Source organism: Aeromonas sp. OTU364 (assembly GCF_038440395.1).
Lineage (GTDB): Bacteria > Pseudomonadota > Gammaproteobacteria > Enterobacterales > Aeromonadaceae > Aeromonas.
Genome location: NZ_JASATR010000010.1, coordinates 1 through 56,828 on the forward strand (window position 1 = coordinate 1; position 56,828 = coordinate 56,828).

Annotated in this window: 47 protein-coding genes and 1 riboswitch (1 of these 48 running past the window's edge); of the genes, 30 read left to right on the top strand and 17 right to left on the bottom strand. The window is 65.0% G+C overall.

Features of this window, described 5'->3' with window-relative positions; genetic code table 11:
• Positions 1-266 precede the first annotated feature (266 nt).
• The 6 genes from AAHB08_RS11385 to cbl all read left to right on the top strand — a co-directional run bounded on the left by AAHB08_RS11385 (position 267) and on the right by cbl (position 6,046).
• Positions 267-1,268 carry a sulfate ABC transporter substrate-binding protein gene (locus AAHB08_RS11385; RefSeq protein ID WP_342058979.1) on the top strand — a complete coding sequence of 334 codons (1,002 nt, stop codon included), beginning with the start codon at positions 267-269 and terminating at the stop codon, positions 1,266-1,268.
• A 39-nt stretch (positions 1,269-1,307) separates the two neighbouring features.
• Positions 1,308-1,883, top strand: a complete 576-nt coding sequence (locus AAHB08_RS11390; RefSeq protein WP_342058980.1) for an RBBP9/YdeN family alpha/beta hydrolase — start codon at positions 1,308-1,310, stop codon at positions 1,881-1,883.
• Between the two features lie 279 nt (positions 1,884-2,162).
• A complete protein-coding gene (cysT, locus tag AAHB08_RS11395; protein ID WP_342058981.1) occupies positions 2,163-3,002 on the top strand; it encodes a sulfate ABC transporter permease subunit CysT in 840 nt (279 codons plus the stop codon).
• Entirely contained in the window at positions 2,999-3,892 is an 894-nt protein-coding gene (cysW, locus tag AAHB08_RS11400) for a sulfate ABC transporter permease subunit CysW (RefSeq protein ID WP_342058982.1), read from the top strand. The genes cysT and cysW overlap by 4 nt, the downstream gene beginning before the upstream one ends.
• A gap of 22 nt (positions 3,893-3,914) precedes the next feature.
• Entirely contained in the window at positions 3,915-4,982 is a 1,068-nt protein-coding gene (locus tag AAHB08_RS11405) for a sulfate/molybdate ABC transporter ATP-binding protein (RefSeq protein ID WP_202047812.1), read from the top strand.
• A 116-nt stretch (positions 4,983-5,098) separates the two neighbouring features.
• Positions 5,099-6,046, top strand: coding sequence for an HTH-type transcriptional regulator Cbl (gene cbl / locus AAHB08_RS11410; RefSeq protein ID WP_025325756.1), 948 nt, complete (start codon positions 5,099-5,101; stop codon positions 6,044-6,046).
• Positions 6,047-6,135: 89 nt separating this feature from the next.
• Here the strand turns inward: cbl and AAHB08_RS11415 are convergent, their stop codons facing one another.
• The 3 genes from AAHB08_RS11415 to AAHB08_RS11425 all read right to left on the bottom strand — a co-directional run bounded on the left by AAHB08_RS11415 (position 6,136) and on the right by AAHB08_RS11425 (position 10,290).
• Positions 6,136-6,666 carry a cytochrome b gene (locus AAHB08_RS11415; RefSeq protein ID WP_236661780.1) on the bottom strand — a complete coding sequence of 177 codons (531 nt, stop codon included), beginning with the start codon at positions 6,664-6,666 and terminating at the stop codon, positions 6,136-6,138.
• Positions 6,667-6,766: 100 nt separating this feature from the next.
• The gene (gbpA, locus tag AAHB08_RS11420; RefSeq protein WP_342058983.1) at positions 6,767-8,191 is read right to left on the bottom strand and encodes an N-acetylglucosamine-binding protein GbpA; all 1,425 of its coding nucleotides are present in this window, start codon (positions 8,189-8,191) and stop codon (positions 6,767-6,769) included.
• Between the two features lie 65 nt (positions 8,192-8,256).
• Positions 8,257-8,342, bottom strand: a riboswitch (cyclic di-GMP riboswitch).
• Between the two features lie 262 nt (positions 8,343-8,604).
• Positions 8,605-10,290, bottom strand: a complete 1,686-nt coding sequence (locus AAHB08_RS11425; RefSeq protein WP_342058984.1) for a methyl-accepting chemotaxis protein — start codon at positions 10,288-10,290, stop codon at positions 8,605-8,607.
• Between the two features lie 293 nt (positions 10,291-10,583).
• Between AAHB08_RS11425 and AAHB08_RS11430 the strand changes: the two genes are divergently transcribed.
• From AAHB08_RS11430 to AAHB08_RS11460, 7 genes are all read left to right on the top strand, one after another.
• Positions 10,584-12,434 carry a M3 family metallopeptidase gene (locus AAHB08_RS11430; protein WP_342058985.1) on the top strand — a complete coding sequence of 617 codons (1,851 nt, stop codon included), beginning with the start codon at positions 10,584-10,586 and terminating at the stop codon, positions 12,432-12,434.
• A gap of 337 nt (positions 12,435-12,771) precedes the next feature.
• A complete protein-coding gene (locus tag AAHB08_RS11435; protein ID WP_041206757.1) occupies positions 12,772-13,248 on the top strand; it encodes a L,D-transpeptidase family protein in 477 nt (158 codons plus the stop codon).
• Positions 13,249-13,368: 120 nt separating this feature from the next.
• A complete protein-coding gene (locus AAHB08_RS11440; protein WP_139439611.1) occupies positions 13,369-14,082 on the top strand; it encodes an AzlC family ABC transporter permease in 714 nt (237 codons plus the stop codon).
• Between the two features lie 2 nt (positions 14,083-14,084).
• On the top strand, positions 14,085-14,426 hold the full coding sequence (locus AAHB08_RS11445) for an AzlD domain-containing protein (protein WP_139439610.1): 342 nt from the start codon (positions 14,085-14,087) through the stop codon (positions 14,424-14,426).
• 115 nt (positions 14,427-14,541) lie between these two features.
• A complete protein-coding gene (locus AAHB08_RS11450) occupies positions 14,542-16,068 on the top strand; it encodes a YjjI family glycine radical enzyme (protein WP_342058986.1) in 1,527 nt (508 codons plus the stop codon).
• On the top strand, positions 16,058-16,960 hold the full coding sequence (locus tag AAHB08_RS11455; RefSeq protein ID WP_342058987.1) for a YjjW family glycine radical enzyme activase: 903 nt from the start codon (positions 16,058-16,060) through the stop codon (positions 16,958-16,960). The genes AAHB08_RS11450 and AAHB08_RS11455 overlap by 11 nt, the downstream gene beginning before the upstream one ends.
• 118 nt (positions 16,961-17,078) lie before the next feature.
• Complete coding sequence (locus AAHB08_RS11460) at positions 17,079-17,402, top strand: DUF1820 family protein (RefSeq protein WP_139439607.1); 324 nt, start codon at positions 17,079-17,081, stop codon at positions 17,400-17,402.
• 14 nt (positions 17,403-17,416) lie between these two features.
• Here AAHB08_RS11460 and AAHB08_RS11465 read toward each other — a convergent pair whose 3' ends face one another.
• A complete protein-coding gene (locus tag AAHB08_RS11465) occupies positions 17,417-18,343 on the bottom strand; it encodes a LysR family transcriptional regulator (RefSeq protein WP_202047818.1) in 927 nt (308 codons plus the stop codon).
• Between the two features lie 115 nt (positions 18,344-18,458).
• Positions 18,459-19,655 (bottom strand): amino acid aminotransferase, encoded by a 1,197-nt coding sequence (locus tag AAHB08_RS11470; protein WP_342058988.1) that lies wholly within the window; start codon positions 19,653-19,655, stop codon positions 18,459-18,461.
• Positions 19,656-20,052: 397 nt separating this feature from the next.
• Between AAHB08_RS11470 and bcsG the strand changes: the two genes are divergently transcribed.
• From bcsG to bcsC, 7 genes are read left to right on the top strand one after another with little or no spacing between them, the layout of a single operon-like run.
• On the top strand, positions 20,053-21,705 hold the full coding sequence (bcsG, locus tag AAHB08_RS11475) for a cellulose biosynthesis protein BcsG (protein ID WP_342058989.1): 1,653 nt from the start codon (positions 20,053-20,055) through the stop codon (positions 21,703-21,705).
• 14 nt (positions 21,706-21,719) lie between these two features.
• Positions 21,720-21,920 carry a cellulose biosynthesis protein BcsR gene (gene bcsR / locus AAHB08_RS11480; RefSeq protein ID WP_041998134.1) on the top strand — a complete coding sequence of 67 codons (201 nt, stop codon included), beginning with the start codon at positions 21,720-21,722 and terminating at the stop codon, positions 21,918-21,920.
• Positions 21,917-22,585: a cellulose biosynthesis protein BcsQ gene (gene bcsQ / locus AAHB08_RS11485; protein ID WP_342058990.1), complete on the top strand. Its 669-nt coding sequence runs from the start codon at positions 21,917-21,919 to the stop codon at positions 22,583-22,585. Before bcsR ends, bcsQ begins: the two co-directional genes overlap by 4 nt.
• The gene (bcsA, locus tag AAHB08_RS11490) at positions 22,579-25,146 is read left to right on the top strand and encodes a UDP-forming cellulose synthase catalytic subunit (protein ID WP_342058991.1); all 2,568 of its coding nucleotides are present in this window, start codon (positions 22,579-22,581) and stop codon (positions 25,144-25,146) included. Before bcsQ ends, bcsA begins: the two co-directional genes overlap by 7 nt.
• Positions 25,146-27,368, top strand: coding sequence for a cellulose biosynthesis cyclic di-GMP-binding regulatory protein BcsB (bcsB, locus tag AAHB08_RS11495; protein ID WP_342058992.1), 2,223 nt, complete (start codon positions 25,146-25,148; stop codon positions 27,366-27,368). The genes bcsA and bcsB overlap by 1 nt, the downstream gene beginning before the upstream one ends.
• Before the next feature lie 3 nt (positions 27,369-27,371).
• Entirely contained in the window at positions 27,372-28,481 is a 1,110-nt protein-coding gene (gene bcsZ, locus AAHB08_RS11500; protein ID WP_342058993.1) for a cellulose synthase complex periplasmic endoglucanase BcsZ, read from the top strand.
• A complete protein-coding gene (bcsC, locus tag AAHB08_RS11505) occupies positions 28,466-31,909 on the top strand; it encodes a cellulose synthase complex outer membrane protein BcsC (RefSeq protein WP_342058994.1) in 3,444 nt (1,147 codons plus the stop codon). Before bcsZ ends, bcsC begins: the two co-directional genes overlap by 16 nt.
• Before the next feature lie 28 nt (positions 31,910-31,937).
• On the opposite strand, the gene AAHB08_RS11510 is transcribed toward bcsC, so the two are convergent.
• The gene (locus tag AAHB08_RS11510) at positions 31,938-32,213 is read right to left on the bottom strand and encodes a metal/formaldehyde-sensitive transcriptional repressor (protein ID WP_106884936.1); all 276 of its coding nucleotides are present in this window, start codon (positions 32,211-32,213) and stop codon (positions 31,938-31,940) included.
• A gap of 71 nt (positions 32,214-32,284) precedes the next feature.
• Between AAHB08_RS11510 and dmeF the strand changes: the two genes are divergently transcribed.
• Positions 32,285-33,232, top strand: coding sequence for a CDF family Co(II)/Ni(II) efflux transporter DmeF (gene dmeF / locus AAHB08_RS11515; protein ID WP_202047825.1), 948 nt, complete (start codon positions 32,285-32,287; stop codon positions 33,230-33,232).
• Positions 33,233-33,254: 22 nt separating this feature from the next.
• On the opposite strand, the gene AAHB08_RS11520 is transcribed toward dmeF, so the two are convergent.
• Entirely contained in the window at positions 33,255-33,668 is a 414-nt protein-coding gene (locus tag AAHB08_RS11520) for a hypothetical protein (protein WP_319918065.1), read from the bottom strand.
• 266 nt (positions 33,669-33,934) lie between these two features.
• On the opposite strand from AAHB08_RS11520, the gene pulA reads away from it, so the two are divergent.
• The gene (pulA, locus tag AAHB08_RS11525; protein ID WP_342058995.1) at positions 33,935-37,999 is read left to right on the top strand and encodes a pullulanase-type alpha-1,6-glucosidase; all 4,065 of its coding nucleotides are present in this window, start codon (positions 33,935-33,937) and stop codon (positions 37,997-37,999) included.
• Between the two features lie 197 nt (positions 38,000-38,196).
• On the opposite strand, the gene AAHB08_RS11530 is transcribed toward pulA, so the two are convergent.
• Positions 38,197-40,593, bottom strand: coding sequence for a zinc/cadmium/mercury/lead-transporting ATPase (locus AAHB08_RS11530; RefSeq protein WP_342058996.1), 2,397 nt, complete (start codon positions 40,591-40,593; stop codon positions 38,197-38,199).
• A 223-nt stretch (positions 40,594-40,816) separates the two neighbouring features.
• Here AAHB08_RS11530 and tpx point away from each other — a divergent pair, with 223 nt between their 5' ends.
• The 3 genes from tpx (at position 40,817) to AAHB08_RS11545 (ending at position 44,317) form a co-directional block, all read left to right on the top strand.
• On the top strand, positions 40,817-41,317 hold the full coding sequence (gene tpx, locus AAHB08_RS11535) for a thiol peroxidase (RefSeq protein ID WP_025325781.1): 501 nt from the start codon (positions 40,817-40,819) through the stop codon (positions 41,315-41,317).
• A 188-nt stretch (positions 41,318-41,505) separates the two neighbouring features.
• Positions 41,506-42,726: a DEAD/DEAH box helicase gene (locus AAHB08_RS11540; RefSeq protein WP_342058997.1), complete on the top strand. Its 1,221-nt coding sequence runs from the start codon at positions 41,506-41,508 to the stop codon at positions 42,724-42,726.
• 88 nt (positions 42,727-42,814) lie between these two features.
• The gene (locus tag AAHB08_RS11545; RefSeq protein ID WP_342058998.1) at positions 42,815-44,317 is read left to right on the top strand and encodes an alkaline phosphatase D family protein; all 1,503 of its coding nucleotides are present in this window, start codon (positions 42,815-42,817) and stop codon (positions 44,315-44,317) included.
• Between the two features lie 73 nt (positions 44,318-44,390).
• On the opposite strand, the gene AAHB08_RS11550 is transcribed toward AAHB08_RS11545, so the two are convergent.
• From AAHB08_RS11550 to AAHB08_RS11570, 5 genes are all read right to left on the bottom strand, one after another.
• The gene (locus tag AAHB08_RS11550; protein ID WP_342058999.1) at positions 44,391-45,185 is read right to left on the bottom strand and encodes a hypothetical protein; all 795 of its coding nucleotides are present in this window, start codon (positions 45,183-45,185) and stop codon (positions 44,391-44,393) included.
• Positions 45,182-46,498, bottom strand: coding sequence for a sphingomyelin phosphodiesterase (locus AAHB08_RS11555; protein WP_342059000.1), 1,317 nt, complete (start codon positions 46,496-46,498; stop codon positions 45,182-45,184). The genes AAHB08_RS11550 and AAHB08_RS11555 overlap by 4 nt, the downstream gene beginning before the upstream one ends.
• A gap of 203 nt (positions 46,499-46,701) precedes the next feature.
• Positions 46,702-48,261: a methyl-accepting chemotaxis protein gene (locus AAHB08_RS11560; protein WP_139439056.1), complete on the bottom strand. Its 1,560-nt coding sequence runs from the start codon at positions 48,259-48,261 to the stop codon at positions 46,702-46,704.
• A gap of 167 nt (positions 48,262-48,428) precedes the next feature.
• Positions 48,429-48,728 carry a hypothetical protein gene (locus AAHB08_RS11565; RefSeq protein WP_139439058.1) on the bottom strand — a complete coding sequence of 100 codons (300 nt, stop codon included), beginning with the start codon at positions 48,726-48,728 and terminating at the stop codon, positions 48,429-48,431.
• Between the two features lie 109 nt (positions 48,729-48,837).
• Complete coding sequence (locus AAHB08_RS11570) at positions 48,838-50,442, bottom strand: peptide ABC transporter substrate-binding protein (RefSeq protein ID WP_342059001.1); 1,605 nt, start codon at positions 50,440-50,442, stop codon at positions 48,838-48,840.
• 174 nt (positions 50,443-50,616) lie between these two features.
• Here AAHB08_RS11570 and AAHB08_RS11575 point away from each other — a divergent pair, with 174 nt between their 5' ends.
• Positions 50,617-51,324 (top strand): ParB-like protein, encoded by a 708-nt coding sequence (locus AAHB08_RS11575; RefSeq protein WP_247627860.1) that lies wholly within the window; start codon positions 50,617-50,619, stop codon positions 51,322-51,324.
• 35 nt (positions 51,325-51,359) lie between these two features.
• Here AAHB08_RS11575 and AAHB08_RS11580 read toward each other — a convergent pair whose 3' ends face one another.
• Positions 51,360-52,025, bottom strand: coding sequence for a CatB-related O-acetyltransferase (locus tag AAHB08_RS11580; RefSeq protein ID WP_342059002.1), 666 nt, complete (start codon positions 52,023-52,025; stop codon positions 51,360-51,362).
• A gap of 291 nt (positions 52,026-52,316) precedes the next feature.
• Here AAHB08_RS11580 and AAHB08_RS11585 point away from each other — a divergent pair, with 291 nt between their 5' ends.
• A complete protein-coding gene (locus AAHB08_RS11585; protein ID WP_342059003.1) occupies positions 52,317-52,745 on the top strand; it encodes a DUF2753 family protein in 429 nt (142 codons plus the stop codon).
• Here AAHB08_RS11585 and AAHB08_RS11590 read toward each other — a convergent pair.
• On the bottom strand, positions 52,738-53,493 hold the full coding sequence (locus AAHB08_RS11590; RefSeq protein WP_342059004.1) for an enoyl-CoA hydratase-related protein: 756 nt from the start codon (positions 53,491-53,493) through the stop codon (positions 52,738-52,740). The genes AAHB08_RS11585 and AAHB08_RS11590 overlap by 8 nt on opposite strands.
• Positions 53,494-53,582: 89 nt before the next feature.
• Here AAHB08_RS11590 and AAHB08_RS11595 point away from each other — a divergent pair, with 89 nt between their 5' ends.
• From AAHB08_RS11595 to AAHB08_RS11605, 3 genes are all read left to right on the top strand, one after another.
• Positions 53,583-54,023, top strand: a complete 441-nt coding sequence (locus AAHB08_RS11595) for a copper chaperone PCu(A)C (protein ID WP_342059005.1) — start codon at positions 53,583-53,585, stop codon at positions 54,021-54,023.
• A gap of 92 nt (positions 54,024-54,115) precedes the next feature.
• Positions 54,116-54,745, top strand: coding sequence for a TIGR04219 family outer membrane beta-barrel protein (locus tag AAHB08_RS11600; protein ID WP_139439071.1), 630 nt, complete (start codon positions 54,116-54,118; stop codon positions 54,743-54,745).
• A gap of 66 nt (positions 54,746-54,811) precedes the next feature.
• Positions 54,812-55,492 carry an SDR family oxidoreductase gene (locus AAHB08_RS11605; protein WP_342059006.1) on the top strand — a complete coding sequence of 227 codons (681 nt, stop codon included), beginning with the start codon at positions 54,812-54,814 and terminating at the stop codon, positions 55,490-55,492.
• 195 nt (positions 55,493-55,687) lie between these two features.
• Here AAHB08_RS11605 and AAHB08_RS11610 read toward each other — a convergent pair whose 3' ends face one another.
• Together AAHB08_RS11610 and AAHB08_RS11615 are read right to left on the bottom strand one after the other, a co-directional pair.
• Positions 55,688-56,317, bottom strand: a complete 630-nt coding sequence (locus AAHB08_RS11610) for a 3'-5' exonuclease (RefSeq protein WP_342059007.1) — start codon at positions 56,315-56,317, stop codon at positions 55,688-55,690.
• 195 nt (positions 56,318-56,512) lie between these two features.
• Positions 56,513-56,828 carry the 3' end of a proline--tRNA ligase gene (locus tag AAHB08_RS11615; RefSeq protein WP_342059008.1) on the bottom strand. 1,409 nt of this gene lie beyond the right edge of the window, so 316 of the gene's 1,725 nt are visible here — the last part of the coding sequence; its start codon lies off the right edge, out of view — the gene reads right to left on this strand; its stop codon occupies positions 56,513-56,515.

The following is a 56,828-nucleotide window of genomic DNA, read 5'->3' on the forward strand; positions in this document are numbered from 1 at the left end:
CAGGGGAAGGCCTTTTTGCTATGCGCCTTCAGCACGCGAGTGAGCAAGCCCAGTCAACAGACTGGGCTTTTTCGTGCCTGCAATCTGACGGTGATGAGTGACGAGTTGGGCGACCAGTGGCATGGAGGGGCTTGATCGAGGCTGTTAGCGTGGGTTGGTGATTGGCCTAATATGCGTAAAAGAGATAAGCAAAGCGCTTTTTCTTTCTTCCTGATATATGTGGAAGGCGGCATTCTGTACTCAACCCAACGATATGGAGTATCACCATGAAATTGCGAATGACCGCCCTGACCCTGCTCTCTCTGCTGGCACTCGGCCAGGCCAATGCGGCCGAGGTGCGCCTGCTCAACGTCTCTTATGACCCGACCCGCGAGCTGTTCCAGGAATACAACAGCGCCTTTGCCAAGGAGTGGAAGGCCAAGACGGGGGATGATGTGGTGGTGAGCCAGTCACACGGTGGCTCCGGCAAGCAGGCCCGTGCCGTGGTGGACGGCCTGGAGGCGGACGTGGTCTCCCTGGCGCTGGCCTATGATGTCGATGCCGTGGCCAAGGCGGGTCTTACCGCCAGCGATTGGGAGGGACGCCTGGCCAACAATGCGTCTCCCTATACCTCCACCATCGTCTTCCTGGTGCGCAAGGGCAACCCCAAGCAGATCAAGGACTGGGGCGATCTGGTTCGCAAGGATGTCGCCATCGTGACCCCGAACCCCAAGACCTCCGGCGGTGCGCGCTGGAATTACCTGGCTGCCTGGGGCTATGCCCTGAAGAAGAGCGGTACTGAAGAGGGGGCCAGGCAGTTTGTCGGCGATCTGTTCAAGAACGTGAAGGTGCTGGATTCCGGCGCCCGGGGCGCCACCACCAGCTTCATCGAGCGGGGCCTCGGCGACGTCTTGCTGGCCTGGGAGAACGAAGCCCTGCTGGTGCTGAATCAGCCGGGGACCAGCGACAAGTTCGAGCTCGTGGTGCCCTCGGTCTCCATCCTGGCCGAACCCCCGGTTGCCGTGGTGGACAAGGTAGCCAAGAAGCACGGCACCGAAGCGGTCGCCAAGGGCTATCTTGACTACCTCTATTCCGACGAGGGGCAGCGGATCATCGCCAAGTACCATTATCGCCCGAGCAACCCGGCAATCCTCAAGGAGACATCGGCCCAGTTCCCGCAGCTGGCGCTCTTTACCGTCAAGGATCTGGAAGGGGATTGGGACAAGGCACAGAAGACGCACTTCGCCCAGGGCGGGCTGTTCGACCAGATTTACCAACCGGGCCGCTAACGGTGATTGGTCCCTGTGACAACAGATAGGAGCACCATGATGAACAAGATCCTTCTGGTTCCCGGTCTGCACAACAGTGGGCCGGATCACTGGCAGAGTCGCTGGCACCAGCAATTTCCCCAGTGGCAGCGGATGCTGGGTCTGCCCTGGGACAAGCCGGACCTCACGGTCTGGAGCACCAAGCTGGCGAGCAAGCTCAGAAGCCGCCGCAGCCGGGTCCACCTGGTGGCCCACTCCTTCGGCGCTTTGACGGCGATTGCCGCCGCCCGGCTGCAACCGGACAAGGTCTCCTCCATCCTGATAGTGGCACCTGCGGATCCGGCCCGCTTCGGCATCCCGGACGAGGCGCTGACGGGCTCCATCAAGGTGTCCGCCCAGCTTATCGCCAGCCGCAACGATCCCTGGATGAGCTTCGAACGTGCCGAGTATTGGAGTCGCCAGTGGCAGGTGCCGCTGTTCGATGCCGGCGAGGTTGGCCACATCAATGCCCAGTCCGGTCATGGGGAGTGGAGTCAGGGGCTCAATCTGCTGAACACCCTTCATCACAGGGCCGAGATGGTGGTGGATCCCGCCTCGACCGAATGGGGCAGGCGGGCTGCCCTCAGCTTCCGCTGACCCTCTGCCCATATGACAAGGAGAGTTCCCGCAAGATATCAGACAGGCTCGCCACCCTGATCCCATAGTGACTGTCTCCACAGTTCAGGTTTCACCGCTCCGTTTGTTAGGTCTTTTATTTATATAAAAGACCTTTTTTTCTATTTATCACTCTAAAGGCCCTGGTTTGCCGTTGTTAGATAAAAAAGTGCTTAGCAAAGGCGTTATTGGTGTTTGTTGTCACTGGCGGTCGTGAGCAGAATCAGCGTATCGAAAGTATTTATAACAAACGGATGTGTTATGCGATTAAGTTCTTATTCCGTCCTCCCTGGTCTGGGGCCGACCCTGGGCTTCAGTCTGCTCTACCTGAGCATACTGGTGCTGTTGCCCCTCTCGGCGCTGGTGTTGTTTGCGGTGAACCACCTGAGCGCCGCCGAGTTCTGGCAGGTTATCGGCTCTCCCCGGGTACTCGCCTCCTTTAGGCTCAGCTTCGGGGCCGCCTTTGTCGCGGCCCTGCTCAACAGCCTGTTCGGCCTGATCCTGGCCTGGGTGCTTGTGCGTTACAGCTTCCCCGGGCGTCGCCTGGTGGATGCGCTCATCGACCTGCCGTTCGCCATGCCCACTGCGGTGTCCGGCATCGCCCTGTGCGCCATCTTCGCCCCCAACGGCTGGATAGGTCAGTGGGTTGCCCCCTTTGGCATCGAGCTCGCCTACAACCCCATAGGGGTGGTGATCGCCCTCACCTTCATCGGGTTGCCGTTTGTGGTGCGCACCCTGCAGCCCGTACTGCGAGAGGCTGAGACCGAACAGGAGGAGGCCGCCGCCAGCCTGGGGGCCAATCGCTGGCAGACCTTCGCGCGAGTGTTGTGGCCGACCCTGATCCCGGCGCTGCTCACCGGTTTCGCCCTGGCGTTTGCCCGCGGGGTAGGGGAGTACGGCTCCGTCATCTTTATCGCCGGAAATTTGCCGATGGTGTCGGAAATCGCGCCGCTGATGATCATGAGCCACCTGGAGGAGTATGACTATGCCGGTGCCTCGGCCATCGCCTCCGTCATGCTGCTGATCTCGTTTGTTTTGCTGTTGATCATCAACAAGTTGCAGGCCTGGAGCTGGGCACGCATCGGAGGAAGCCGGATATGAACGCATCCAACGCAAGCCTGGATCTGGCCCTCGATGGAGTGCCTGCCACTCAGGTACGCCAACCTGCCGTGACCCGTGAGCCCGCCTGGGTGAAGTGGCTGCTGATCAGCGTCGGGCTGGGCTGGTTCGCCGCCCTGCTGTTGCTGCCGCTGGCCACCGTCTTTATCCAGGCCCTGAGCCCGGGCCTCGCCTTCTTCTGGCATGCCATCAGCGAGCCGGATGCCCTGAGCGCCCTCGGCCTGACCGCCCTGGTGACCCTCTGCTCCGTGCCCCTCAACCTGCTGTTCGGGCTGGCGGCCGCCTGGGCCATCGCCCGTTTCCGCTTCCCGGGCCGGCAGCTGCTCATCACACTCATCGATCTGCCGTTCTCGGTCTCCCCGGTGATAGCGGGCCTGATGTTCGTGCTGATGTTCGGCAGCCGCGGCTGGTTCGGCGACTGGCTGAGCGAGCACGACATCAAGATCATCTTCGCCACCCCGGGGATCATATTGGCGACCACCTTCATTACCGTGCCCTTCGTGGTGCGCGAGCTGCTGCCCCAGATGGAGGCCCGTGGTCCGGAAGAGGAGGAAGCCGCCATCATGCTGGGGGCGAGCGGCCTGCAGATGTTCTGGCGGGTCACCCTGCCCGGCATCCGCTGGAGCCTGATGTACGGCCTGCTGCTCTGTACTGCCCGGGCGGTGGGGGAGTTTGGCGCCGTCTCCGTGGTCTCCGGCCACATTCGCGGCCAGACCAATACCCTGCCGCTGCACATCGAGATCCTCTACAACGAGTACCAGACCGGCGCCGCCTTCGCGGTGGCGAGCCTGCTGGCCCTGTTCGGGATCTTCACCCTGCTGGGGGAGACCCTGCTGGCCCGGCTGCGCGCTCAGCCCACTCACTCTCACTGATCACCGAATTCAAGAGGCTGCCATGAGCATTCAGGTACAAGGACTCAACAAGCATTTCAATCAGTACGCGGCCCTGGCCGACATCAACCTCGATTTTCACGACGGTGAACTGGTGGCGCTGCTCGGCCCCTCCGGCTGCGGCAAGACCACACTGCTGCGGATCATCGCCGGGTTGGAGCAGGCCGACAGCGGCAACGTCATCATTCGTGGCGAGGATGCCTCTGATCTCCACGTGCGCGAGCGCAACGTCGGTTTCGTGTTCCAGCACTACGCCCTGTTCAGGCACATGACGGTGTTCGAGAACGTGGCGTTTGGCCTGCGGGTCAAGCCGCGTTCCGATCGGCCGAATGAAGCCAGCATCCGCGCCCGGGTCAAGGAGCTGCTGGATCTGGTGCAGCTCAGCCACGTGGCCGAGCGCTATCCGACCCAGCTCTCCGGTGGCCAGCGCCAGCGGGTCGCCCTGGCCCGCGCCCTGGCGGTGCAGCCCAAGGTGCTGCTGCTGGACGAGCCGTTCGGTGCCCTCGACGCACAGGTGCGCAAGGAGCTGCGCCGCTGGCTGCGGGAGCTGCACGACGAGCTGCACGTCACCAGCTTGTTCGTGACCCACGATCAGGAGGAGGCGCTGGAGGTGGCGGATCGGGTGGTGCTGATGAACGCAGGGCGGGTCGAGCAGATCGGCACTCCGGCCGAGGTCTATGACCAGCCCGCCACCGCCTTCGTGCACAGCTTCCTCGGCAGCGTGAACCTGTTCCGCGGCCGGGTGGCCGGGCAGGGGCTTGGCATAGGTGAGCAGCAGCTGGGGGGCCCCATCAGCTCCCAGCTGGCACAGGGCAGTGCGGCCATTGCCTATGTGCGCCCCCACGAGCTGGAGATACTGCCGGCGGATGCACCGGGTGGCATCAGCGCCACCATCACCCGTCTGCTGCCCATGGGGCCGCGGATCCGGGTGGAGTTGCGCGGGGATGGCGAGACCAGGGGGGCTCACTACGAGGCCGAGCTGAGCAAGGAGGCCGCCCGTGCCTTCGCCCCCGGCCAGGGGGTGCGTCTGGTGGCCCGACATGCGCAGCTCTATCCCGACTACCAGATTTGAGGGCGAGTGCCCAAGACGAGACTCTTTTCAGGCTTGCAGCCGGACTCTGATCCGGCCACCCAATAACAAGAGGACGGTGGCAGCATCCACCGCCACTCAGCGCAGGAGGCGATGAGGTGAATTTTCAGCAATTACGCATTATCCGGGAAGCGGCGCGGCGGGATTACAACCTGACCGAGGTGGCCAATGCCCTCTTTACCTCCCAGTCCGGGGTCAGCCGCCATATCCGCGAGCTGGAGGAGGAGCTGGGGCTCGCGCTCTTCATCCGTTACGGCAAGCGGTTGCTCGGCATGACGGAGCCGGGCAAGGAGCTGCTGGTGATCGCCGAGCGCATCCTGGGGGACGCCGACAATATCCGCAAACTGGCCAGCACCTTCGCCAACCGGGATTCGGGGCGGCTGCTGGTAGCGACCACTCACACCCAGGCGCGCTATGCCCTGCCCCGTGTGGTGAAGGCGTTTCGCGAGCAGTTCCCCCTGGTGCAGCTGGAGCTGCGTCAGGGCAGCCCGGAGGAGATAGTGCGGCTGGTGCAGACCGGCGAGGTGGACATCGGCATCAGCAGCGAGCAGCTCGACAAGAGCGAAGGCGTGGTCGCGTTTCCCTACTACCGCTGGCACCACAACATAGTGGTGCCGGAGCAGCACCCGCTCACCGCCGAGCGGGAACTCACCCTGGCGGCCCTGGCCCATTGGCCCATAGTGACCTATCAGGCGGGCCTGACGGGGCGGGTGCGGGTGGATGAGGCCTTCGCCGAGGCGGGGATACATCCGCAGATCCTGCTGACCGCCCAGGATTCCGACGTCATCAAGACCTATGTCGAGCTGGAGATGGGGGTGGGCATACTGGCGGACATGGCGTTCGATCCCCAGCGGGACAAGGGGCTGGTGCAGCTCGACGGCAGCCGGCTGTTTGCGCCGCACACCGCCTGGATCGGCCTCAAGCAGGGGCAGTTCCAGCACAACTTCACCTGGCAGTTCATCCAGCTCTGCAACCCCGAGCTGGCGCTGGCGGAGATCCAGGCCAGGGCCATGAGCAACGAGCCCCTGCTCGATTACCAGATCTGAATGCCTCGCTGCGTCCGAAAAACAGGGAGCCCTTGGCTCCCTGCTTGCTTATTCGACACCTCAGCCAGGCCCAGAGCCTCGCGCATTGGTTAGCGCCCGCTCTGGGGACCCAGCATGCGATACAGGGTGCGATCCCCCTTGATCCTGTGATGGTAGAGGGCGGCGGCCACGTGCAGCAGGACCAGCGCAGCCAGCGCCAGGCAGCCGAGGCGGTGGACGCCAAAGAAGAAGGCGTTGATCTCCGGTGAGCCGATCGGGTTGGCGACCGGGTAGAGCCAGAACAGGGAGTAGCCCTGCTCCAGCATCAGGAAGCCGCTCAGCAGCACCACAAACATCAGGCCGTAGAGCAGGGCGTGCGCCAGCCTGGCGGCGGGATGGTGAGGCTGGGCCTGATCTTCGGGCAGGGGCGCGCGCCAGTGCCGCCAGCCCCAGCGCAGCAGGAAGAGCGGGGTGATCAGGGTCGCCATCGACATGTTCAACACCGACAGAAACTGAAACAGCCTGGGGTGGCTGTCGATCACCAGGTGCATCAGGTAGCCCGCCAGGGTGGCGTAGAGGATGACGGCGGCCATCAGCCAGTGCAGCAGGCGGCTCAGGGGGTCATAGTAGTCTTTCGTCATGGGATTTTTCCGACTGGGGCCCAGGGTGCAGAGAGGCACCGTGAGCCCGGATGACAGGCACAAAAAAGAGGCCGCTCGGGCCTCTTCTGCTTGCGGGGGATCAGTTCACCAGGGTCCAGGCATCCTGCCAGTTGGTGCCCACGCCGGGCTCATACTGGGTCGCCGTGCTGGTCCAGATGGTGCACCAGCCGCTGTAGGGGTAGGGCTTGCACTGATAGATCTTGCCATCTTTCGGCTGCAGCACCTTGGTGCCCGCAGCATAGGATTTGAGTCCCTCCGGGAAGCTGTACTGGTAGTCACCGCCGCTGGCGGGATCCTTGAACATCAGGTCCAGGGTCTGCTGCAGGGGGGCACCGCCCGCCTTCGGCTTGCCCTCGATCACCAGCTGGTGGTGGCCGGCGCTCAGACCGCCGACCGCCATGGTGAAGCTCTGGCTGCTGTCCTTGATGTCGGCGCCGGTCTGGCCCTTGGCGGCGCCGCCATGGTCATACAGGGTGTTGGTGACCGCGAGATCCCCCTCGGCCGTGACGGTGAAGTTGAGGGTGACCTTGCCGTTGTCGAGCAGGTATTCGCTCTCCAGTCCGCTTACGCTGATGCTGTTGCCCACCGGGGGTTGCTGCTGTTCGAGCTGGACCTCGACCCGCTGCAGGTTGCTGCCCGCCTTCAGGTAGACGGGGTTCTGGCCGTAGACCGGGTTGAACTGGCCATCTGTGCCCTGTTGGCCTGCGCGGATCTGGCTCTGCTCGGCGTTGATCCTGGCGGCCAGATCGTGGGCCCAGTTGTTCTTCTGACCCTGCTCGGCGGAGCCTATGGTCAGCACTGTCTGCAGATCGGTGCGCTCGCCGTTGGCGTCGAATACCCGGGTCTTGGCCTTGTCGCCGACCACCAGATCGGTGGAGGGGTAGATGGTCCCGCCCTGGCTCCAGGTCAGCGGCGGCTGGGTGCCGCCATCGAACTGGGCGTCGATGAGGTTGTAGAAGCTGTTGGCGGTATCGCCCACCTCCCAGACCCCGAGGATGACCTGGTAGCCGGTGCGCGCCGGCAGGGTGCACTGATGGGTGACCTGCTTGGGCGGTTGCACCATGCCCCCGTCGATGACGCAGAACGGATTGAGATCGAAGGAGTCCCTGGTCAGGGGCTGGTTCGGGTTCCACTCCTGCTTGGTGAGGTAGTAGCGCCAGTTGCGGGTCACGTGGTTGGCGGTGAAGGTCCAGCCGATGGCGAAGGGCCCGGCCTGCACCTGGCGCTTGGTCCAGCGATCGCTGGTCTGGACATCGAGTTCACCGAATTGCGGATGCCCGGCCGAGGCGATCTGGCCGTCGGCGGGGCCGCCATCGGGGAAGCCGGACGGCGCCTCCAGGCTCTGGGGCTCCCATTGAATGGCGCCACACTGGCTGTTGCCGCCGGTCTTGCACAGATAGTTGCGCCCTTCCGGCTGGCTGATGTAACCGTGGGCGAGCACGCCGCCGCTGGCCAGCAGCGCCAGCGCCGCGGCCACATGATTGAGTTGAATTTTTGCTGCCATACATTCCTCTGTTCGGTGATGTGGGCAGTCAAGTTGGCAGGGGAATTCCCCGTGACACACCTGAGTGTGGCAACCCCGCTATCCTGGACGACATGTCTTTAGACCGGAGGCTTTGCGTCCTGGCCTTTCAACCAGTTTGCCAAATGACTACATAAAGGGTCAGGGTGCCGCCCTTGAGGACGGCGCCACCATGATGGCTTCTTTTGATTAAATTATTAAGTGTAAATCTTTACAGCTTGACCTCATCGGAGTAGAGCAAACACTTAACACTCTGTTTTTAAAATTATATTTAATTCATCAAGTTGGGTTTTTCTTCGCCAGCTCTGTCAAAAGATGCAAAATCGCGACATTTTTCATCAATGAAAAAATCCCCTGCCGGCGAGGCCGGCAGGGGATGGGACTGTGTCAGACGGTCAGTGGTGCGGGTACTGGTCTGAGCGGCGGGAGGGCGAGGGGCGCGGGGCCTGACCGGGCGCCAGATCCCGGGGGAGGCCATTGCCGAGCCTGAACACCGCCAGCCGCTCGTCCAGGCTGCGCGACAGTCCGGCCAGCAACTCGCTCTCCTGGGCCAGCTGGGAGGCGGCCTGGGACATCTCGAGCGCCGAGTCGTTGATGCCGTTGACGTTGCGGTTCATGTCTTCCGCCACCATGCTCTGCTGCTCCGCCGCCGTGGCTATCTGGGTCGCCATATCGCTCACGTGCTGGATGTGGTTGACGATGAGGGAGAGATCCTGCCCCGCCTTCTCGGACTGGCCGACGCTGCTCTCCGCCAGCTTGCGGCTGGCATCCATGGCGCTGGCGGCGGTCACCGCCCGCTGCTGCAACTGGGTGATGGTGCTCTGGATCTCCTCGGTGGAGTGGCGGGTGCGGCTGGCCAGCTGGCGCACCTCGTCGGCCACCACGGCGAAGCCGCGACCCTGCTCGCCGGCCCGGGCCGCCTCTATGGCGGCGTTGAGGGCCAGCAGATTGGTCTGATCCGAGATGGCGCTGATGACGGCGGTCACCTCCCCTATCTGCATCACCCCCTCCTTGAGTCGATTGACCTGATGGGTGGCCTGCTCCACCTCGGTGGCGAGCGCCTGGATGCCGTGCACGCTGGCGTGGACGTCTTCGTTGCCGAGCCCGGCCTCGCTGGTGGCGTCCCGGGTGTCGCGGGCGGTGTTCTCGGCGTGGCCCGCCACATCCGAGATGGTGGCGCTCATCTCGTTCATGGCGGTGGCGAGCTGGGCCAGCTGATCCCGCTGGCTGTTGACCGCCTGGTTGGTCTGCTCGGCGGAGGCGGCGATGCGCAGGGCGGCATCCGCCACGTTGCGGGCCCCCTGGCTGGCTTCCAGCAGGGCGCGGCGAATGGCGTCCAGCCCCTGATTGGTGCTGGTGGCGACGGCCCCCAGCTCATCCTTGCCATGCACCGGGATGCTCACCACCAGATCCCCGGCCGCCACCTGGGCCATGGCCCCCTTGATCTCGGCGAGCGGCCTGACGATGGAGCGGCTGATGGCCACTCCAAGCCACCCCATCAGCAGGATCACCAGCAGGGTGGCCCCTCCCATCAGCTCATACTGGGACCAGATGGTGGCCTCGATGTCCTGCAGCAGCACGCCCGAGCCCAGGATCCAGCCCCAGGGCTGGTAGCCGGTCACCAGGGACATCTTCTGGGCCGCCTCGCCGGAGGGGGAGAGCCACTGGTACTCCAGACGGCCCTGATGACCGCCCTTGCCGAGATCCACCATGCGCTGCCAGTGGGATTCGGCGGGCGTCCCGCCCATCTGCTGGCCGACCAGCTCGGGCTTGGCAGGGTGCACCACCACCCGGCGATCCTCGTCCAGCACGAACAGATAGTTGTCCCCATCGAAGCGCATGCTGTCGAGCATGGCCTTGGCTTGCGCCTGGGCCTCTGGGGCGGGCAGGGTGGCGGCCAGGGTCTGGATCCGGCTCATGGCGAGATCCAGCACCGCCTGCAGTCTGGCTTCCCGCTCACTCATCAGGTTGCGATGCAGGGCACTGGCGGAGATGAGCAGCAGTGCGATGAAGCCGACCAGCGCCACCGAGAGCAGCAGCATCAGTTTGCGACTCACGGCGATATCACCGAGCTTGAACATAGTCTTTTCCTTCTTTCCCGTGCGGATCTGGTGAGGGCCAGTCAGCTGGCTGGCCTTGATTGTTTTGTGTTTAACATTTATTTAACTTTCAAGAGGTTGTGATGGTTGATTGCCAATTGAGTGTGTTGGCAACCAGTATAGCCAGCAGACAGAAACCCTCGCTTTTGGTAGCGTGGTCTGGCGCATCCCGGCGCACCATTTGCCGGCTCTATTTGCAGGAAGTGTGAATGAGTTGGCATTTCACCAAAAAGGAGTGGGCGCCCCCGTGGCCGCCCCATAACAAGAGGGAAGTTATGAGTTCCATTGCCAGGAATTACTTGAACCAGCTCAACGCCGACTACCTGCGAGTACACAGGCGCAAGGAGGATCTGTTCTGGTCCACCTACATGGGCATCAGCGACGATCAGGCCGGCTTCACCGCCGCCGAGCAGGCCTACAAGGCGTTCTGCGCCGATCCTGCTCGTCTGCCGGTACTGCGGGAGATGCTGGCCCAGGCCGAGGAAGAAGAGCTCAAGCGCGGTCTGGGAGGCTGGATAGCCTTCTTCGAGTGCAACGTCATCGAGGATCCGGCCGCCGCCGCCCTGATGGACGAGCTGGTGGCCGCCGAGGCGGATCTGTTCGCCCGCCGCAAGGGGCTCAGGCTCACCCTGCTGGACGAACAGGGCCAGCAAGTGGCCGGCAGCCTGCCCGCCGCCAGCACGGCGCTGGCCGCCAGTAGCGACGAGGCGGTGCGCCAGAGTGCGATCGCCATGTTCCATACTCTGGAGCAGTGGGTGGTCGGCAACGGCTTTCTCGAGGTGGTGGCCCTGCGCAACCGCTTCGCCCGGGCCATGGGCTATCGGGACTACTTCGACTACAAGGTGCACAAGAACGAGCAGATGAGCCCGGAGCAGCTGTTCGCCGTGCTCGACGACTTCATCGCCCGCACCGAGCAGCGGGTGCACCAGAGCCTGGCGGAGCTGAAATCCGCCAAGGGGGAGGCGGCCCTGCTGCCCCACAACCTGCGCTACAGCGTGAGCGGCGACGTGACCCGCCAGCTCGACCCCTATGTGCCCTTCTCCCGGGCGCTGAAGGATTGGGTCCAGAGCTTCCGCCGCCTCGGCATCCAGTATCGCGGCGCCACCCTGACCCTGGATCTGCTGACCCGGGAGGGAAAATACGAGAACGGCTTCTGTCATGGCCCGGTGCCGAGCTTCTGGCAGGAGGGGGAGTGGGTCCCGGCGGTGGTCAACTTCACCAGCCTGGCGGATCCGGCCCAGGTGGGCAGCGGCTGGAGCGGCCTCAACACCCTGTTCCACGAGGGGGGCCATGCGGCGCACTTTGCCAACGTCACCGGCAACGCCCCCTGCTTCTCCCAGGAGTTCCCGCCCACCTCCATGGCCTATGCCGAGACCCAGTCCATGTTCTGCGACAGCCTGCTGGACGACGCCGACTGGCTCAAGGGCTACGCCAGGAACGCGGCGGGGGAGGCGATTCCCGACGAGCTCATCAAGGGGATGATAGAGGCGCGCCAGCCGTTTCGGGCCTTCAACGAGCGCCAGATCGCGCTGGTGGCCTACTTCGAGCGGGATCTCTACGCCATGGCAGAGAGCGAGCGCACTCCAGAGGCAGTGCTGGCGCTGGCCCGTCGCTGGGAGCGCCAGATCCTGGGGGTGGAGAGCCCGCGTCCGCTGCTGGCCATTCCGCACCTGCTGAATCAGGAGTCGGCCTGCGCCTATCACGGCTACCTGCTGGCGCTGATGGCGGTGGAGCAGACCCGTGCCTACTTCCTGGCGCGCGACGGCTACCTCACCGACAACCCGCGCATCGGGCCGGATCTGGCCGCTCACTACTGGGGGCCGGGCAACGGCATGACCCACGATGAGACGCTCAGGAGCCTCACTGGGGAAGGCTTCAGCGCCGCTCCCCTGGCCAAGGCGTGCAACCAGAGCGTGGCGCAGGCGTGGGCGACGGCCGCAGCCTGCATGACGGCGGCGAGCCAGCGCCCGCCGGCAGGGGAGGGGACGCCCCTAGACGCCCACATCCGGGTGATGCACGGCGCCGAGCTGATAGCCGACAACCTCGAGTCGGAGACCAGCATGCTGGCCGACTTCGAGGCCTGGATCCGCCAGCATTATCGGCGCGAGCCCGCCGCCGCCCGGTGAGGCGCTCCTCGACCAGCAAGCCCTGCCCATCGGCAGGGCTTGTTCATTTCAGCGGGAAGCAAGCCAGGCGAGGCGGGACGGGATCTTGGCCGCGGCGCCGAGTCGGGGCGCAAGGTGCGCCTGTTTTTTGCGCCATCTATCTGTTTTGGCTATTAATTATGGTGATGCGCAGAGGCTTTGGCTGAGCGCTGGCGAGGCGGGTCACAGATATGTTTCTCTGGATATATTGAGTATTCACGGCGATCCCATATCATGGCGCTCGCTCGCCGCCAGAGAGTGGCGACATTCAGATGATTAGCTAAATACAAAGCCCTGAAGGCTTGTCGAGGGATGGAAATTGAGAGCCGTATTGTTGTGTTTGCTGGGGCTGTGGCCCGCATTGAGTTTTGCCACCCTGTCCGCCGACATGGTGGTGGTCAAGAAGTCGAGCTATAGCCTGACCCTGATGAAGGATGGCAAGCCGGTCAAGCGCTATTGGGTCGCCCTGGGGCCGGCTCCCAAGGGGCACAAGCTGCAGGAAGGGGATCAGCGTACCCCGGAAGGGCGCTACACCCTCGACTACAAGAAGAGCAATTCCGGCTTCTACAAGGCTATCCACATCAACTACCCGAATCTGGACGACATCAAGCGTGCCAACGAGCTGGGAGTGCGCCCGGGCGGCATGATCATGATCCATGGTCAGCTCAACCGCATGGGGGATCGCAGGGTACAGCCGTCCAACTGGACCAATGGCTGCATCGCCGTGCTCAACCACGAGATGGACGAGATCTGGAACGCCGTCGAGCCTGGCACCCCCATCATCATCGAGCCCTGATCCTCGCCCCTCACGCCCGCTGCCCAGCGGGCGTTTTATTTCCGCCCTGGATGGCGTGACAGCCCATCCCGCGCCGTGCTAGTTTTTCCGGCTCGCGTTGGAAGTCACAAGGATGATCCCATGATGTCAGGAACGAGCCTCCCTGCGCCCGAGCGCACGGGCGTGCTCTGGTGGCGCGCCACCCTGGATATTCTCCCCCTCTCCATTTCCGTGATCCCCTGGGGGATACTGTGCGGCGCCCTGGCGTTGCAGGCGGGCCTGAGCCCGGTGCAGGCCCAGCTGATGTCGCTGCTGGTCTATGCCGGCGCCGCCCAGCTCTCGGCCACCACATTGTTCGGGGCGGGCACCCCCTTGCTGCCCATCATGGGTTCCACCATGGTCATCACCTCCCAGCATCTGCTCTACGGCTTCACCTTCCGCCGGGACGTGCTGCCGCTCTCCCTGCGCTGGCGTGCCAGCCTCGCCTTCTTCCTGACCGACGAGATGTTCGCGGTGGCACTCAAGGACAGGGAGCGCCACGGCGTCTTCAACCCCGCCTATGCCCTGATCGCGGGCTTCGTGTTCTACCTGTTCTGGAACCTGGCGACCCTGCTCGGCATCGCCGCCGGCCAGTACATCGAGGGGCTGGACAAGATGGGGCTGGACTTTGCCATCGCCGCCACCTTCATCGCCATGACCATACCCGCCATGAAGAACCTGCCCATGGTGGCGGCGACTGTGGTGAGCGGCGGCACTGCGCTGCTCACCAAGCCGCTGCTGGCGGAGATCCACATCATCATCTCGGCCCTGGCCGGCATGGTGGTGGGCTATGTATTGCACCGGATGAGGAGATGACCATGGGCTGGCTGATGATAGGCCTGCTGGCCCTGATCACCTTTTTCAACCGCTTCGCCTTCTTCTCGCGGCTGACCCGCTATCAGCCCGGTGCCGAGATGGGGGCCTTCCTCAGCTTCTCGGCCCAGTCGGTGCTGACCGCCATCTGGCTGCCCATCGTCTTCAGCTATGAGCCGGGCAAGGGGCTGGAGTGGGATCCGGATTACCTGGCCGCGACCCTGCTGGTGACGGTGCTGACCCTGCTGCGGCTGCCGACCCTGGTGGTGGTGGTGGTCGGCATGGGGGGCTTCTTCCTGCTGCGCTGGCAGGGGGGACTGGCGGCGCTGCTACCCTGGTTGGGTTGAGCCGTGATCCTGCATAACGGATGTCTCTATCAGACATCCGTTATGTTATGAATGTCACTTCAAAAAAGGCCTCTCGAGTGTGAGGATTTAGGCATCATCCGCCAAGGAGTTTCCCATGTCCCTCACCGCCAGCTGCCAGCGCATAGTGCGCGACCCCCTGCTCTCACCCGCTCAGAAGAGCCATGCCCTGGCGCTTGCCGCCGAGAATGCGCTGCCCTATCCCGCGCTCCCTGCCGAGGTGAGCGAGGCGATGGCGCAAGGGGTGCTGTGCGACATGTTCGAGGGACATGCCCCCTACAAGCCGCGCTATGTGCTGCCGGATTACGAGAAGTTCCTGCGCCAGGGCTCCCCCTGGCTGGAGCTGGCGCCGCCACGGGATTTCGACGAAGCCCTGGATGCCCTGCGCATCCTCTATCACCATGTGCCCTCGGTCACCGGCATGCCGGTCTGGCTGGGGCGCCTCGATCACCTGCTGCTGCCCTTCGTCGGGGAGCTGGATGACGAGACGCTGTATCGCAAGCTGAAAGGCTTCTGGATCTACCTGGACAGGGTGCTGCCGGATGCCTTCATGCACGTCAACATAGGCCCCGACGACAACAGGATCTGCCGCCTGATCCTGCGCATCGACGGCGAGCTCAAGCAGGTGGCGCCGAACCTCAGCCTGTTTCACGATCCCGCATCGACCCCGGACAGTCTGCTGATGCAGGGGGTGCAGAACATAGCCCAGTGCGCCAAGCCCCACATCGTCAACTACCCGATCCACAGGGAGACCTTCGACGAGCGCGGCTTTGGCATCGTCAGCTGCTACAACGCCCTGCCGCTCGGGGGTGGCGCCAATACCCTGGTGCGCCTCTCCCTCAAGGGGATGGCCGAACAGAGCGCCGACCTCGAGGAGTTCATGACGCGCTGGCTGCCCCACTACTGCGAGCAGGCCTCCCGGCTCATCGAGGCAAGGGCCGCCTTCTTGCACGAAGAGTCCGGCTTCTTCGCCAGCTTCCTGGTGGAGGAGGGCTTGATCGAGGAGGCGCGTTTCGTCCCCATGTTCGGCATCTTTGGCATGGCGGAGGCGGTGAACCTGCTGATGGATAAGGCGGGGCTGCCCGGGCGCTATGGCCACGACGAGGGGGCGAACCAGGTCGGCCATCGCATCTCGGCCCGGCTCTCGGCCTGGGTGACGGCCCGGCCCCAGCCCCACGCCTGGGGCGGGCGTGCCCTGCTGCACTCCCAGGGCGGGCTCAGCCTGGACAAGGGGGTCACCCCCGGGGTGCGCATCCCTTATGGGGAGGAGCCGGATCCCGCCAGCCACCTGCTGGCCCTGGCCCCGCACCACGGCTACTACCACTCCGGGATCAGCGAGATCCTGACCCTGGATCCCACCATACGCCAGAACCCGCAGGCGCTGCTGCAGCTCTGCAAGGGGGCCTTCGCCCTCGGCATGCGCGAATTCAGTGCCAACGTGGCGGACAGCGATCTGGTGCGGGTGACCGGCTACATGATCCGCAAGAGCGACCTGGCCCGCTTCGCCGCCGAAGGGTCGCGGTTGCAGACCACCTGCCTCGGCGCCGAGGCGAGCGAGCTGACCGGGATCCGCCAGCGGGCGCCGCGGGTGCTGGGCCTTGAGGCAAGCTTGTGTGACTACTGAGGATGACAAGGGAGGGCGCACGGCGACGGTCAGTCGCTGGCTGCCCTTCTCCTGCGTGGACGGCCCCGGCAACCGGCTGGTGCTCTTCCTGCAAGGGTGCAACTTTCGCTGCCCTGGCTGCCACAACCCCCACACCATAGGGCTGTGCGATCACTGTGGCGACTGCGTGCCCGGCTGCCCGAGCGGGGCCCTGACGCTGGTCGAGGGCCGCCCTGGCGAGAGCCGAGTGCGCTGGCAGGCGTCGCTCTGCACCGATTGCGATCGCTGCCTGGATGCCTGCCCCCGCAGCGCCAGCCCCAAGACCCACCAGATGTCGGTGGCCGAGGTGCTGACCCTGCTGCGGCGCTACGGCCCGCTGCTCACCGGCATCACAGTCTCCGGCGGCGAGGCGACCACCCAGCTGCCGTTCGTGATCGACCTGTTTGCGGCCATCAAGGCCGCGCCGGATCTGGCCCACCTGAGCTGCCTGCTCGACAGCAACGGCTCCCTTGGCGAAACGGGCTGGCAGCGGCTGCTGCCGGTGCTGGACGGCGCCATGATCGATCTCAAGGGGTGGCGCGAGTCGGCGCACCAGGCGCTCACCGGTCAGGGCCGCGAGCGGGTACTGGCCTCGCTGCAACTGCTTGCGCGGGCGGGCAAGCTGGCGGAAGTGCGGCTGCTCCATGTACCGGGGCGCACTGATTTCATCGATGCCGATGGCAAGCTGGAGGCGGGCCTGGCCAGCTTTCTGCAAAGCCTGGGGCCCGTCCCCATTCGTCTCAACGGCTTTCGCCATCACGGGGTGCGCGGAGAGGCGACGATCTGGCAGAAGGCCGCCATGGAGGAGCTTGAAAGGTTGTCCAACGCATTGAAGGTGAAAGGATTTGGCCCTGTTTCCCTGCCGCCGCTGTGACGGGCGCCGAATGTTCTGCCTCCTGAGACCCGATATGACGCAACTGTGACGTCTGTCTATTTGGTGCTCGCAACGTGGCGGCTAGAATGGGAAAACCGCCCACCATCAACAGATACCCATGAGTGAAGCCAACGCCATATATCGAGTGCAGTTTATTTGTCACAACGAGCGTTACGAGGTCTATGTCAGGGACGTGAATCAGGGCCAGCTGTTTGGCTTCATCGAGATCGCGAACTTCGTGTGGGACAACCACACGGCGCTCATCGTCGATCCCAGTCACGAGAAGCTCAAGAGTGAGTTTGCCGACGTCAACCGCACCCTGATCCCCATGCACCAGGTGCTGCGCATCGATCAGGTGCGCAAGCAGGGGGCAGCCCGCATCACGGAGCTGGGCAACAACGTCGCCTCCTTCCCGAGCCCCATCTACACCAAGAAGCCCTGAGCCGCCCGGTACTCTCAGGCACCCAGCTCCCGTGCGAGCTGCAGGATCCGCTGGCGGAACCAGTGCAGGGCGGGATCTTCCCCCAGGGGGCCGTACCACACCAGGCTGTGGGTCACGGCGCCGTAATCGAAGGGGACGGGCCGACTCACCAGCCCGGACGGCCTGGCCTGCCCGGCCCAGCCGTCGATGGCGGTGAGGATGAGATCGCTCTGGCGCAGCAGGGCGGCGGCACTGCCAAAGTCCGGCAGGGTGGCACCAATCTGGCGTCGTACCTGGCGCTGGGCCAGGCTCTGCTCGAAGAAGGGGTCGGCCAGCTCGCTGTCGCGAATGACGATATGGCGCCAGCTTAAGTAAGCATCCAGATCCCAGGGCTGATCCTGCGCCGGATGATCCGCGCGCAGCAGGCAGACCAGCTTGTCTTCCCGCAGCGTCTCCCATACCAGGCCAGGCTGGCTGGGCAGGGGCTGGCTCTGATCGTGGGGCAGGATCACGAAGTCGAGCTTGCCCGCCGCCAGCGCCGCCAGTCCCTGCTGATCCTTGTTCCAGATGACGGGCACCAGCCCGGGCACCTCCCGCATCAATTTCCCCAGCACGGGCCCCATGGGCCAGATCATGCTGCTCTCGCGCATCGCCAGATTCAGCTCCCCCTGCCAGCTGGCGGGGTTGAAGCCCTCCGGACTGGTGAGGCCGTTCAGCTCGCTCAGCAGCCGGCGCAGGCTGGGGCCGAGCCGCTCGGCAAAGGGGGTCAGCAACAGCTGGTTGCCCTGGCGATAGAGCAGCTGATCTCCCAGCAGCTCCCGCAGCTGGTTGAGAGTCTTGCTGACGGTGGAGGGGGTGGTGCAGAGGCGCTCGGCGCTGCGGGTGACGCTCTGGGTGTCCAGCAGCAGGTGCAGGGTCACCAGATGGCGTCCGCCGAGGCGTGAGAGCGCGATGAGATCCATGAAACCTCCCGGGATGAAGCCCGTGCGGGCGAGGATGAGGGGGGCGTCCGGCTGCCGGGATTGCCCTTCCAGCCGGAGCAAACAAAAAGCCCCGCCTGAGCGGGGCTTGCGGGGATCAGCCCTTGAGCACGGCGGCCATGGCGTCCGCCACGTAGTCGACGTTGCGGCTGTTGAGGCCCGCCACGCACATGCGGCCGGAGCGCACCAGATAGACGGCGAACTCTTCGCGCAGGCGATCCACCTGCTCCGGCGTGAAGCCGGTGTAGCTGAACATGCCGCGCTGGCTGATGAAGTAGCCGAAATCGCGGCCCGGCACCTTGGCGCTCAGCACCTCGAACAACTTCTGGCGCATGGCCTTGATGCGGGTGCGCATCTCGGTCACCTCGCCGACCCAGAGGGCGTGCAGCTCGGGCTGGCTCATCACGGCCGCGGCTACCTGGCCACCGTGAGTGGGGGGGCTGGAGTAGTTGCGGCGCACCGTGGCCTTCATCTGGCCCAGCACCCGGCTCGCCTCTTCGGCATCCTGGCAGATGACCGACAGGCCGCCACAGCGCTCGCCGTAGAAGGAGAGGTTCTTGGAGAAGGAGTTGCTGACGAAGAAGCTGACACCGGCGGCCACCATGGCGCGGATGGCGTAGGCATCCTCTTCCAGCCCGTCGCCGAAGCCCTGATAGGCGATGTCCATGAAGGGGATCAGGTTCTTCTCGACCACCAGGGCGATCACCCGGTCCCACTGGGCGCGGGAGAGATCCACCCCGGTCGGGTTGTGACAGCAGGGGTGCAGCAGCACTATGCTTTTCGCCGGCAGGGTGCCGAGGCAGTCGATCATGGCGTCGAACTGCACGCCGCCGGTGGCCGCGTCGTAGTAGGGGTAGTCGTGCACCTTGATGCCGGCCCCCTCGAACATGGCCTTGTGGTTGTCCCAGGTCGGATTGCTGACCCACACCTCGGAGGTCGGGAAGTAGCGCTTGAGCAGATCGGCGCCGATCTTCAGGGCGCCGGAGCCGCCTATGGTCTGGATGGTGGCGATGCGACCCGCCTTGACCGCCTCGTGATCGGCGCCAAACAGCAGGTGCTGTACCGCGGTGCGGTAGTTGGCGGCCCCTTCCATCGGCTGATAGGGGCGCGGCGCCGGCGCGGCTGCGCGCTGGGCTTCGGCCTGCTGCACCGAGGGCAGCAGCGGAATGCGGCCCTGCTCGTCGTAATAGAGGCCGATCCCCAGGTTCACCTTCTGCTCGCGGGTGTCTTTGTGGAAGGTCTCGACGAGCGTGAGTATGGGGTCGCCAGCATAGGCATCGACGTGTTCAAACATGGGGGGTCCTTGAAGTTGACTGTCCAATTTTCGCCGGCTCTGGGCCGGGGCCGTTATCATGGCGTAATCTGGAAGTGGCCTCAAGTTGTTCGGCATGGCGGCAAGGATGACAGCTGTTGTCGTAGCAAGCGGGCGGCGTGGTTCCTGCAGAATCTGCCAGCCATGACATTAATCCCCCCCATTTTGGCCGCTGAGGATGCCTTTTATAGTGTCACTTGGATAACATTGTCGTGCATATGGCACTCAATCATGAGAGTCACCCGGTTGCCAGGAGCTCATGCAGGGCCACCTGAGACAAGTGATCAGTTGCATAATAAACCGAGAATTTTCTGACAACACATTGCAGTGTGCCTGGGTCCCGTTGCGGGGCCCCACCATAACGGGTGACCCATCGCCGATGACTCGACACGTTTCTAATGCCTCTTCCCCCTGGCTGGACTGGCACGGCCTGGGTGGCTGGAATATCTATTTCCTTGCCAAGTTTGCCCTGCTCTGGGCGGGCTACCTCAATTTCCATCCCCTGATCAATCTGGTGTTTGCCGCCTTCCTGATCTTCCCTCTGCCCCGGGCTGGGCTGCGGCGCATCCGGCACTGGCTGGCACTGCCTGTCGGGGTGGGGATCTTCTATCACGACACCTGGCTGCCGGGCATGGAGAGCATTCGCGCCCAGGGGGCGCAGGTCTTCTCCTTTACCCTGGATTACTGGCTTGAGCTGTTCGGCCGCTTCATCAACTGGGAGATGGTCGGCGCCGGCTTCGTGATGCTGACCCTCTATCTGTTCATCGCCCAGTGGCTGCGCTTCACCCCCTGGATCCTGCTGGCCCTGCTCTGGCTGTGGCTCTCGCCCCTGCTGGGGGATCCCTTTGCTTCCCAGGCAACCCGGGTCGTCAGCACCGACAAGGGCCGCGAGCCGGCGGCCGAGCCTGAGGACAAGCAGGTATCCATGGCGGAGCAGCTGGATCAGAGCGCGCCGCCGACCAACCAGAATCTCAATGCCTACCTCGATAGCTTCTATGCGCAGGAGCGGGACAGGGTCGTGGATTTCCCGCAGCAGTTGCCAGCGGATGCGGCCCCCTTCGACGTGCTCATCATCAACATCTGCTCCCTGGCCTGGAGCGACGTGACGGCCAGCGATCTGATGGCTCACCCCATAGGTCGCCACCTGGACCTGATGTTCAAGCACTTCAACTCGGCCACCTCCTACAGCGGCCCGAGCTCCATCCGGCTGCTGCGGGCCAGTTGCGGACAGACCAGCCACCAGGGGCTCTACACGACAGCGCCCAGCCAGTGCCTGCTGTTCGACAACCTGGCCCAGCTCGGGTTTGAGAAGCAGGTCGCCATGGATCACTCGGGGGCATTCGGCAACTACCTCAAGGATCTGCAGCAGTATGCCAGCCTGGATGTCCCCCTCATGAGCAAGGAGGGAATGCCCCACGATCTCGCCTCCTTCGATGGGGAGCCCATCTATCGGGATGATGCCCTGTTCACCCGCTGGCTGAGTGAGCGGCAGAAGAGCAAGGCCGAACGCAATGTGACCTTCTTCAACCTCATCGCCCTGCACGACGGCAACCGCTACGCGGCCACCCGCCAGATTGCCCCCTACAAGGCGCGACTGCAGACCCTGCTCGATCAACTGGATCAGTTCCTCACCTCGCTGGAGCAGTCTGGTCGCAAGGTGGCGGTGATCCTGGTGCCCGAGCACGGGGCGGCCATCGCCGGCGACAAGATGCAGATGGCCGGTCTGCGCGACATCCCCAGTCCCAGCATCACCCAGGTGCCGGTCGGGGTTGCCCTGATCGGTGCCAAGGGCGGCCATGAAGCGACCAAGGCCATAGACACACCCAGCAGCTTCCTGGCCATCTCTGAGCTCATCTCGCGCCTGGTCGGCGGCAACACCTTCGGCAGTGCCACCATAGATTGGGACGGGCTGCTCAAGGAGTTGCCCGAGACCCCTGCGGTCTCGGAGAACCAGGGCTCGGTCGTGCTCGAATATCAGGGCAAGTACCACATCAAGCTGGGGGAGGGGGACTGGGTTCCCTATCCCCTATGACACCGGAGGCTGAGATGCAGAGTGAACGGCGACCCGTGACGCCCACCCCCTTCGGTGTGCCGGTCGAAGGCGGCATGATGAGCGATGTGGCCATGGTGCAGCAGGCCTTCGGCGTGAGCCTCTCCTATCAGGACATCGCCTTCAGGGAGCGGCTCGTCGCCTTGCGCGAGCGCTTCCCCCTGCTGGCGGAGCTGGAGATGAGGGGGCCTGAATGAATTGCGTTGCCCTGCAAGGGATCCGTGGCGGCGTGGGCACCAGCTCCCTCGTCGCCGGCCTGGCGCTGGCGGCCCGGGAGCAGGGGGCCCGGGTGCTGGCGGTGGATTTGTGCCATGACAACCTGCTTGGCATCCATCTGGGGTTGCCCCATGCCGATGCCAGGGGCTGGAGCCGGCTGGCGGATCCGGCGCGGGAGTGGCGCTCGGCACTCTATCACTATGAGGAGGGGCTGGATCTGTTGCCCCATGGCGGCCAGCCGGGGGCATCCGCAGGGGCGTGGCTGCAGGCCCTCGACGGTTATGATCTGGTGCTGCTGGATCTGCCCGTGGGGCCGGTTCCCGCGCGCCCTTGCCGGCTGCTGACCATAGTCAATGCCGATGCCAACTGCCATGTGCGACTCCATCGCCATGCCTGGGCGGCCGGGGAGCGATTGCTGGTGACCCAGTTCAGCAGCCGCCGGGCCCTGCAGCAGGATCTGCTGGATCTCTGGCAGGCGGCCGGCCTGCCCCTGCTCGGCCTGCGGCTGCACCGGGACGAGGCGATGGCCGAAGCCATGGCCGCCAAGCAGCCGGTGGGCCGCTATGCCCCCACCAGCCTGATCGCCCACGAGCTGGCCTCCCTGGCCAGCTGGTGTCTGGGCGCCGGGGGCGACGACCCATGCTAGCCCGGCTGTTGACGCCGACGGCGAGCCTCTGGTGCTCCCAGCGTTACCAGGGGCTGCGCCGCCAGGGCGGCTCCCGGCTGGGATCCGCCGGTCTGACCCTGGTGTGGCTGCTGGCCTGGACCCTGTTCCCCCTGGAGCGCCATGGCTGGCAGTGGGTGCTGAGCCATGCAGAGGGGCTCTATCCCCAGCTGGCCCGGCCCCGGGTCGGGGATCCCCTGCGCATCCTGTTGCAGAGTCTCTGGATCATAGTGCGCCGTCCCAGGCCGATTCCCCTGCGCTGGCCCGCCTCCTGGCAGCGCGCCTGGCAGTGGGGCACCCAGGCCCTCGGCCGCTTCCTGATCCGGCAGGAAGAGAAGGGGCTGGCGGCGGCCAGGGCCACCCCCAGGGAGGCGCGCTGGAAGAGCGTGCTGCTGTGCGCGGTGGCCGGCACCCTCTCCCTGCTCTGCATCACCCAGCCATTCACCCTCGAGGCCCAGCTGGTGTTCGTCATCATGCTGATGGGGATGGCCTTCATCCTGCGCGCCGTGCCGGGCCGCTACCCCATGCTGATGATGATGGTGCTCTCCCTCACCGTCTCCTGCCGCTACATCTGGTGGCGCTACACCTCCACCCTGGACTGGTTCGATCCCGTCAGCCTCACCTGCGGCCTCTTGCTGCTGGCCGCCGAGACCTATGCCTGGATAGTGCTGTTGCTCGGCTACTGGCAGACGGCCTGGCCGCTGAATCGCCCCCCGGCGCCCTTGCCGGCGGACCCGGCACAGTGGCCCAGCGTGGATCTGATGATCCCCACCTACAACGAGGACCTCGCCATCGTCAAGGGCACAGTCTACGCGGCCCTGGCCCTCGACTGGCCCGCCGACAAGCTGACCGTCTGGCTGCTCGATGACGGGGACAGAGCATCGTTTCGCGCCTTCGCCGAAGAGGCGGGGATCCGCTATGTGGCGCGGCCGACCCACGAGCACGCCAAGGCCGGTAACATCAACTACGCGCTCAGGCAGGCGAGCGGGGATCTGGTCGCCATCTTCGACTGCGATCACCTGCCGACCCGCTCCTTCTTGCAGATGACGGTGGGCTGGTTCTACCGGGATCCCAGGCTGGGGGTGGTGCAGACTCCCCATCACTTCTTCTCCGCCGATCCGTTCGAGCATAACCTGCAGCGGTTTCGCAAGATGCCGAACGAGGGGGCGCTGTTCTACGGCCTGGTGCAGGATGGCAACGACATGTGGGACGCCAGCTTCTTCTGCGGCTCCTGCGCCGTCATCAAGCGCTCTGCCCTGGACGAGATCGGCGGCATCGCGGTGGAGACGGTCACCGAGGATGCCCACACCTCATTGCGGCTGCACCGCCTTGGCTACACCTCCGCCTATATCCGCATTCCCCTGGCGGCGGGGCTGGCCACCGAGAGCCTCTCCGCCCACATAGGGCAGCGCATCCGCTGGGCGCGCGGCATGGTGCAGATCCTGCGCCTGGACAACCCCCTGTTTGGCAAGGGGCTCAATCTGGGGCAGCGGCTCTGCTACTTCAACGCCATGCTGCACTTCCTGTCGGGCATACCGCGCCTCATCTTCCTGACGGCGCCACTCGCCTTCCTGATCCTACACGCCTACATCATCTATGCCCCGGCGGCGGCCATCGCCCTCTACATGCTGCCGCACATCTTCCACAGCGCCCTGACCAACTCCCGGTTGCAGGGCAAGGTGCGCCACTCCTTCTGGGGCGAGGTCTACGAGACGGTGCTGGCCTGGTACATAGCCAGGCCGACCACGGTGGCGCTGTTTGCCCCCCACAAGGGCAAGTTCAACGTCACCGCCAAGGGGGGCATGACGGAGGAGGTGTATCTGGATCTGTCGGTCTCCAGGCCCTATCTGATCCTGATCCTGCTCAACCTGTGCGGGCTGGGCTTCGGCATCTGGCGCATCTGCACCGGCCCGGCCGACGAGGTGCTGACCCTGATCCTCAGCATGCTGTGGACCCTCTACAACATGACCATACTGGGCGGGGCGCTGGCGGTGGCGTTCGAGTCGCGTCAGGTGCGCACCAACCCCAGGGTAGAGATGGTGATGCCGGCGGCCATCAAGCTGGCCAACGGCCACCTCTATCCCTGCACCGTCAAGGACTACTCCAATGGCGGGGTCGGCGTCCTGCTCGAGGACGCCCTGCCCCTGGCCGACAAGGAGAGGGTCTGGCTGCTGCTGCGCCACGGCCAGCGGGAGCAGGCCTTCGCCGCCAAGGTGCAGCGGGTGTTCGGCCGCAAGCTGGGGCTGGAGCTGGAGCCCATGGAGCAGGCCCAGCACATCGCCTTCATCCAGTGCACCTTCGCCCGGGCCGACACCTGGTCCCTGTGGCAGCAGCGCCTCGGCAAGGATCGCCCGCTCCACAGCCTGCTCGACATCACGCTGCTTGGCTGGGGAGCCTACTGGCGCCTGGCGCGCACCTCACCCATCGGCTTTGTTTGTATCCTGCTTGAGAAGCTGGCTCGCTGGCTGCTCTCTTTCGTTCCTCGTCGCGTCTCGCCGGATTTCCGGTCCGGGGCTCCGACCACACAGACAGTGAAAGGATGATGAAACCACAACGCTACCTTATCCCTCTCCTGCTGATGACGCAGAGTGCGCTGGCCGCCGAGGCCAGCGGCCCCTTGCCACCGGTGCCCGCGCCGGTGCGCAGTCAGGACCTGAGTTTCGAACAGATGTCCTCCTCTCCGGGCACTCTCTCCCTGCGTGGCAATGCCCCTGACGGTCAGGCGGACTTCACGGTGCGGCGGGACGAGGTGGTCACCCGGGCCAGCCTGGATCTCGACTTCACCCCGTCCCCCTCCTTGCTGCCGCTGCTCTCCCAGATCAAGGTCTACCTCAATGACGAGCTGATGGGGGTCACCGCCCTCACCAAGGAGCAGATGGGGGAGCGTACCCATGCCCGCATCGAGCTGGATCCGCGCTACGCCAAGGACTTCAACCGGATCAAGGTGAGCTTCGTCGGCCACTACCAGAAGGTGTGCGAGAACCCGGCGAGCGATACCCTGTGGCTCAACGTCAACCGGGACAGCAAGCTGAGCCTGCAACTGCAGACCCTGCCGGTGCGCAACGAGCTCTCCTTCTTCCCCATGCCGTTCCTCGACGTGCGGGACAATGGCAAGCTGATCCTGCCCATGGTGTTCAGCGGCACAGTGCCGCTCCTGCAACAGCAGGCGGCGGCCGTGCTGGCCTCCTGGTTCGGCACCAAGGCCCAGTGGCGGGGCCAGCACTTCCCGGTGCTCATCAACCAGCTGCCGGATCGCAACGGAGTTATCTTCGCCACCAACGACGCCCGTCCCGACTTCCTGGTCGACTACCCCAAGGTGAAGGGGCCCACCATCGACATGATCAGCTCCCCGGACAACCCCTATGTGAAGCTGCTGCTGATCCTGGGACGGGATCAGCAGGATCTGCTGACCGCGGCCAAGGGGCTGGCTCAGGGGGAGGTGCTGCTGCGCGGCCAGAGCGTGCTGGTGGACGAGGTGAAACCCCTGGCCCCGCGCCAGCCTTATGATGCCCCCAACTGGGTGCGGCTCGATCGCAAGATGCGGTTCGACGAGCTGACGGACTATCCGGGCCAGCTGCAGGCGACGGGCAGCCGGCTCTGGCCCATGAGCCTGACGCTGCGGCTGCCGCCGGATCTCTATCTGCTGGGCGCCAACGGCATCAAGGCGGATCTTAAGTACCACAACACGGCACCGATCCAGCGGGATGGCTCCCGCCTGGACGTGGCGGTCAACGGCCAGTTCATGAAGTCGTTCCCGCTCGAGCCGGGTGAGGCCAAGAGCGAGCAGTTGCTCACCCTGCCGCTCTGGTTCGCCGCCGATGACGACGCCACTGTGCTGCGCATGCCCGGGCTCAAGACTACCCAGTCCAACAGCCTGAGCTTCTCGTTTGAATATGCCAGGGAGATGAAGGGGGGCAATGAGAACGGTCGCTGCGATCTGGTGCTGCCCCCCGCCCATCAGGTGCGCATCGACGAGGGCTCCACCATCGACTTCAGCGGCTATCGCCACTTCATCGAGATGCCGAACCTCAAGGCGTTCGCCTATGCGGGCTTCCCCTTCAGCCGGATGGCGGATCTTGCCGACAGCCAGGTGATCATGCCCGCCAGGGCGCACCCGGCGCAGATCACCACATTGCTCGATGCGGTGGGAGCCATCGGGGCCGAGACCGGTTATCCGGCCCTCTCCCTGCGAGTCCTGGATGACTGGGCGCAGGCCCGCACCGCCGATCTGGATACCCTGCTCATCGGCACCCTGCCCGAGGAGTTTCAGGGGGATCTGGCGCCAGACGCCCTGCTGCAGGCCACCCGCAGCTGGGTCAACGAGCCGACCCGCCAGCATCAGGGGGATCTGCTGCACAGCATGGCCGATCGCCAGCCCCAGGCCAGGGTCGGCATGACGGGCAACCGCGCCATCGCCGTCATCCTGGGCCTGCAGTCGCCGACCCACGAGCAGCGCAGCCTGGTGGCCCTGCTGGCCGACGGTCCGGCGGGGGTCAGGCTGCTCAACGACACCCTGCAAAACGCCACCCTGCGCGGCCAGGTCGCGGGCTCTGTGGCCATCATCCGGGAGTCCGGGGTGAAGAGCCTGGAGGTCGGGGAGCGTTATGAGGTGGGCTATCTGCCCTGGTGGGAGCGAGTCTGGCAGCTGTTTGCCGAGTACCCGCTGCGCCTCGCCGGACTGACGCTGCTCTGCATGCTGGTGCTGGGCTGGGGCCTGCGGGTGCTGCTGGCCGGTGCCAGCCGTAGCCGCCTGAAGGAAGATTAAGAGATGACTCAGATGAAAAAAGCCTGTGGTGCCCTGCTGCTCTGGGCCCTGTGTACCCTGCCTGCCCTGGCGGCCTGTGACTGGCCGGCGTGGCAGCATTTTCGCCAGCACTACATCAGCGAGGAGGGGAGGGTCATAGACCCGGCCGACGGTCGGTGGATCACTACCTCCGAGGGTCAGAGCTACGGCCTCTTCTTCGCCCTGGTCAACAACGACAGGGAGACCTTCGCCCGCCTGCTCGACTGGACCGAGCGGCGGCTCGCCCGGGGGGATCTGACCGGCTTCCTGCCATCCTGGCTGTGGGGCCAGAAGGAGGATGGCAGCTGGGGCGTGCTGGATGAGAACAGTGCGTCCGACTCGGATCTCTGGATAGCCTACAGCCTGCTCGAGGCGGGGCGCCTGTGGGACAACCACAGCTACGAGTCCATCGGCACCCTGCTGCTGCGGCGCATCGCCCGGGAAGAGGTCGCCACCGTCCCCGGTCTGGGTCCCGTGCTGCTGCCCGGCGCCCACGGCTATACGGGGGAGGGGCGCTGGACCCTGAACCCGAGCTACCTGCCGCCCCAGCTGCTGGCCCGTTTCGCGGCGCAGCAGGGGCCCTGGCGCGAGATGCGCGCACAACTGCCGAGGCTGCTGCAGGAGAGCGCCCCCCGTGGTTTTGCCCCCGACTGGGTGGACTGGCAGGGGGAGAAGGGGTGGCAGGTGACGGCCGACAAGGGGCCCCAGGGCAGCTACGACGCCATCCGCGTCTACCTCTGGCTCGGCATGCTGAACGACGAGGATCCCGCCAAGGGGCCCCTGGTGGCGCACTTCGCCCCCATGCTGGAGAGCACGGCGGCCCTTGGCGCCGTCCCCGAGCGGGTCGACACCCAGAGTGGCCAGACCCAGGGACGGGGACCGGTCGGCTTTGCCGCCGCCCTGTTGCCCCTCTCCCAAGGGCAGCCGATGCTGGCCAGCCTGCGTGAGCAGGTGAAACAGCATGGCGAGCAGGCCGACGCCTATTACGGCAGCGTCCTGACCCTGTTTGGCGCAGGCTGGGATCAGGGCCGCTATCGCTTCGCCGCGGACGGAACCCTGCAGCCAGGCTGGAGCGAGTCATGCCAAGCAGATTGACCCTGGCTTGCCTGCTCGCCTGCCTGATGAGCGGCAACTTGGCGCTGGGGGCCGTGCAGCCGGTGGACTGGCTGCTCGAACAGGTCAGGATAGGGGAGGCAAGCGGGCGTGAGGATCTCGTCAGCAACAGCCTCTACTCCCTCTCCCTGGTGGAGCCCAATCACCCGGAGTTGCTGGCGGCCCAGGCGCGTCAGGCCCTGCGTCAGGGCAAGACCAGGGAGGCGAAGGTGCTGCTGGCCCGGCTCGGCAAGCTGGCGCCGGACTCCCCGATTTACCGCCAGGGCATGGCCAATCTCGCCCTGAGCGACTCGGCCCAGCGCCAGCAACTGCAACAGGCGCGGCTGCTGACCAATGCCGGCCGGCTGGAGGAGGCCGAGCGCCTCTATCGCTCCCTGTTTATGGGGGATCTGCCCCCGAATCTCGACGTGGCGGTGGAGTATGCCCTGCTGCAGATGCGCATGCCCGCCATGAAGGCGAAGGGCATGGCCTCGCTGGAGAGCCTGAACCGGCAATATCCGGGTGAGCCACGGGTGCGCAGCGGGCTGGCCCGCCACTACCTGGCCGACGGTCGGCGCCAGCAGGCCCTGGGGCTGCTGCGGGAGATGGCGAAGGATGACAACAGCCGCGGGGAGGCGGCGGAGATCTGGCTGGCGGACATCGAGGCCATGCCGGTCGGGCCCCGGAGCATCGACGAGTTGAAGCAATACATAGCCCTCTTCGGTACCGAGATGGAGGCCGACAAGGCCGAGGCGCTGCTCGCCACCCAGGAGGCGCAGTGGGCCTCTCCTGCCTATCGCTCCCGACAGCTGGCACTGGCCCGTACCGCCAGCGGCGGAGCCTCCATCGCCGAGCTGCAGCGGGCCCTCGCCGCCAATCCCGGGGATCCCGAACTCATGGGGGCCCTGGGTCAGGCCTATTCCCGCCACGATCAGCGCGCGCTCGCCATCGCCCAGTTCGAGCGGGTGCTGCGCCATCCCGATGTGACCGACAAGGACAAGTGGGCCAGCCTGCTGGCCACCAACCGCTACTGGCTGCTGGTCAACCAGGGCTCCCAGGCCCTGGAGCAGCAGCAATGGGAGGTGGCGGCGACCCGCTATCGCAGCGCCATCGCCCTGGATGGCAAGGAACCGGAGGCCTGGCTCGGATTGGGGGACAGCGAGCGGGGCCGTCATCGCGACGGCGAGGCCGAGCTTGCCTATCAGAAGGCCTTCGCCATGCCGGGAGCCCGTGATCGGGCCCTGGCCCGGCTGTTCGATCTCTACAAGGGGCAGGATCCGGCGCGGGCACTGGCCCTGCTGGATCGGCACGGCACCCCGGCCATGCAGGCCGAGGGCAAGCGGCTCAAGGCCGAGCTGTTGCAGGAGCAGGCCGATCAGCTCGACCAGGCCGGCAAGCTGCCCCAGGCCCTGGCCCAGCGCCAGGAGGCGCTGCGGCTGATGCCGGATGATGTCTGGCTGGCCTACCGGGTGGCCACCACCCAGGCCCGACTCGGGGATGTTGCAGGCGGGGAGCGGCTGCTGCGGGGGCGGTTGGCGGCGCAGCCACAGAACGACAGCCTGCGCTACGCCACTGCCCTCTACCTGTCGGGGCAGGATCAGTCGCCCCAGGCCCGCGCCGTGCTGGCCGAGGTGCCGGCCGCGCGCTGGTCGGCGGACATGCAGGCGCTGGATCGCCGCCTCGCCCGTGGCGAGCTGCTGGCCAACGCCAGGCAATTGCACCAGCAGGGGGATGAGGCGGGCGCCGAACGCCTGCTGCAGCCGTTGCAGCCCGATGACGAGGTGACCCTGATGCTAGCCGAATGGGCCGCGGAGCGCGGGGACGTCGCCGGGGCCGAGCGCCATTACCGCGCTGTGCTGGCGCACGCCCCCCAGCACCCCGAGGCCAGGCTCGGCATGGCCGAACTGGCGCAGACCAGGGGCGATCCGGCAGAGGCTCGCCACTGGCTGCCAGCCTGGCCGGTCAGCCCCTTGCCCCCGGAGGAGTTCAACTACTACCGCCGGGTGGCAAACCTCTATCAGGCGCTGGGGGAGGGGGAGACGGCCCGGGCCATCTTCAGCGGCTACGAGCCCCTGGTGTCGACGCAACCCGCCTCCCAGCAGACGGCCCTGTTCTGGCGGGACGCCGCCCGTCAGCGTTTCGCCAATGGCGACGCCGAGGGCGCCCTGGTGCGGGATCGCAAGGGACTGGTGGCGGCGGGCCTGGCCCCCGGGGAGGATCTGGATGGGGGCGCCCTGACCGCGCTCGCCCGCAGCCGCGACGGCGAGGAGTGGCTGGCCTCCGGGCTGCGCGGGGATCTGGACAGTCACTATCGGCAGAGCCAGACCACAGTCTCCCTCGACAGTGACTACTGGGGATCCAGCGGCACCGGCGGCGTCTCCGATCTGCGGGCCCTGACCCAGATGATGCAACTGGACACCCCCCTGGCCGGCGGCACCGCCTTTGGTCGCCTCGAGCTGGTGGACATGGATGCGGGCCAGCTGCCGGCCTCCCCCTATTGGGAGGAGTTCGGCACCTGCGCCGCCCGCGACTGCCGGGGAGGGGAGCACCAGCAGAGCCGGGGCACCACGCTGGCGGCGGGCTGGCACAAGGGGGCCTGGGCCTTCGATCTCGGCACCACGCCCCTCGGCTTCGAGGTGGTGGACTGGGTCGGCGGCGCGACGGTGACGGGAGACTGGCGCGAGCTGGGGTGGGGGCTCACCCTCTCCCGGCGGCCCGTCAGCAGCTCGCTGCTCTCCTATGCGGGCACTGTGGATCCGGGGACCGGCATCAGCTGGGGCGGGGTGCGGGCGAACGGGGTTCGCCTCGATCTCAGTCATGATCTCGGGGGCGCCGTCGGCTTCTGGGGCAGCGCCCAGCAACACCTGCTGACGGGCAAGAACGTGCCGGACAACTGGCGCACCCGACTCATGGGAGGGGGCTACTACAAGCTCATCAACGAGACGAACCGCCGGGCCAGCGTGGGGCTGAGCAGCATGCTGTGGCATTACCAGCAGGACTTGAGCGGCTATACCCTGGGTCAGGGGGGCTATTACAGCCCGCAAGGGTACTTCTCGATCTCGGTGCCGGTCAGCTACCGGCAGCGCACCCCCGACTGGTCATGGGAGCTGGGAGGCTCGGGATCCTGGTCCCGCTCCCGCACCGAGGACAGCCGCCGCTACCCCCTGGAAGGCCTGCTGCCCGCCGGTTTGCCGGACAGGAACGAGCCGGTGCAGGGGGGCAGCAGCAGCGGCTTCGGCTATACCCTGAATGCCGTGGTGGAGCACCGCCTGACCGAGCACTGGCGCATCGGCGGGCGGATCGACATCCAGCAGGCGGATGACTATGCCCCCAGCCATGCCACCCTCTTCCTGCGCTACACCTTCAAGCCCTGGCAGGGGGATCTCGACATGCCGCCAAGGCCGTTGACCCCCTACGCGGACTTCGACTGACTCCTGCGCCCGGCTTGCCCGGGCGCACTCATTTCAGGTAGGAGCGCAGCACCCTCACCACCTGATCCAGATCCTCCAGCCGCTCGGCCGGGGTCGCCTCCGGCGCTCCCAGGTGCTCGCGCATATGGCCTTCCAGCACCTCCAGCATCAGGCCGTTGACGGCGCCGCGGATGGCGGCAATCTGCTGCAGGATGGCGGCGCAGTCGGTCTCCTGCTCCAGGGCACTCTCCAGGGCACCGGTCTGCCCCTTGATGCGTCTGACCCTGGCCAGCAGCTTCTTCTTGTCGTGAACCGTGTGTGACATGCAGGATCCTCTCGCGCGATAAAACTATACTGGGGTATAGTATATTGCATTGTCGCTCTCAGGAGAAATCCATGTCATCCCTCGCCTCATCCCACTGCCAGCAACCCGTCGTTCATGAAGGGAATCCGCTGGCGGAACAGAAGACCCGCTGGGCCGTGCTGCTCACCCTCGTCATGATGGTAGCGGAGATAGGTGGCGGCTGGTTCTACAACTCCATGGCGCTGCTGGCGGATGGTTGGCACATGAGCTCCCATGCCCTGGCCCTCGGTCTCTCCGTCGTGGCCTATCGCGCCGCCCGCCACTTCGCCCGGGATCACAGATTCAGCTTCGGCACCTGGAAGATAGAGGTGCTGGGGGGCTTCAGCAGCGCCCTGCTGCTGGTGGGGGTGGCGGGCCTGATGCTGTTCGAGTCGGTGGCCCGGCTGCTGGATCCCAGCCCTATCCATTATCAGCAGGCGATCGGCATCGCCACTGTCGGCCTGCTGGTGAACCTGGCCTGCGCCTGGCTGCTCAAGGACGATCACGGCCATCACCATGGTCACGACCATCATCACGGTCATCACGACCACGAGCACTCGCATGATCACCACCACGGCCATCAGGATCTCAACCTGCGTGCCGCCTACCTCCATGTGCTGGCGGATGCGGCGACCTCTGTGCTGGCCATCCTGGCGCTGGTGGGGGGCATGCTGTGGGGCGCCGACTGGCTGGATCCCCTGATGGGCATAGTGGGGGCCGTGCTGGTGGCGGTCTGGGCCCGGGGGTTGCTGCGGGACACGGGGCGGGTATTGCTGGATGCGGAGATGGACGCCCCCCTGGTGGCGGAGATCCGCGAGGTGATAGCCGAGCTGCCTGACGCCGAGATCCGCGATCTGCACGTCTGGCGGGTGGGGCAGGTGCAGTATGCGGCCGTGCTCTCCCTGCGAATGGCGGTTCCCATACCGGCACAGGCGATCCGCGAGCGCCTCGCCATCCACGAGGAGCTGGTGCATCTGACCATAGAGATAGCGCAGGGATGAGGCCGGGCCCCGGGGCCCGGCCTCAGTGTGGCGGGCGCTCGTGTTCCCCCTTGGCCTGATCCTGCCAGAGGGAGCCCAGCATCAGCTTGAGCAGCAACCCCGGGGGGTCATCCAGCAGTCGACCGGGTTCCAGCAGCAGGTGGCCGTCGGCGCGAAAGCCGAGGCTGGCGTGGGTCTCTCCTTCGTCATCCAGGATCTGGATGATGCCGACCAGGGTTCCCCGCTCACCGGGCTGACAGCGCAGCCGCAGCTCGCGGGGCTCGCCCAGCAGGGTGAAGGCCCGGCAGAGGGGCGGCGTCTCTTCATAATCGGGCCAGCTGAAGAAGTGATACTGCTCGGCGAGTCCCCCGGCCTGCTGGCAGAACTGGTGGAACAGCTGGGCAATTCCCTGATACTCCTGATCCAGCCGCTTTGCCTGCTCCTCGATCCGTTTCATAGGCCATGGCTCCTTGCTATCCATTTGATCGGAAATTGATTTTTCCGGCATGAACCCCTCTCTTTGCTGGTATGGGCCCAAAGCGGGGGCGAGTCTGTGAGCGCGATCCAATTTTCGTTATGAAAACGTTATCTTGTTGAATCGGGTTGGTTTTTTTTGCCCGGTCGCTCACATTTACAACAATCTCCGCTGATTAATATGGCATCGCTCGGCTACGACCGGGTACCTCGAGTATCGAGACCAACTACAGCGGGAATTATAAAAAAATGGATATGAAAAAGACCAAGGTGGCGCTGGTAACAGCCTCACTGCTCGCGCTTTTGTCAGGCTGTAACGACAACAGTTCTTCACCCTCCACCCCTCCCACCCCCCAGGATGAGCCCGTCGCGCGCCTTCCCAATGTCCAGCCCCCGGCCGAGCTGCTGGTGGCCGGCCCCGACCAGGCCGTGGTCGCCCTGGTGGATACCCAGAGCAGCGCGGCGCGCGGGATCACTGGTCCCTTCGCCAGCCACAGCCTGCACCTGTGGAACAACGACGCCTGCGGCGCAACGTCGGAGGGCGGACTCAACACAGGCTGGGATGACGCCAGCAAGACCCCGGCGGCGGCGGACAGCTTCGGCCCGGCCTGGGTGGTGCCGCTCGCCAAGATGGAGGGCTGCATCAACTTCATCGCCCGCAACGGCGATCTGGCGAACCTGACCGGCAGCGACATGAAGGTGGTCTTCAGCGATCACCCGGATCGCACCGTGGCCATAGTCGCGGGCAAGAACGAGATCTTCGGCAGCCGGGCCGAGGCCTTCACCGCCGCCTTCGGCGTGGCGGGGGCCAGTGCCCACCTGATCGACGGCAACACCCTGATCTGGCAAGGGGGCAAGGACAAGCCCTATGTGCGCCTCTACTACACAGAGTCCGGCACCATCACCGCCAACGCCGACGGGGTATTCGATTTCCCCTACCTCAAGTTGACCCCGGCCAGCCTCAGTGCCGAGCAGCAGGCCAAGTACCCGCACCTCAAGGATGCCGCCGCCTTCGCCCTGCCCGCCGGTAAAGATCTCAAGCCCCTGCTCAAGGGGGAGCTGGTGGCCATCGGCACCGATGCGGACGGCATCCTGCAGGGGGCCACCCTGGTGCAGAGCGCCGGGGCCCTCGATGCCCTCTACGCCGAGGCTGCCACCAAGCTGGCCTACGGCGCCGTGGTGGAGGGGGGCAACGTCACCTTCCGGCTCTGGGCCCCGACCGCCAGATCGGTCAAGCTGGCGCTCTTCGACGAGCAGCACAACTCCCTCGGCGAGCGCGCCATGACACAGGACGAGGCCAGCGGCAGCTGGAGCCTGCAGGGGGGCAGCGACCTGGTGGGCAAGTACTATCGCTATGCCGTCGAGGTCTATCATCCGGTCAGTCGCAAGCTGGAATCCTACCAGGTGACCGATCCCTACTCCCTGAGCCTGGCCATGAACTCCGAGTTCAGTCAGGTGGTGGATCTCGATGATCCTGCCCTCAAACCCGAGGGCTGGGACAGCCTCAAGGCCCCCCACAGCCAGGCCAATCCCGCCGACATCACCATCTATGAGGCCCATGTCCGGGATCTGACCGGCAACGACGACTCCACCCCGGCCGAGCACCGCGGCAAGTTCCTGGGGCTGACCGACACGGACAGCGTCCCCGTCACCCACCTGAAATCCCTGGCCAAGAGCGGCGTCAGCCACCTGCACCTGCTGCCGGTGTTCGACATCGCCACCGTCAACGAGGATCCGGCCAAGGTGGCCAACATAAGCGATGACTTCAGCAAGCTGTGCGAGGTCAATGCCGAGGTCAAGAACTCCAGGTTTGCCAGCCACTGCGGCGGCGGCCAGACCATAGCGTCCGTGCTGGAAGATCTGCAGGCCAGCGACAGCAGGGAGAACCCGGTGGTGCAGGAGCTGTACGGCTATCTGCGCGGCGTCGACTCCTTCAACTGGGGCTATGACCCCTACCACTACACAGCGCCGGAAGGCTCCTACGCCACCAATGCGGAGGGGACGGTCCGGATCAAGGAGTTCCGCGAGATGGTCAAGGCCATCAAGCAGAACATCGGCATGAACGTGGTGATGGACGTGGTCTACAACCACACCAACGAGGCGGGTCTCGGCCCCAAATCCGTGCTCGACAAGATAGTGCCCTGGTACTACCAGCGCCTCAATCCGGAGACCGGCTCGGTGGAGAACTCCACCTGCTGCTCCAACACGGCGCCGGAACACGCCATGTTCGCCAAGCTGATGGATGACTCCCTGGTCACCTGGGCGCGGGACTACAAGATCGATGCCTTCCGCTTCGATCTCATGGGTCACCACCCGAAAGATCAGATGGTGCAGGCCCTGGCCGAGGTGAAGAAGGTCAATCCGGACATGTACTTCTACGGCGAGGGGTGGAACTTCGGCGAAGTGCAGGACGACAAGCGCTTCGTGCAGGCGACCCAGAAGCACCTGGCCGGCACCGGCATCGGCTCCTTCTCCGACCGGCTGCGGGATGCGGTGCGCGGCGGCAGCCCGTTCGACGGCGGCGACGCCATCCGCAAGACCCAGGGCTTCGGTAACGGCGCCTTCGTGGATGTCAACGAGGTGGACGGCGTCGATCTCGCCACCGCCCTGCATCAGTCCGACCTGGTGCGTCTCGGCATGGCGGGCAACCTCAAGGAGTTCGTGCTGACCGACAAGGACGGCGTGCCGAAGAAGGGGTCCGACATCGACTACAACGGTCAACCGGCGGGCTATGCCCAGGATCCGACCGAAGTGCAGAACTACGTCGACAAGCACGACAACCAGACCCTGTTCGACAACCTGGTCTACAAGGCGCCAGCAGGGGCCGATCTGGTGCGGATGCAGGGGGTGTCGCTGGCCACCGCCATGCTGGGGCAGGGGATCCCCTTCACCCACGCCGGGGTCGAACTGCTGCGCTCCAAGTCCATGGAGCGGGACAGCTACGACTCCGGTGACTGGTATAACCGCGTCGACTACAGCCTGGGGGACAACAACTTCGACAAGGGCTTGCCGCGCAAGGACAAGGACGAGGCCAACTACGCGCTGATCGAGCAGGTGCTCGACCAGCACGCCAAGCCGGGCTCGGCCGAGATGGCGCAGATGGTGAGCTTCTACCAGGAGCTCTCCGAGCTGCGTCAATCCTCCCGTCTGCTGCGTCTTGGCAGCGGGTCCGAGGTGATCAAGCGGGTCGACTTCCGCAACACCGGGCCTGAGCAGATCCCGGGCCTTATCGTGATGAGCGTGGATGATGGCAGCAAGGCCGGTGCGGATCTGGATCCCGCCATCGACGGCCTGGTGGTGATGATCAACGCCACCAATGCCCCCCAGAGCATCGGCGACTTCCGTGACGGCGACGATCAGCCCATCGATCTCTCCGGCATGGTGCTGAGCGGGAAACATCGCGGGGTCGACAGCATCGCCAGTGGCGCCGCCTACGACAACGGCCAGCTGACGCTGGGAGCCTGGTCTGCCGCCGTCTTCGTCAAGCCGCAGAGTGGCGCCCAGGGCGCGGGCCTGCCGGTAGGCAAGAAGACGGATCTGAGCACATTGCCTCCCTTCGGTGACACTGCGGTCTATCTGAAAGGCTTCCTCGGGGAGTGGGGCGAAGCGAACCCGATGAGCTTCACCAGCAACTTCATGTACGAGTTCACCACCGAAGTGGCAACCGACAAGCTGGGCACGACGGAAGTGAAGATCGCCGACGCCAGCTGGGGGCCGGTCAACTACGGCAGCTGCAACGCCGGTGACAAGCTGGTGGTGGGCACGCCGCTGACCCTTTGCAAGGGGGGGGATACCGGCAATATCGGGCTGGATCTGGCCAAGGCCGGTACCTACAAGTTCGTCTTCACCGCCATGAACAAGGAGAAGCCCACCCTGAGCGTCAGCTACACCGAGCCGGTGCAGAGCTGCAAGGTGCTGGATACGGTGGCGGGCAACCCGCTGGGCTTCCCGCTCTATGTTCGCGGCAGCCTGAGCGACTGGAACGCGCAACCGGCTTACCAGTTGAGCTACAAGGGGATGGAGGGCAACCTCGCCATCTATCAGGCCGCCTTCAACTACGCGGGCAGCTTTGACTTCAAGTTTGCCAACGATGACGGCAACTGGAGCAAGCAGTTCTTCGTCAAGGATGCTGGTGGTACCCTGATTGCCCTGGAGCCAGAGCAGTCCTATCCGCTGCAGCACGGCGATGGCGGCATGGGCAACAACAGCATGACCCTGCCCCAGGGTCTGTGGAGCTTCCTGGTCAAGGTCGATCCGACCAAGGCCTCGGGCGAGGTGGGCACCGTCATAGTCCAGGAGTGCAGCGCCAAGTAAGCCTTCCTATCGAGCCCGGGACTGACTCGGCAGCCCTGGGTTGAATTCCACCTCGCCAAGGGTGGGATAAGCCGAGAGAGTAAGCAAAGCGCGACTGCCGACCGGCAGCCGCGCTTTTTCTTTGTCACCGCTGGGGGACGGGCAATAAAAAGCCGTCCCACTGGGGACGGCTGTTGGCTGTGCGGTTGACTGCCGGCCTAGCGCTTGCGCAGCAGGCGCAGGGCGTTGGCGGTGACCAGGGCGGTGGCGCCGGTGTCCGCCAGCACGGCTATCCACAGACCCGTGATGCCGAGCAGGCTGGTGACCAGGAAGATGGCCTTCAGTCCCAATGCCAGGGCGATATTCTGGTGGATGTTGGCGAGCGCGGCGCGGGAGAGCCGGATCATGGCGGCAACCCCGCCGAGCTGGTTGTGGGTCAGGGCCGCGTCGGCTGTCTCCAGCGCCACGTCGGTGCCGCCCCCCATGGCGATGCCGATGCTGGCCCGCTTCATGGCGGGGGCGTCGTTGATGCCATCCCCTATCATGGCCACCTTGCGGCTGCTGGCGAGCAGGCTTATCTCCTCCACCTTGCCTTCCGGCAGCAGGCCGGCGCGCCAGCCCATGCCGAGTTCGTTGGCAATCGCCTCGGCGGCACGGGGGTTGTCCCCGGTCAGCATGATGCTCTGCAGTCCGAGCTGGTTGAGCTCTTGCAGTGCCGCAGCCGCGTCCGGCCGGATCTGATCCCGCAGCGCCAGCAGGGCACTGGGCGTCTCTCCCATCCGGCAGAGCAGGATCACCGTCTTGCCCTGGCGCTCCAGGGCGGCGATCTGTGCCTCGAGCGCCTCGTCCACAGAGGAGACCCGACTCGGGGCCAGCAGCTGCCAGAGGGCGCCGTCGATGCGCCCCTCCACCCCCATGCCGGGGAGGGCGCGCAGATCCCGGGCGTTGGCCAGGGTCAGCCCCTGCTCGGTCGCGGCAGCCACCACGGCGCGGGCCAGAGGGTGGTGGGAACCCTGCTCTATGGCGGCGGCCAAGGCCAGCAGTTCGGCTTCCGGTCGGCCATTGAGGCTGACCAGCTCGGTCAGCTGCGGCTTGCCCAGGGTCAGGGTGCCTGTCTTGTCAAACGCGACTGTGTCTATATGGGCCAGCCGCTCCAGGGCCGCCCCGCCCTTGATCAGGGCCCCCTGCCGGGTTGCCGCCGCCAGGGCCGAGGTAACCGCCGCCGGGGTGGAGATCACCAAAGCGCAGGGGCAGCCGATCAGCAGCAGCGCCAGGGCGCGATAGATCCACTCGTCCCAGCTCTGGCCGAAGGCCAGCGGTGGCACCAGCATCACCAGCAGGGCGACCAGCATCATGGCCGGGGTGTACCAGCGGCTGAAGCGGTCGATGAAGCGCTCTATGGGGGCGCGCTGGCTCTCGGCCTCCTCGATGAGGTGCAGGATGCGGTCGATGGCGTTGTTGCCGGGCTCGGAGACCACCTCGAGGCGCAACACCCGATCCGCCGCCAGACTGCCGGCCGGCACCTTGTCCCCCTGACGGCGCTCCACCGGAATGGACTCCCCGGTCAGGGCGCTCTCGTCAAAGGCGCCGAGGGGGTCGAGCAGGCGGGCATCCGCGGGCAGACGGGCACCGGGGGCGATTTCGATGATGTCGCCGGGGCGCAGCATCTCGGCGGCCACCTCTTCCCGTACGTCACCTTCTGCTGTGGTACGAATGCGCTGCGCCTGGTCGGGCACCAGGGCCATCAGGGCGGTGACCCCGGCACGGGCACGGCCGGCGGCATAGGCCTCCAGGTGTTCCCCCAGCATGAAGAGCAGCAGCACCATGGCCGCCTCGGCGGTCTCTCCGAGGAAGAGGGCGCCGAGCGCCGCCACCGTCATCAGGGTCTCGATGGCGAAGGGGGAGCCGCTTCTGGTCAATGCCCAGGCCTTGCGGGCGACGGGCCAGAGCCCCCAGAGTGTCGCCAGGGTAAAGAGCGGCTGGCCGAGCTGGGTCGGCAGCAGGGCGGCCACCCCCATCAGGGCGGCGAGCGACAGGGGCTGCCAATACTTGCCAAGGAGCGTCATCAGGGGGCTGAGCCGTTTGTCATCGCGCTCTGTCGCCTGAGTGTTGCCCTTGAGCCGGAAGCCTGCGGCCAGCACGGCGGCGGTGACGGGGTCGGGGGAGAGGCCGGGGGCGAGATCCACCACCAGCTTCTCGGTGGCGAACAGCACGCGAGCCTGGGTGACACCCTCGACACGGTTGACGGCCGTCTCTATCTTGCGGGCGCAGCTGGGGCAATCCATCCCCAGCACCTGCCAGCTGTGGCGGCGACTGTCACGGGTCGGGGAGGGCAGGGGGCCCTCGGCCGCCGCTCCATGGGCGCGATGGTCATGGTCGTGCGAATGAGAGGGCTTGGCTCCGGCGTCACGGCCCCTGGGGGGGTCTTCATCCCCGGGCCCCTCGTCGACCCCGTGCGCCTGGTGATCCTGGGGCGCCGGGCTGGCGCAACAACTTGCAGAGGCGACCTTGTCGCAGCAGTGGCTGTCGTGCCCGTGCTCGTGTTGATGGGGGGCGGCCTTGCCGATGGCCTTGATGGGGGCGGCATGGGAATGGCTGCAGCAGGATTTGCTCATGATGAGTCCCTCTTGAGTGGATCCCGCCCCTGCGGGATCGCCTATGTCTGAGCCCAGTGTAAACCTTGGTGTTAAGTCCAAGGTCAAGCCCTTCTCTTTCCCGCCTCGGCGGGGTGGACGAGACAGGGTGGCAACAAATCCCTCTTGTTAGCGGGTGTTTGTCCCCTGCCGCTGGGCCTATACTGGGAACCCTGGATCCCCCATCGATAATCAAGGACCTAACATGAGCAATACCGTCACCCTGCAAGGCAACCCCGTCTCCGTCTCCGGCCACTTCCCCGTTGCCGGCGAGCAGGCCAAGCCCTTCTCCCTGGTTGCTGGCGATCTGTCCGATGCGACCCTGGCGACCTTCGCCGGCAAGCGCAAGATCCTGAACATCTTCCCGAGCGTCGACACTCCGACCTGCGCCACCTCAGTGCGCAAGTTCAACGAGCAGGCCAGCGCCCTGAACAACACTGTGGTGCTGTGCATCTCCGCGGATCTGCCGTTCGCCCAGGCCCGTTTCTGCGGCGCCGAGGGTCTGGACAAGGTGGTGAACCTCTCCACCCTGCGTGGCGTCTCCTTCCTGCAGGACTACGGTGTGGCCTTCTCCTCCGGCCCCCTGGTAGGCCTGGCTGCCCGCGCCATCGTGGTGCTGGATGAGCACGACAAGGTGCTGCACAGCGAGCTGGTGGCCGAAGTCGCCGACGAGCCGAACTACGCCGCCGCCCTGGCCGCCCTGTAAGTTTCGTCTTGCACTGATTGCCGACGGCCTGCCGATGCAGGCCGTTTTTATTGCGGGCGCAGTGACCCCCAAGGTTGAGGTGATCAGACTCGCTGGCCCATATCCCCCTGCTTCTTCTCACCGGCCTTTTACTTATGGGGTCAGGCTGGCTAGACTTCGCCTCCCACTTCTTCCTGCCGCGTAGCCCCATGACCTTTAACGAACTCCACCTCGCTCCCGCTCTGCTGGCCGCCCTGCCTGCCGAGCTGCACACCCCGACCCGCATCCAGCAACTCGCCATTCCGGCGGCATTGGCGGGCCAGGATCTGCTGGCCCTGGCCCGGACCGGCAGCGGCAAGACACTGGCATTCGGCCTGCCGCTGCTGCAGGGGCTGGACGCGGCATCCGATCGGGTGCAGGGGTTGGTGCTGGTGCCGACCCGGGAGCTGGCGAGCCAGGTGAGCGCGGCGCTGCAAGGGGTCGCCGAGGCGCTTGGGTTGCGTGTCCTGACCCTGTGCGGCGGGGTGGCCCAGGAGCAGCAACAGGCCGAGCTGGCCCTGGGGCCCCAACTGCTGGTGGCGACCCCGGGGCGGCTACGGGACTTGCTGGCCCAGCGGCTGCTGGGCCTCGGCAAGCTGCGCACCCTGGTGCTGGATGAGGCTGATCGCCTGCTGGAGATGGGCTTCTGGCCCGATATCCAGTGGCTGATGAATGCCATGCCGACCGAGCGGCAGACCCTGCTGTTTTCCGCCACTCTGCCATCCGAGCTCGAGGCCCTGGCCACCGGCCTGCTGAACGCGCCGGTGCGGGTGGAGGCGGATCCTCGCAACAGCGTGGCCGACGACATCGAGGAGCGGCTCCATCTGGTCAACAAGAGCAGCAAGGTGCCTGCGCTCATCAGCCTGCTCAAGGGGCAGCCGTGGTCCCAGGTGCTGGTGTTTATCAGCGCCAGGGACGATGCGGACGCCGTGGCCAGAAAACTCGCCAAGGCGGGCATAGCGGTGGCCGCCCTGCACGGCGAGAAGGATCAAGGGGCGCGGGAGCAGGCGCTCAGCGATTTCAAGGGGGGCAAGGTGCGGGTGCTGGTGGCCACGGATCTGATGGCGCGGGGCATCCACGTGGAGGCGCTGCCGGTGGTGATCAACCTGGATCTGCCTGCCAATGCTCCCGTCTATGTGCACCGCATCGGCCGCACCGCCCGCGCCGGGCAGAAAGGCCTCGCCCTCTCCCTGGTCTGCCACGGGGAGGCCGAGACGCTTGCGGCCATCCGTACCCTGACCGGTCGCGCGCTGCCGCTGGAGGAGCTTGAGGGCTTCCCGGTCACCGACCAGCCTGCGAGCGGGGAGGGCAAGCGGGCGCCCCGGGACAAGCAGGCCAACCGCCGCACCCAGGCCAAGCGCAGCGTCAAGCAGTTCAAGGGCAGGGGCTAAGTCCAAGCCTTCTGCTCGCCCAACTGGTCAGTATCAAATAGATACCGTTTCGCTATGCTCCATGGGTTTCACCATGGAGGGATGACGAATGACCAGTCTGGTAATGGGGCCCTTGCTCGGGCTCGAATCAGAGACCCAATACAGCCTCTGCTTCATGACGGAGGCCGGTTGCAAGAGCGCGGCCGTGAGGATCAACGGCGAGGTGCTGGCTGCCAGCAAGCAGGCGGATACCCCGAAAGGCGCTTTCTGGCGGCTCGTCTGGCAGGCGAGCCCCAAGAAGGCCGGTACCCCCATCGACTATGAGATCCTACTGGACGACAAGCCTGCACAAGATCTCGGTGGGTACGATAAATGGCAGTTTTATCTGCCGGGGAAGAAAGAGAATGTGCTGATAGGCTACGCCTCCTGCAACGGTTTCTCCGATTTAAAACTGCTCACCTCCACCCCGGCCCCCTACGCCATGTGGGACAAGCTAGCTGCCAAACACAAGGCCCATCCTTTCTCCCTGCTGCTGATGGGAGGCGATCAGGTCTATGCTGACTCCCTCTGGACCTCGGTACCGACCCTGAAGGCCTGGAACGAGCTGGATCGGGTGGACAAGGTCAAGCGCAAGGCGACCCGGACCATGGTGGAACAGCTCGATCGCTTCTATTGCGAACTCTACTGCCGGCAGTGGAGCCGCCCCGAGGTGGCCACCATGCTGGCCCGGGTGCCGAGCGTCATGATGTGGGACGATCACGACATCTTCGATGGCTGGGGCAGCTATCCCGCCGACTTGCAGGGCTGCGAGGTCTATCAGGCCATCTATGCCGCCGCCGCCAAGTATTTCCGGCTGTTCCAGCTGCGCTCCGCTGCCAATGTTTCCCTGCTGGATCCTGTGCACCTGACCCATCACTCCTGGCGACTGCGTTTTCGGGGTTACCAGATCCTGGCGTTGGACAACCGGGCGACCCGCAGCCAGAACCAGGTGATGAGCCGGGAGCAGTGGGAACAGATCAACGGGGCGCTGGCGGATTGCGGTGAGGGACACCTGTTGGTCATGACCGGGGTGCCCGTGGTCTATCGGGATTTCTCCTTCACCGAGGCGGCGTTCGATGCGACCCCCTGGGAGGAGGAGCTGACCGACGATCTCAAGGATCACTGGCGCGCCAAGTCACACCAGGGGGAGCGGGCCCGCCTCATCATGCGGCTGCTGGACAATGCCAGACTGCGGCGCCAGGCCGTCAAGGGCGAGAATCAGGCGATCCCCAAGACCCTGATCCTGTCCGGGGATGTGCACGTGGGTTGCCTCGGGGTGATCCAGGACCGGCGGGGGGAGGGGGTGATGAATGTGCACCAGCTGGTCTCCTCCGGCATAGTCCATCCCTGCCCCACCCAGTTCCAGTGGACGGGGATCCTCGCCATGACCAACGACGATCCCGAATACCTCGACGAGAGCCGACTGGTCCGTGCCGAGCTGATCAAGCCGTTCGGCGCCCCTGTCTATCTGCGTACCCGCAACTTCGCCACCCTGCAGATGGGCAGCGACAACAAGCTGTGGGCCAACTGGCATTGCGAGAACGATCTGGCCGCCAGCTATCCGCTGGCCTGATGCCGGGGAAATGCGAAGGGCCCTGACGGGCCCTTTTTCTTGTCGAGATCAGATACCCCAAGCCATTGCCTGCTCAGGGCTGGTCCTGCGTCTGGGTGAAGAAGTCGCGCCGAAACTGGCCGAGTACCGCTTCCCTGTGCTGCTGCCAGCTGGCCTCGTCCATGTCGCCCCGGCTGGCCATCAACTGCTGCTCCAGCTCGGCCAACTGCTGCTGGTAGTGGCCGCGCTGATCCAGCTGCTGCTGGCGGGTGGCGGCAAACTGCACGGTCGCTTCGGCCTGCCCGGTCGGCAGGAAGTGGCGGGCCAATGTCTCCAGCTCCTCGTCCCCCCACAGCTGGCGCGCCTGCTGCAACCGGGCATCCGGGTTGAACAGATCCGCCGTCAGATCCGGGTGATCCGCCGCCCACTCATCCTGCAGCCGGGTCAGGGCCGCCAGCCGCTCGGCCAGCGGCAACTGCTCGTTCTCCTGCGCCAGCTGCTCGAGTGCCTGGGCGTAGCGCCCCTGCAACCGTGTCAGGCTCTCCCCCTCACTCATCCACTGGGATTCCAGCGCGATCAGATTGGCGAGCCGCTCGCTCAGCGGCTGATCGCTTTCCGTTATCTCGCTGGCGAGCTGGTGGTTCATTTCGTCCGGCATGGCCCGCCAGCTGGCGGGCAATGGCCCGGTGGTGACGGGCCCTGAGGCGGCGGCAGTCTGGCCGGCAGCGGGCGCCAGCGCCAGCGGCGCCGATGCCTGTGGCGACGGGGCAGCGGTGACAGGGCTTGGCCTGCTTGCTGGCACTGGCTGGTCCGGATCATCCTGCCCGCCGAGGTTGAGCAGCAACAGCGCCAGCACCGCCAGGGCCAGAAAGCCGTAGCGGCGCTTCATCGGCTGATCTCTCCCTTGACCGGGAAGTGATCGGAGAGGTTGCTGGCGGGCCAGAGGCTGCCATCGCTGGAGCGCGGGATCCAGACGCTGTTGAGGTTGTGACTGGCGGCGCCGTACTCCCGGCTCACCACCAGATAGTCCAGGTACTCGACGTTGGCGCCGCCGGAGAGGGGCCCGCCGGCGTAGGGGTTGAGCCTGGGATCGAAGGTGGCCTCGGTGTAGCCGCCATAGGCCGGCTCGTCGGCGTCGAGGTTGGCCAGCATGTTGGCGTAGTCGTCGGCGAACTTGCGCTTGTTGACGTTGAAGTCACCGCCGTAGATGACGGTGTCGCTGGCCGGGATCTGGAGGCTGGCGGCCAGGGTGCGGATCTGGCCGAACTGGATCTGGCGCAGCCGTCTCGCCTCGTCGGTGTCGAAACTGGCGGTGTGGGTGGCGAACAGGTGCCAGGCCTTGCCCCCCTTGATCACCTCGGCGTACATCACCCCCTTGTCGGCGAAGCAGTCGGTGCCGGTGCACTGGGGATAGACCAGCTGGGCCTCGCGTACTATGGGGTAGCGGCTGACGATCACCACGCCGCCGTCGTGGATGTTGACCCCGGGCTTGTCGAGCACCTTGGTCTGATAGGGATACTCTTTCGCCAGCGCCTGCAGGAAGCCCTCGCGGCGGCCGTCGAACACCTCCTGCAACAGCAGGGCGTCATAGCCCTTGAGGTACTCGGGCAGCAGGGTCAGCCGCTCGCCTATGCTGGCGGCGATCACCGGCAGGGCCCAGACGTTGTAGCTGGCGACCTTGAGCTTGTCCTCCGCCGGCTCCGGCTGCTCCTCTTGCCGGGCGGGCGTCAGCATATAGTGCAGATCGTCGTAACGGCCGGTGTACTTGGCGGCGAAGGCCAGCTCCTGTGGCCCTGCAACGCGATGGATCACCCGATCGCTCTGCCAGCCGGAGCCGTCTGCCGGCGTTTCGCCGCCGTGCTGCAGGGTGCTGTTCCACCAGGTGCCCTCCATCTTCTGGTTGAGGCGATAGGTGTCGCCGCTTGAAGTGGTGACCCGGGTTTCGAACAGATAGCTCTTGCCCGCCTTCACCCCCTCGTAGCGATTGAAGCTGAGCACCATGGCGCTCTCCCAGGGGCCCAGCTCCGTCCTGTGCTGAGTCCACTGGCTGCCCGCCTGCAGCTCGCCGGAGCCGCTCTGGTGGATCGTCAGTTGCAAGGGCTCGGGGCCGTTGTTGGTGAGGTAGACATCGGTATCGGCGAGCGCCTGCAACGGAAACTGGCTGGCCAGCAGCAGGGCGGCATAGCTGAGGGGCTTGTGCATCATGAAGTCCTTCTGGTCGAGGCACGCTGGAAAGTGACAGTTATGGCGGGCGTTGGGGTTATTTCATTTACATTTTTGTTACAAATAAATGAAAGGCCCCATATGGGGAGGAAGAACCAGGGAGAGGGAGCACATTCGGATAGGGTTGGAGGCCGAGACATAGCAGCGCGTCCGCAGACGCGCCTGGCTACACGGGGGCAAGCTCAGTCGTGGAACTGATTGATCAGGCGGGAGAGGTTCTGCAGCCGTTCCACCAGCAGGGTGATGCCATCGAGGGCCTGCCTGCTGTTGTCGGCGGTGTGGCTGGCCAGCTGGTGGATCTGGTGAATGCCCTGATCCAGGGTGCTGGTCACGTCCGCCTGCTGGCTGACGGCCTGGGCTATCTCGTCGCTGGTGTGGGTCACCTGGGCCAGCATCTGGTTGATCTGGTCGAGCACCTCGGCGGTGGTGCCCATGTGCTGCTGGCAGAGGGCCGAGGTCTGGGCCCCCTGGGTCATGCCGTCTGAGAGTTGCCGGGTGCTCTGCTGCAGCGCCCCTATCATGTCGCTGATCTCGCCGGTGGAGCTGCGGGTCTTCTGGGCCAGCGCCCGGATCTCGTCGGCCACCACAGCAAAGCCACGCCCCTGCTCGCCGGCCCGGGCCGCCTCTATGGCCGCATTGAGGGAGAGCAGGTTGGTCTGATCCGCAATCTGCCCGATCACCTCCAGGATGCCACTGATCTTCTGGCTGTCCTGGGTCAGGCGGGCCAACACCCCCTGACTGGCGTCCAGCTCCTGGTGGAGTCGGTTGACCGAGGCGCGGGTGGTCGCCAGCGCCTGCTGGCCGCTGGCTGACACCTGCTGCACCTCGCTCACCAGGGCGTTGGCCTGATGGGCGTTGTCGGCCACATCGCGGATCGACTGGCTCATCTGGGTGATGGCGGCGGCCAGCTGTTCGCTCTGGGCCCGCTGCTGCTGCAGGTGGGTGTCTATGGTCTGGATATGCCCCCTGTCATCCTCCGCCGCCTGCAGTATCTGCTGGTTGGTGTCGGCGCTGCGCCCCACCACGGCCCTGAGCTCGGCCTTTTTCATGCGCAGCAAGAGCTCGATGGCCGCCAGGCTGTCCTGACGTCTGGCATAGAGCACCTGACAGAGGGGCGTGCCCAGCTCCTCCCCCGCCATGGCCAGCAGCCGGGCCAGCCGCCGTTGCAGATGCCAGCCATGCCCCATCTGGGCCAGCAGGCAGAGCAGGGTGAGGCCACCCCAGGCGGCCTCACCCGTCATCAGGCTGGCCCCCATGCCGACCAGGGCGGTGCCCGCGAGCAGCAGGCCGAGTTGCCCCGGCTCCAGGGTGAAGCGACTCTGCCAGGGCAGGGCCTTGCCCGCCCGGATCCGGGCATAGAGCCGCTCCGCCCAGGCGATGTCGTGATCCTGCGGGCGGGTGCGTACCGACTGGTATTCGATGATCTGCTGCCGTTCGTTGAGGATGGGGGTGACATAGGCATTGACCCAGTAGAACTGGCCGCTCTTGGCACGGTTCTTCACCAGCCCCATCCAGCTCTTGCCTTGCTGCAGCCGCTGCCACATGTCGGCGAAGGCGGCCCTGGGCATGTCGGGGTGGCGTACCAGGTTGTGGGGAACCCCTTCCATCTCGGTGGCGCTGTAGCCGGCCACGTCGCAGAAGTGCTGGTTGGCATAGGTGATGTGGCTGGCGGGGTCCGTGGTCGAAATCAATGATATGTGATCGGGGAAACGGATCTCCCCTTCTTGCCGGGTAGTGGTCATGTGCGCATCCTGAATGAGCCAAGTAACTGATAAATTTGTTTTTATTGTGTGTTGTCGTTACGGCTTCATTGTAGGGGCGACCCAAGTGGCCATCTTGGCTTGGGTCAATAAATCAACACTATGACGACTGAAAAAAGGAGTAGATGAAGGGCGACGTCGGGGCGGGGTCAACTGCGGGGGGTGAAGTCGTGGATCTCCCCCGTCCGGGGCTTGAAGCGGGGATCCTGGCTCTGATCGCGGGAGACCCAGGCCATGGCCTGGCAGAAGCTCTCCTGTTTGGCGAACTCGTCACGGGCCTGATCGATGGCTCGCTCGGCATTGCGCCGCTCCATCTTGCTGGCCTTGCGATCGCTGAACTGTTTCTGCTGGCTCAGCATCCATTCGAGGAAGGCCTGGCGGCATTGGCTCTCATCGGCGGCCTTGGCGGGGAGGGCAAACAACAGGGCAAGCAGGAGCAGACAAGGCATAGGGAGATCTATCTAACGGGCTGATGGACGAAGAGAGGCGGCATTTTATGCCGGGAACTTGAATGGGTACAGCGGGAAGAGGGGGCCAGCCGGGCTGGCCCCCGAGGGATCAGTGCTTGACGAGGTAGAGCTGGCGGCTGTAGGCCACGTCTTCCGGGTTGTTGATGGGATAGCCCCTGAGCCAGGGCTTGATCAGACGGGCGTTGGTGTACTGGTAGATGGGGGCGATGGGCGCCTCCTCCTGCAAGATGGTCTCGGCCTCGTCGAACAGGCGTGCCCGCTCGGCGGGATCCTGGCTGCTGGCCGCCCGGGTCAGCAGGGCGTCGTAACCGGGGTTGGCGAAGCGGGCCATGTTGCCGCTGTGGTGGGAGCCCCACAGACCGAGGAAGGCGGAAGGATCGTTGTAATCGGCGACCCAGGAGGAGCGGATCACCTCGAACTGGCCGCTCTGGCGGCTGTCGAGGTAGGTCTTCCACTCCTGATTGGTGAGCTCGACCCGGGCCCCCAGCTTCTGCTTCCAGAGGTTGGCGATGGCCAGCGCCATCTTCTTGTGAATTTCAGCCGTGTTGTAGAGCAGGGTGAGCTTGAGGGGCTTGTCGGGGCCATAGCCCGCCTCCTTCAGCAGCGCCTTGGCCTTCTCGTCCAGCGCCTGCTGGCTGCTGGTGGAGAGCAGGTTGGGCTTGGGGACGAAGCCGGCGGTCACATCAGGGGTGAAGTGGTAGGCGGGTTTTTCCCCTGTGCCCAGCACCTTGTCGGCGATGAGCGCCCGGTCGATGGCGTAGGAGAGCGCCTGACGCACCCGCACGTCGTTCAGGGGGGCCCGCTGGGTGTTGAAGGCGTAGTAATAGGTGCCGAGCTGCTCCGGGGTATAGACCTCCCCCGGGATCTGCTTCATCAGCTTGTGGTACTGCTCCTTGGGGAAGGATTCGGTGATGTGCAGATCCCCCGCCAGATAGCGGTTGGTGGCGGCACTCTCCTGATTGATGGGGACGAAGGTGACCCGGGTCAGCACCGTATGGGCGCGATCCCAGTAATAGGGGTTAGGGGTCAGCTCCAGCTTCTCGTTCACCACCCTGTGGCTCAGCACGAAGGCGCCGTTGCCCACCAGCTTGCCCGGCTGGGTCCACTGGTTGCCATATTGCTCCATGCTGGCCCTGTGCAGGGGGGAGAGGCTGGGGTGGGTCAGCAGGCTCAGGAAGTAGGGCACCGGCTGGGAGAGGGTCACCTGCAGGGTGTGCTCATCCAGGGCTTGCACCCCGAGCGCCTCGGGAGGCAGCTTGCCCTCGACTATCTCGTCCACCTTGTCGAAATGGGCCAGCTGGGCAAACCAGGCGAAGGTGGCCGCCTCCTTGGGATCCACCAGCTTGCGCCAGCCGTAGACGAAATCGCTGGCGCGCACCGGATCCCCGTTGGACCAGCGGGCATCCGGCCTCAGGTGGAAGGTGAATGTCTGGTTCCCCTCGTTATCCCAGCTCGCGGCCACACCGGGCAGCACCTTGCCGTCCGCACCCTGGGTCAAGAGCCCCTCATAGAGGTCTCTGAGCACTTGCAGCTCGGGCAGACCGACCAGTTTGAGCGGGCTCAGGCTGGTCGGTTCGTCCTTGAGATGACGCACGACGGCCTGTTCGGCGGCGAGTTGGGTGCCGGCCGGCACATCGGCGGCCTGGGCACAGACACAGCCCAGCAGGGCCAGCAGGGGGCTCCATCCTTTCATGGCGAATCCTTCAAATTGTGTGAAGCGAGGAGAAAACTCGGCGAGAATTCATCGCCGGCAGACGGGGAATCATGATATCCCCTTTGCTGGTCAGACCGCCAGAGTGAGTCCCATGATATCCGGGACGACAACCCTATGTACGCCCGCCCCGAGTGCGGGCAAGAGGAGCAAGCGATGAGAGTATGGATGTTATTGGCCTGTGTGCTGAGCCAGGGGGCCTGGGCACTGGCCCCTTGCGAGCAGACCAGCCAGGTGGGGAGCTGGTGCGAGGTGAGCATAGATCAACTGCATCCGACTCAGGGCGGGGTGGGGCAGTTGCAGGTCGATACCACAATGGCAGAGCTGGCGGACAAGAGCGAGAAGCAGCTCGACAAGCTGATGAAAAAGAAAGAGATACCCGTGGTCATCGCCCCCGATGGCGGCTACTGGCTGGTGGACCGGCACCACCTGACCAAGGCGCTGTGGCAACAGGGGGTGAAGGCGGTGAGGGTCAAGGTGATCGCCCGCTTGCAGGACAGGGCCAGTTTCTGGAGCCAGATGCAGAACAACCACTGGGCCTGGCTCAAGGATGAGCGGGGTCAGCCGCTCACCCCGGAACAGCTGCCCGGCCATATCGGCGAGCTGCCGGATTATCCCTACCGCACCCTGGCGGGCCTGCTGCAGGATGCGGGCTACTTCAGCAAGCAGGATCAGGTCTACTTCGTCGAGTTCGCCTGGGCCAGCTGGCTCGGCCAGCAGATGGCCTGGCAGCCGGTCAATGCCGCCAATCTGGCGGATCGCCTCGCCGAGGCCAAGCGCCTGGCCTGCAACAGCAAGGCCAGTGCCTTGCCCGGCTATCCCGGCAAGCAGTGCCGCCTCAACCCGCCACGCAGCGGCAGCTGACGCGGGATCAGGAAGGGGCGCCCAGGCGCCCCTCGTCACTCTCCCTGACCGGCACCTTGCCAGCGGGCGGCGGCCTGTTCCAGCAGGGCCACCTCTGCTTGCTGGATCAGCGGCAGCAGGGCCTGCACCTTGTCATCCGGCCAATCCCACCAGGCGAGCGCCTGCAACCGGGCAATCTCGTCGTCGCCAAAGCGTATCCGCACCACCCTGGCCGGGGTACCCGCCACCATGGCATAGGGCGGCACATCCTGATTGACCAGGGCCCGGGCGGCTATGATGGCGCCATCCCCTATGGTGACCCCCGGCATGATCATGGCCTCCATGCCGATCCAGACGTCATTGCCGATGCGGGTATCACCGGCGGGTCTGTAGCTGCGCTTGAGCGCCGCCACTTCGGCAAACGGATAGGTGCTGATGAAGTCGGTGTTGTGGGTGTGGTTGCCCCCCATGATGATCTTCACCCCGGCGGCGATTTGCACGTAGTCGCCGAGATGGAGCCTGTCTATGTGCCAGATGGGGTCCCAGCCGGTGTCGGCTGAGCGGCTCCAGCGGTCGCCGTGCAGGTAGCGCACGGCCTCCTCTTCGAAGGGGCCGTCCCAGGCGCCCGAGTAGTAGCTGTGTCGCCCCTTGAGGCAGATGTTGGGATTGGTCACCGTCAGGTGCAGGTACTCGACCTGCGACCAATGCTGGCAGAGGGTCATGGCTGTGTTCCTCGTTGAATGGATAGGTATTGGATGCGCGGATTGGCGCAGCTAATGGATCCAGACCAGCAGGCGGGGCACGCACAGGGTGGAGCAGCCCAGCGCCTGGGATGAACGGGGTCGTTGCATGAGGAGGGGCTCCCGACAGAAGAGGCCAGATGGTAAGGGATGGGGAGGGTTATGCCAAGCAGAGGGGCTCTGCTGGTCAAAACCTGCACAAAGGGTCTGGTTGATATTTATTCTCGATTAGCCATGATACAGGCTCCACTCGTATCGGCAGGAGAGAGGACAATGACGAATCAGAACTGGCAGCGTTACATGCTGGAGGCGGAGAATGCCCTGGGCATGGGGGCACTGGGCACGGCCATCTGCCTCTATCAGCAGGCCCTGGGGGAGGTGTATGAGCTGGCGTCCGGGGATCTGGACGAGCTGGCCAGCATGCGGGTCGCCACCTGTCACCGGATGGCCGACTTCTGGCGCGCCATGGAGGAGCCCGCCTATGAGCTGCGGTACCTCAAGCTCGCCTCCGAGCTGGTCACCGCCCTGGTGCCCCAGTGCCCGAACCGGGAGTGCGAGTCCCTCATCAGCGAGCTGGGCTGCTGCCGCGCCGCCCTGCTCTCCTTCTTGAAGCGTCACCCCAACCCCGAGATCGCCAAGTTGATCCAGGTGCAGGACAAGGTGCAGGGCTGCGAGTTGATAGGTCGCTTCCGCCTCAACTAGCTGTTGTGCGCCCGAGCCGCCGTGCGATGCGGCTCTGGGCCTCCTCACCTTGCAGGGCGAGGGAGAAGGCGCGGGCCTCCAGATCGATGACGAAATGCACCGCCTGCCTGAGCTCCTGCTTGAGCAGCGCCTTGCTCTTTTGCAGTGCCTTGGGCGCTTTGGCCGCGAGCTTCAGCCCCTGCTCGCGGGCGAAGGGGAGCAGTTCCTCCACCGCCAGCACCCGGTTGGCCAGCCCGAGCCGCAGCGCCTCCCCGGCGTCTATGGCTTCGGCCAGCAACAGCAGCTCTGCCGCCTTGAGGTGCCCCACGGCGCGGGGCAGCAGCAGGCTGGAGGCAAACTCCGGCACCAGCCCCAGCTCGACGAAGGGCAGTTGCAGCCGGGCGTTATCCCCCAGATAGACCAGATCGCAGTGCAGCAGCAGGGTGGTGCCTATGCCCACCGCCGGGCCGCCCACGGCGGCGATCACCGGCTTGGGGAAGTCGGCCAGGGTGTGGAGGAACTGCAAGATGGGGTCGTCGGGCGACAGTGAGCTCTTGCCCATAAAGTCCGCGAGATCATTGCCCGCGGTGAAGCACTCCTGCTGCCCTTGCAGCAACACCACATGCACGCTCTCGTCCTGGGCGGCCTGCTGAAAGGCCTCGGTGAGGGCCAGGTACATCTCTGTGTTGAGGGCATTGCGCTTGTCCGGCCGGTTGAGGGTCAGGAGGAGCAAGCCATCCTGCTGCTCGGCCAGAATTGTGAGGGCCATGTCTGAATCCTTGTGTTCGGGGGCTGCCAAAAGCTTGCCACAGGGGTAAGCTTCGCTTCGTTTAACAACATCATAAAAGGATTTCAACCATGTTTAAACGTGCGTTTTATTCCAGTCTGGCCCTGCTCCTGGCCGCCCCCGCGCTGGCCAAGGTCGAGGTCGTCGACGGTTATGTGCGCCTGCTCCCCCCGGGTTCGCCCAACACGGCGGCCTTCATGGTGCTCAAGAATGACGCGGACAAGCCGGTGGCCCTGACTGCGGTTGCCTCCCCTGACGCGGGCCGTGCCGAGCTGCACACCCATCTGCACGAGAATGGCGTCATGAAGATGCGCCAGGTGGAGAGCATCGAGGTGCCGGCAAAAGGGGAAGTGGCGCTCAAACCCGGCAGCCTCCACATCATGCTGTTCGAGGTGCGGGATCTCTCTGAGGGCAGGCCCTTCCCCCTGACCCTGACCCTGGACGATGGTCAGACCCTGAGCCTGAGTCTGCCGGTGAAGCCGGTCGAGCCGATGAAGGGCATGCAGCACTGACATTAATGGACGCTTGTTCAGCTTTTTGCTCTAGGTATTCCTTGCTCACCGGGTAAAATGAGGGTCTTTCCAGTCCATAATGGAGCTATGTAATGAAGAAGACCCTGATTGCCGGCAGCCTGATTGCCCTGTTCAGCCATGCAGCCATGGCCGCCGATGACTGGCGTTTCGCGGCGGGTGCCGATATGTGGAACTCCCAGGGGAGCGGCCAGGTCAGCGGTGTCGGTGCCGATGGCAGCTATGACGACAATTACAACTGGAGCGGCTACCTGCAACTGGAGCACGGCATCTTCCTGTTGCCGAACGCCAAGTTCGAGATGTCCGATTTCAGCACCAGCGGCGGCTCCTTCAGCAACGATCTGCTGGCCTATGATCTGAGCCTCTACTACCGCCTGATGAACAACGACCTGTTCCAGCTCGATCTGGGTCTGACCGGTCGTCGCTACGATGGCGACTTCAACACCCAGCACTACTCCTACGACAAGGACGTGCTGATGGCCTACACCGGTGGTGAAGTGCGCATCCCGGGTACCGGCTTTGCCGCCTTTGGTGATCTGCGCGTGCAGGATGCGGACAACTATGACTACCGCCTGGGTGGTTCCTACAAGTTCTCCACAGTGCCGCTCAAGATCCGTGCCGGCTGGCGTGAGGCCGAGATGGACTTCGATCGTGTCGACCAGAGCATCGACGGCTGGTTCATCGGTGGCGAATTCACCTTCTAATCTGACGAAGGGTGGCGATGGGCCACCCGGACGTGTTTGACGGGCAAGGGTGAGGAAGGAGAGATAATGGGCCATATCATAGTGACTGGCGCGGGCTCCGGCCTTGGGCGCGCTCTGACAATCGGACTGGTTGAGCGCGGTCATAGGGTCTCCATGATGGGGCGCCGTTATCACAAGTTGCAGGAGCAGGAACAGCGGCTCGGCAGCGCCGTGGTCGGCATCGCCGCCGATCTGTCCCACCACGAAGAGGTGGAGATGGCCTTCGGTGCCGCCGTGGCCTGGGGTGGCTTGCCTTCCCTCGTGATCCACTGTGCCGGCGTCGGGGAATTCGGCCCTGTCGGTGTCTACACCGCCGAGCAGGTGCGCCGGGTGGTGGAGAGCAATCTGGTCTCCACCATACTGGTGGCCCAGCAGACGGTGCGCCTCATCGGCGAACAAGGCGGGGTGCTGGCCAATGTGCTCTCCTCCGCGGCCCAGACCGGCAAGGCCAACGAGAGCCTCTACTGCGCCTCCAAATGGGGGATGCGCGGCTTTCTGGAATCCCTGCGGGCCGAGCTGAAAGGCTCGCCGCTGCGGCTGGTGAACCTCTACCCGAGCGGGATCCGCAGCGAATTCTGGGACAACTCGGATCACCTGGACCCGAGCGGCTTCATGACCCCGGAAGACGCGGCGGCCTATATGCTCGACGCGCTGGAGGCGAGAAGCAGCTGCCACGTGACCGATCTCTTTATCGGTCGCAATGGCTGAAGCGCCGTGAGCCGGCCCTGCCGCCAGATGACAAGGAAATAAAAAGCGCGCCATTTGGCGCGCTTTTTTCATTGATGTGCAGTGCTAAATTATCTTCTTGCCTGCCTGTCTTTACGCCGGGCCATCATGGATTTGAAGGCGGGTAAATTTAATGCCGACATGGCATGAATGAGTGATGATGCATGTCGGCACATATTATTTCCGAGCCGCATATTCCCGCAGGAAGGATGGGATCACCTGTTTTGGCTTCTTGCCAAGGGTCAGCAGCAATTCAAAATCCGGGTCGATAATGCCATATCGACACGCCAGCTCTTCCAACAAGGCAAGCCAGAGGTGGGCCGTCACCTCGGCATCCGCCAGGGCGCGGTGAAACACCCCGTCATTGGGCAGGCACCGGTATTGCACCAGGGTACCCAGCTTGTGATCCGGGGCATCGTGAAACAGGCGCCTCGACAGCAGCAGGGAACAGGCGAACTGCCCGCAGTATTGCGCCGGCAATCGCTCTATTTCCGCATCCAGAAAGCGCTTGTCGAAGGAGGCGTTGTGGGCGACCAGATTGTCATCACCGATAAACTCGACGAAATCCGCCATCACCTCGTGGCAGGGGGGAGCCTGTTTCAGCATGGCATTGCTGATCCCGGTATATTGCTCGATGAAGCTGCTCACGTTGAAGCCCGGATTCATCAATGCCGAGAAACGCTCACTGATATGGCCATCCTTGATTCTGACGGCACCGATCTCGATGGCTCTATCCCCTTGTCCGGGTGAGAGCCCTGTGGTCTCGAAGTCGAGCACGACAACGGTATTGGCTGAGGCGATGGACATAACTTCTCGGGCAAGCTGGGTAAAGAGCGCCAGTCTAGGAAATCAGCCGTGCCGTGTACAGGGCAATACAGTTATCTCATTGGTTCACGCTGGAGACGCATTTTTGTGCATCATGGCTGAAAGCCATATAAAAAGCCCCGAGTGCCGTGGCACTCGGGGCTTTCTTATGAAAAGCGAAAGGTGGTGTCGGCGTTATCAGCGACCCAGCTTGCCCTTGAGCATGGCGATGATGTCTTTGATCGCCACTTCCTGCTTCTCGCCGGTGCGGCGGCACTTGTACTCCACCACGCCGTTGTCCAGGCCGCGATCGCCGATGACGATGGCGTGCGGCACACCGATCAGCTCCATGTCGGCGAACATCACGCCAGGACGCTCCTTACGGTCGTCGAACAAGACGTCCACACCGGCGGCCTTCAGCTCGGCGTAGAACTGCTGCGCCTGCTCGGCCACGCGCTCGGACTTGTGCATGTTCATCGGCACGATGGCCACTTCGAACGGGGCTATGGCCTCC

Excerpts from the sequence above, each read along its gene's own strand:
- AAHB08_RS11385 (WP_342058979.1), top strand. The coding sequence starts at position 267 with ATGAAATTGCGAATGACCGCCCTGACCCTGCTCTCTCTGCTGGCACTC.
- AAHB08_RS11390 (WP_342058980.1), top strand. The coding sequence starts at position 1,308 with ATGAACAAGATCCTTCTGGTTCCCGGTCTGCACAACAGTGGGCCGGAT.
- cysT (WP_342058981.1), top strand. The coding sequence starts at position 2,163 with ATGCGATTAAGTTCTTATTCCGTCCTCCCTGGTCTGGGGCCGACCCTG.
- cysW (WP_342058982.1), top strand. The coding sequence starts at position 2,999 with ATGAACGCATCCAACGCAAGCCTGGATCTGGCCCTCGATGGAGTGCCT.
- AAHB08_RS11405 (WP_202047812.1), top strand. The coding sequence starts at position 3,915 with ATGAGCATTCAGGTACAAGGACTCAACAAGCATTTCAATCAGTACGCG.
- AAHB08_RS11415 (WP_236661780.1), bottom strand. The coding sequence starts at position 6,666 with ATGACGAAAGACTACTATGACCCCCTGAGCCGCCTGCTGCACTGGCTG.
- gbpA (WP_342058983.1), bottom strand. The coding sequence starts at position 8,191 with ATGGCAGCAAAAATTCAACTCAATCATGTGGCCGCGGCGCTGGCGCTG.
- AAHB08_RS11425 (WP_342058984.1), bottom strand. The coding sequence starts at position 10,290 with ATGTTCAAGCTCGGTGATATCGCCGTGAGTCGCAAACTGATGCTGCTG.
- AAHB08_RS11430 (WP_342058985.1), top strand. The coding sequence starts at position 10,584 with ATGAGTTCCATTGCCAGGAATTACTTGAACCAGCTCAACGCCGACTAC.
- AAHB08_RS11440 (WP_139439611.1), top strand. The coding sequence starts at position 13,369 with ATGATGTCAGGAACGAGCCTCCCTGCGCCCGAGCGCACGGGCGTGCTC.
- AAHB08_RS11445 (WP_139439610.1), top strand. The coding sequence starts at position 14,085 with ATGGGCTGGCTGATGATAGGCCTGCTGGCCCTGATCACCTTTTTCAAC.
- AAHB08_RS11450 (WP_342058986.1), top strand. The coding sequence starts at position 14,542 with ATGTCCCTCACCGCCAGCTGCCAGCGCATAGTGCGCGACCCCCTGCTC.
- AAHB08_RS11460 (WP_139439607.1), top strand. The coding sequence starts at position 17,079 with ATGAGTGAAGCCAACGCCATATATCGAGTGCAGTTTATTTGTCACAAC.
- AAHB08_RS11465 (WP_202047818.1), bottom strand. The coding sequence starts at position 18,343 with ATGGATCTCATCGCGCTCTCACGCCTCGGCGGACGCCATCTGGTGACC.
- AAHB08_RS11470 (WP_342058988.1), bottom strand. The coding sequence starts at position 19,655 with ATGTTTGAACACGTCGATGCCTATGCTGGCGACCCCATACTCACGCTC.
- bcsG (WP_342058989.1), top strand. The coding sequence starts at position 20,053 with ATGACTCGACACGTTTCTAATGCCTCTTCCCCCTGGCTGGACTGGCAC.
- bcsR (WP_041998134.1), top strand. The coding sequence starts at position 21,720 with ATGCAGAGTGAACGGCGACCCGTGACGCCCACCCCCTTCGGTGTGCCG.
- bcsQ (WP_342058990.1), top strand. The coding sequence starts at position 21,917 with ATGAATTGCGTTGCCCTGCAAGGGATCCGTGGCGGCGTGGGCACCAGC.
- bcsA (WP_342058991.1), top strand. The coding sequence starts at position 22,579 with ATGCTAGCCCGGCTGTTGACGCCGACGGCGAGCCTCTGGTGCTCCCAG.
- bcsB (WP_342058992.1), top strand. The coding sequence starts at position 25,146 with ATGAAACCACAACGCTACCTTATCCCTCTCCTGCTGATGACGCAGAGT.
- bcsZ (WP_342058993.1), top strand. The coding sequence starts at position 27,372 with ATGACTCAGATGAAAAAAGCCTGTGGTGCCCTGCTGCTCTGGGCCCTG.
- bcsC (WP_342058994.1), top strand. The coding sequence starts at position 28,466 with ATGCCAAGCAGATTGACCCTGGCTTGCCTGCTCGCCTGCCTGATGAGC.
- AAHB08_RS11510 (WP_106884936.1), bottom strand. The coding sequence starts at position 32,213 with ATGTCACACACGGTTCACGACAAGAAGAAGCTGCTGGCCAGGGTCAGA.
- dmeF (WP_202047825.1), top strand. The coding sequence starts at position 32,285 with ATGTCATCCCTCGCCTCATCCCACTGCCAGCAACCCGTCGTTCATGAA.
- AAHB08_RS11520 (WP_319918065.1), bottom strand. The coding sequence starts at position 33,668 with ATGAAACGGATCGAGGAGCAGGCAAAGCGGCTGGATCAGGAGTATCAG.
- pulA (WP_342058995.1), top strand. The coding sequence starts at position 33,935 with ATGGATATGAAAAAGACCAAGGTGGCGCTGGTAACAGCCTCACTGCTC.
- AAHB08_RS11530 (WP_342058996.1), bottom strand. The coding sequence starts at position 40,593 with ATGAGCAAATCCTGCTGCAGCCATTCCCATGCCGCCCCCATCAAGGCC.
- tpx (WP_025325781.1), top strand. The coding sequence starts at position 40,817 with ATGAGCAATACCGTCACCCTGCAAGGCAACCCCGTCTCCGTCTCCGGC.
- AAHB08_RS11540 (WP_342058997.1), top strand. The coding sequence starts at position 41,506 with ATGACCTTTAACGAACTCCACCTCGCTCCCGCTCTGCTGGCCGCCCTG.
- AAHB08_RS11545 (WP_342058998.1), top strand. The coding sequence starts at position 42,815 with ATGACCAGTCTGGTAATGGGGCCCTTGCTCGGGCTCGAATCAGAGACC.
- AAHB08_RS11550 (WP_342058999.1), bottom strand. The coding sequence starts at position 45,185 with ATGAAGCGCCGCTACGGCTTTCTGGCCCTGGCGGTGCTGGCGCTGTTG.
- AAHB08_RS11555 (WP_342059000.1), bottom strand. The coding sequence starts at position 46,498 with ATGCACAAGCCCCTCAGCTATGCCGCCCTGCTGCTGGCCAGCCAGTTT.
- AAHB08_RS11560 (WP_139439056.1), bottom strand. The coding sequence starts at position 48,261 with ATGACCACTACCCGGCAAGAAGGGGAGATCCGTTTCCCCGATCACATA.
- AAHB08_RS11565 (WP_139439058.1), bottom strand. The coding sequence starts at position 48,728 with ATGCCTTGTCTGCTCCTGCTTGCCCTGTTGTTTGCCCTCCCCGCCAAG.
- AAHB08_RS11570 (WP_342059001.1), bottom strand. The coding sequence starts at position 50,442 with ATGAAAGGATGGAGCCCCCTGCTGGCCCTGCTGGGCTGTGTCTGTGCC.
- AAHB08_RS11575 (WP_247627860.1), top strand. The coding sequence starts at position 50,617 with ATGAGAGTATGGATGTTATTGGCCTGTGTGCTGAGCCAGGGGGCCTGG.
- AAHB08_RS11580 (WP_342059002.1), bottom strand. The coding sequence starts at position 52,025 with ATGACCCTCTGCCAGCATTGGTCGCAGGTCGAGTACCTGCACCTGACG.
- AAHB08_RS11585 (WP_342059003.1), top strand. The coding sequence starts at position 52,317 with ATGACGAATCAGAACTGGCAGCGTTACATGCTGGAGGCGGAGAATGCC.
- AAHB08_RS11590 (WP_342059004.1), bottom strand. The coding sequence starts at position 53,493 with ATGGCCCTCACAATTCTGGCCGAGCAGCAGGATGGCTTGCTCCTCCTG.
- AAHB08_RS11595 (WP_342059005.1), top strand. The coding sequence starts at position 53,583 with ATGTTTAAACGTGCGTTTTATTCCAGTCTGGCCCTGCTCCTGGCCGCC.
- AAHB08_RS11600 (WP_139439071.1), top strand. The coding sequence starts at position 54,116 with ATGAAGAAGACCCTGATTGCCGGCAGCCTGATTGCCCTGTTCAGCCAT.
- AAHB08_RS11605 (WP_342059006.1), top strand. The coding sequence starts at position 54,812 with ATGGGCCATATCATAGTGACTGGCGCGGGCTCCGGCCTTGGGCGCGCT.
- AAHB08_RS11610 (WP_342059007.1), bottom strand. The coding sequence starts at position 56,317 with ATGTCCATCGCCTCAGCCAATACCGTTGTCGTGCTCGACTTCGAGACC.